The organism is Sphaerothrix gracilis Ecp01, from assembly GCF_030405905.1.
GTDB classification, from domain to species: domain Bacteria; phylum Cyanobacteriota; class Cyanobacteriia; order Phormidesmidales; family Phormidesmidaceae; genus Sphaerothrix; species Sphaerothrix gracilis.
Map to the genome: position 1 here is coordinate 113,617 of NZ_JASATW010000005.1, position 55,171 is coordinate 168,787.

At 52.4% G+C, this 55,171-nt stretch carries 58 protein-coding genes (2 of these 58 running past the window's edge); 33 read left to right on the plus strand and 25 right to left on the minus strand.

Annotated elements, in window-relative coordinates; translation table 11 throughout:
- Both secA and QJQ48_RS06940 read right to left on the minus strand, forming a co-directional pair.
- Positions 1-609: the 5' end (the start) of a preprotein translocase subunit SecA gene (gene secA / locus QJQ48_RS06935; RefSeq protein WP_346290647.1), read on the minus strand. Its footprint begins 2,178 nt before the window's first position; 609 of the gene's 2,787 nt are visible here — the first part of the coding sequence; it begins with the start codon at positions 607-609; the stop codon falls past the left edge of the window.
- A gap of 134 nt (positions 610-743) precedes the next feature.
- Positions 744-1,301 (minus strand): diheme cytochrome C, encoded by a 558-nt coding sequence (locus tag QJQ48_RS06940; protein WP_346290484.1) that lies wholly within the window; start codon positions 1,299-1,301, stop codon positions 744-746.
- Between the two features lie 140 nt (positions 1,302-1,441).
- Here QJQ48_RS06940 and QJQ48_RS06945 point away from each other — a divergent pair, with 140 nt between their 5' ends.
- Positions 1,442-1,921 (plus strand): GNAT family N-acetyltransferase, encoded by a 480-nt coding sequence (locus tag QJQ48_RS06945; protein WP_346290648.1) that lies wholly within the window; start codon positions 1,442-1,444, stop codon positions 1,919-1,921.
- 27 nt (positions 1,922-1,948) lie between these two features.
- Here QJQ48_RS06945 and QJQ48_RS06950 read toward each other — a convergent pair whose 3' ends face one another.
- From QJQ48_RS06950 to QJQ48_RS06970, 5 genes are all read right to left on the minus strand, one after another.
- Positions 1,949-2,734 (minus strand): sensor histidine kinase, encoded by a 786-nt coding sequence (locus tag QJQ48_RS06950; protein WP_346290485.1) that lies wholly within the window; start codon positions 2,732-2,734, stop codon positions 1,949-1,951.
- A 161-nt stretch (positions 2,735-2,895) separates the two neighbouring features.
- The gene (locus QJQ48_RS06955; RefSeq protein WP_346290486.1) at positions 2,896-3,516 is read right to left on the minus strand and encodes an L-threonylcarbamoyladenylate synthase; all 621 of its coding nucleotides are present in this window, start codon (positions 3,514-3,516) and stop codon (positions 2,896-2,898) included.
- Between the two features lie 7 nt (positions 3,517-3,523).
- Positions 3,524-4,060, minus strand: coding sequence for a CDP-diacylglycerol--glycerol-3-phosphate 3-phosphatidyltransferase (gene pgsA / locus QJQ48_RS06960; protein ID WP_346290487.1), 537 nt, complete (start codon positions 4,058-4,060; stop codon positions 3,524-3,526).
- Positions 4,061-4,062: 2 nt separating this feature from the next.
- Positions 4,063-4,956, minus strand: coding sequence for a CDF family zinc efflux transporter Cdf31 (gene cdf31, locus QJQ48_RS06965; RefSeq protein WP_346290488.1), 894 nt, complete (start codon positions 4,954-4,956; stop codon positions 4,063-4,065).
- Positions 4,957-5,052: 96 nt separating this feature from the next.
- Positions 5,053-7,017 carry an ATP-binding protein gene (locus QJQ48_RS06970; RefSeq protein ID WP_346290489.1) on the minus strand — a complete coding sequence of 655 codons (1,965 nt, stop codon included), beginning with the start codon at positions 7,015-7,017 and terminating at the stop codon, positions 5,053-5,055.
- Between the two features lie 191 nt (positions 7,018-7,208).
- Here QJQ48_RS06970 and QJQ48_RS06975 point away from each other — a divergent pair, with 191 nt between their 5' ends.
- The 4 genes from QJQ48_RS06975 to psb32 all read left to right on the plus strand — a co-directional run bounded on the left by QJQ48_RS06975 (position 7,209) and on the right by psb32 (position 10,396).
- Complete coding sequence (locus tag QJQ48_RS06975; protein WP_346290649.1) at positions 7,209-7,889, plus strand: RibD family protein; 681 nt, start codon at positions 7,209-7,211, stop codon at positions 7,887-7,889.
- Between the two features lie 36 nt (positions 7,890-7,925).
- Complete coding sequence (locus QJQ48_RS06980; protein WP_346290490.1) at positions 7,926-9,101, plus strand: GNAT family N-acetyltransferase; 1,176 nt, start codon at positions 7,926-7,928, stop codon at positions 9,099-9,101.
- Between the two features lie 67 nt (positions 9,102-9,168).
- Positions 9,169-9,585 carry a DUF4346 domain-containing protein gene (locus tag QJQ48_RS06985; protein WP_346290491.1) on the plus strand — a complete coding sequence of 139 codons (417 nt, stop codon included), beginning with the start codon at positions 9,169-9,171 and terminating at the stop codon, positions 9,583-9,585.
- A 94-nt stretch (positions 9,586-9,679) separates the two neighbouring features.
- Positions 9,680-10,396, plus strand: a complete 717-nt coding sequence (gene psb32, locus QJQ48_RS06990) for a photosystem II repair protein Psb32 (RefSeq protein ID WP_346290492.1) — start codon at positions 9,680-9,682, stop codon at positions 10,394-10,396.
- Here psb32 and QJQ48_RS06995 read toward each other — a convergent pair.
- Entirely contained in the window at positions 10,393-11,220 is an 828-nt protein-coding gene (locus QJQ48_RS06995; protein WP_346290493.1) for a class I SAM-dependent methyltransferase, read from the minus strand. The two genes, psb32 and QJQ48_RS06995, sit on opposite strands and share 4 nt — an antisense overlap.
- Before the next feature lie 52 nt (positions 11,221-11,272).
- Positions 11,273-11,590: a Mo-dependent nitrogenase C-terminal domain-containing protein gene (locus tag QJQ48_RS07000; protein WP_346290494.1), complete on the minus strand. Its 318-nt coding sequence runs from the start codon at positions 11,588-11,590 to the stop codon at positions 11,273-11,275.
- Between the two features lie 702 nt (positions 11,591-12,292).
- Here QJQ48_RS07000 and QJQ48_RS07005 point away from each other — a divergent pair.
- Complete coding sequence (locus QJQ48_RS07005) at positions 12,293-13,141, plus strand: PEP-CTERM sorting domain-containing protein (protein WP_346290495.1); 849 nt, start codon at positions 12,293-12,295, stop codon at positions 13,139-13,141.
- Positions 13,142-13,198: 57 nt separating this feature from the next.
- On the opposite strand, the gene QJQ48_RS07010 is transcribed toward QJQ48_RS07005, so the two are convergent.
- On the minus strand, positions 13,199-15,040 hold the full coding sequence (locus QJQ48_RS07010; protein WP_346290496.1) for a bifunctional metallophosphatase/5'-nucleotidase: 1,842 nt from the start codon (positions 15,038-15,040) through the stop codon (positions 13,199-13,201).
- Positions 15,041-15,368: 328 nt separating this feature from the next.
- Between QJQ48_RS07010 and glgX the strand changes: the two genes are divergently transcribed.
- From glgX to QJQ48_RS07025, 3 genes are all read left to right on the plus strand, one after another.
- Positions 15,369-17,570 carry a glycogen debranching protein GlgX gene (gene glgX, locus QJQ48_RS07015; RefSeq protein WP_346290497.1) on the plus strand — a complete coding sequence of 734 codons (2,202 nt, stop codon included), beginning with the start codon at positions 15,369-15,371 and terminating at the stop codon, positions 17,568-17,570.
- Positions 17,571-17,915 carry an MGMT family protein gene (locus QJQ48_RS07020; RefSeq protein ID WP_346290498.1) on the plus strand — a complete coding sequence of 115 codons (345 nt, stop codon included), beginning with the start codon at positions 17,571-17,573 and terminating at the stop codon, positions 17,913-17,915. It abuts the gene before it with no gap.
- A gap of 126 nt (positions 17,916-18,041) precedes the next feature.
- Positions 18,042-19,493, plus strand: coding sequence for a glycoside hydrolase family 13 protein (locus QJQ48_RS07025; protein WP_346290499.1), 1,452 nt, complete (start codon positions 18,042-18,044; stop codon positions 19,491-19,493).
- A 5-nt stretch (positions 19,494-19,498) separates the two neighbouring features.
- Here QJQ48_RS07025 and QJQ48_RS07030 read toward each other — a convergent pair whose 3' ends face one another.
- From QJQ48_RS07030 to QJQ48_RS07040, 3 genes are all read right to left on the minus strand, one after another.
- Positions 19,499-20,488, minus strand: coding sequence for an MBL fold metallo-hydrolase (locus QJQ48_RS07030; RefSeq protein ID WP_346290500.1), 990 nt, complete (start codon positions 20,486-20,488; stop codon positions 19,499-19,501).
- 117 nt (positions 20,489-20,605) lie between these two features.
- Positions 20,606-20,920, minus strand: a complete 315-nt coding sequence (locus QJQ48_RS07035) for a hypothetical protein (protein ID WP_346290501.1) — start codon at positions 20,918-20,920, stop codon at positions 20,606-20,608.
- 89 nt (positions 20,921-21,009) lie between these two features.
- On the minus strand, positions 21,010-22,539 hold the full coding sequence (locus QJQ48_RS07040; RefSeq protein WP_346290502.1) for a CPBP family intramembrane glutamic endopeptidase: 1,530 nt from the start codon (positions 22,537-22,539) through the stop codon (positions 21,010-21,012).
- Positions 22,540-22,698: 159 nt separating this feature from the next.
- On the opposite strand from QJQ48_RS07040, the gene QJQ48_RS07045 reads away from it, so the two are divergent.
- The 3 genes from QJQ48_RS07045 (at position 22,699) to QJQ48_RS07055 (ending at position 26,084) form a co-directional block, all read left to right on the plus strand.
- Positions 22,699-24,066, plus strand: coding sequence for a histidine phosphatase family protein (locus QJQ48_RS07045; protein WP_346290650.1), 1,368 nt, complete (start codon positions 22,699-22,701; stop codon positions 24,064-24,066).
- A 7-nt stretch (positions 24,067-24,073) separates the two neighbouring features.
- On the plus strand, positions 24,074-25,327 hold the full coding sequence (locus tag QJQ48_RS07050) for a dihydroorotase (RefSeq protein ID WP_346290503.1): 1,254 nt from the start codon (positions 24,074-24,076) through the stop codon (positions 25,325-25,327).
- 235 nt (positions 25,328-25,562) lie between these two features.
- Positions 25,563-26,084 (plus strand): CHRD domain-containing protein, encoded by a 522-nt coding sequence (locus QJQ48_RS07055; RefSeq protein WP_346290504.1) that lies wholly within the window; start codon positions 25,563-25,565, stop codon positions 26,082-26,084.
- Between the two features lie 203 nt (positions 26,085-26,287).
- Here QJQ48_RS07055 and QJQ48_RS07060 read toward each other — a convergent pair whose 3' ends face one another.
- Positions 26,288-26,533, minus strand: a complete 246-nt coding sequence (locus tag QJQ48_RS07060) for a hypothetical protein (protein WP_346290505.1) — start codon at positions 26,531-26,533, stop codon at positions 26,288-26,290.
- Between the two features lie 387 nt (positions 26,534-26,920).
- On the opposite strand from QJQ48_RS07060, the gene QJQ48_RS07065 reads away from it, so the two are divergent.
- The 3 genes from QJQ48_RS07065 to QJQ48_RS07075 all read left to right on the plus strand — a co-directional run bounded on the left by QJQ48_RS07065 (position 26,921) and on the right by QJQ48_RS07075 (position 31,601).
- A complete protein-coding gene (locus tag QJQ48_RS07065; RefSeq protein ID WP_346290506.1) occupies positions 26,921-29,401 on the plus strand; it encodes an ATP-dependent Clp protease ATP-binding subunit in 2,481 nt (826 codons plus the stop codon).
- A 107-nt stretch (positions 29,402-29,508) separates the two neighbouring features.
- Positions 29,509-30,333 carry a 4-hydroxy-tetrahydrodipicolinate reductase gene (dapB, locus tag QJQ48_RS07070; RefSeq protein ID WP_346290507.1) on the plus strand — a complete coding sequence of 275 codons (825 nt, stop codon included), beginning with the start codon at positions 29,509-29,511 and terminating at the stop codon, positions 30,331-30,333.
- Positions 30,334-30,875: 542 nt separating this feature from the next.
- Positions 30,876-31,601 (plus strand): phosphate ABC transporter permease, encoded by a 726-nt coding sequence (locus tag QJQ48_RS07075; protein ID WP_346290508.1) that lies wholly within the window; start codon positions 30,876-30,878, stop codon positions 31,599-31,601.
- Between the two features lie 113 nt (positions 31,602-31,714).
- Here QJQ48_RS07075 and QJQ48_RS07080 read toward each other — a convergent pair whose 3' ends face one another.
- A complete protein-coding gene (locus tag QJQ48_RS07080; protein WP_346290509.1) occupies positions 31,715-32,671 on the minus strand; it encodes a diguanylate cyclase in 957 nt (318 codons plus the stop codon).
- Positions 32,672-33,045: 374 nt separating this feature from the next.
- On the opposite strand from QJQ48_RS07080, the gene tpiA reads away from it, so the two are divergent.
- On the plus strand, positions 33,046-33,774 hold the full coding sequence (gene tpiA, locus QJQ48_RS07085; RefSeq protein ID WP_346290510.1) for a triose-phosphate isomerase: 729 nt from the start codon (positions 33,046-33,048) through the stop codon (positions 33,772-33,774).
- A gap of 51 nt (positions 33,775-33,825) precedes the next feature.
- A complete protein-coding gene (locus tag QJQ48_RS07090; RefSeq protein ID WP_346290651.1) occupies positions 33,826-34,515 on the plus strand; it encodes a lipoate--protein ligase family protein in 690 nt (229 codons plus the stop codon).
- An 83-nt stretch (positions 34,516-34,598) separates the two neighbouring features.
- On the opposite strand, the gene QJQ48_RS07095 is transcribed toward QJQ48_RS07090, so the two are convergent.
- Both QJQ48_RS07095 and QJQ48_RS07100 read right to left on the minus strand, forming a co-directional pair.
- Positions 34,599-34,832 carry a hypothetical protein gene (locus QJQ48_RS07095; RefSeq protein ID WP_346290511.1) on the minus strand — a complete coding sequence of 78 codons (234 nt, stop codon included), beginning with the start codon at positions 34,830-34,832 and terminating at the stop codon, positions 34,599-34,601.
- A 58-nt stretch (positions 34,833-34,890) separates the two neighbouring features.
- Positions 34,891-36,228, minus strand: coding sequence for a hypothetical protein (locus QJQ48_RS07100; RefSeq protein ID WP_346290512.1), 1,338 nt, complete (start codon positions 36,226-36,228; stop codon positions 34,891-34,893).
- Positions 36,229-36,623: 395 nt separating this feature from the next.
- On the opposite strand from QJQ48_RS07100, the gene QJQ48_RS07105 reads away from it, so the two are divergent.
- Positions 36,624-37,757 carry a GAF domain-containing protein gene (locus QJQ48_RS07105; RefSeq protein ID WP_346290513.1) on the plus strand — a complete coding sequence of 378 codons (1,134 nt, stop codon included), beginning with the start codon at positions 36,624-36,626 and terminating at the stop codon, positions 37,755-37,757.
- Positions 37,758-37,878: 121 nt separating this feature from the next.
- Positions 37,879-38,349: a RipA family octameric membrane protein gene (locus QJQ48_RS07110; protein WP_346290514.1), complete on the plus strand. Its 471-nt coding sequence runs from the start codon at positions 37,879-37,881 to the stop codon at positions 38,347-38,349.
- 173 nt (positions 38,350-38,522) lie between these two features.
- Here QJQ48_RS07110 and QJQ48_RS07115 read toward each other — a convergent pair whose 3' ends face one another.
- Together QJQ48_RS07115 and QJQ48_RS07120 are read right to left on the minus strand one after the other, a co-directional pair.
- On the minus strand, positions 38,523-39,410 hold the full coding sequence (locus QJQ48_RS07115; protein ID WP_346290515.1) for an alpha/beta fold hydrolase: 888 nt from the start codon (positions 39,408-39,410) through the stop codon (positions 38,523-38,525).
- Between the two features lie 13 nt (positions 39,411-39,423).
- Positions 39,424-40,890 carry an amidase gene (locus QJQ48_RS07120; RefSeq protein WP_346290516.1) on the minus strand — a complete coding sequence of 489 codons (1,467 nt, stop codon included), beginning with the start codon at positions 40,888-40,890 and terminating at the stop codon, positions 39,424-39,426.
- A 112-nt stretch (positions 40,891-41,002) separates the two neighbouring features.
- On the opposite strand from QJQ48_RS07120, the gene QJQ48_RS07125 reads away from it, so the two are divergent.
- From QJQ48_RS07125 to hpsJ-A, 9 genes are all read left to right on the plus strand, one after another.
- Positions 41,003-41,737: a class I SAM-dependent methyltransferase gene (locus tag QJQ48_RS07125; protein ID WP_346290517.1), complete on the plus strand. Its 735-nt coding sequence runs from the start codon at positions 41,003-41,005 to the stop codon at positions 41,735-41,737.
- Between the two features lie 82 nt (positions 41,738-41,819).
- The gene (gene psbP, locus QJQ48_RS07130) at positions 41,820-42,356 is read left to right on the plus strand and encodes a photosystem II reaction center PsbP (protein WP_346290652.1); all 537 of its coding nucleotides are present in this window, start codon (positions 41,820-41,822) and stop codon (positions 42,354-42,356) included.
- A 6-nt stretch (positions 42,357-42,362) separates the two neighbouring features.
- Positions 42,363-42,956, plus strand: a complete 594-nt coding sequence (locus QJQ48_RS07135) for a Maf family protein (RefSeq protein WP_346290518.1) — start codon at positions 42,363-42,365, stop codon at positions 42,954-42,956.
- A gap of 3 nt (positions 42,957-42,959) precedes the next feature.
- Positions 42,960-43,094 (plus strand): hypothetical protein, encoded by a 135-nt coding sequence (locus QJQ48_RS07140; RefSeq protein WP_346290519.1) that lies wholly within the window; start codon positions 42,960-42,962, stop codon positions 43,092-43,094.
- Positions 43,095-43,163: 69 nt separating this feature from the next.
- The gene (locus QJQ48_RS07145; protein ID WP_346290520.1) at positions 43,164-43,379 is read left to right on the plus strand and encodes a hypothetical protein; all 216 of its coding nucleotides are present in this window, start codon (positions 43,164-43,166) and stop codon (positions 43,377-43,379) included.
- A 684-nt stretch (positions 43,380-44,063) separates the two neighbouring features.
- Complete coding sequence (locus QJQ48_RS07150; protein ID WP_346290521.1) at positions 44,064-44,705, plus strand: PEP-CTERM sorting domain-containing protein; 642 nt, start codon at positions 44,064-44,066, stop codon at positions 44,703-44,705.
- A gap of 350 nt (positions 44,706-45,055) precedes the next feature.
- On the plus strand, positions 45,056-45,877 hold the full coding sequence (gene crtA, locus QJQ48_RS07155; protein ID WP_346290522.1) for a cyanoexosortase A: 822 nt from the start codon (positions 45,056-45,058) through the stop codon (positions 45,875-45,877).
- A 7-nt stretch (positions 45,878-45,884) separates the two neighbouring features.
- On the plus strand, positions 45,885-46,604 hold the full coding sequence (locus QJQ48_RS07160) for a cyanoexosortase A system-associated protein (RefSeq protein WP_346290523.1): 720 nt from the start codon (positions 45,885-45,887) through the stop codon (positions 46,602-46,604).
- Positions 46,605-46,665: 61 nt separating this feature from the next.
- A complete protein-coding gene (gene hpsJ-A / locus QJQ48_RS07165) occupies positions 46,666-47,331 on the plus strand; it encodes an HpsJ-like protein, cyanoexosortase A-associated (protein WP_346290524.1) in 666 nt (221 codons plus the stop codon).
- Between the two features lie 21 nt (positions 47,332-47,352).
- Here the strand turns inward: hpsJ-A and mutY are convergent, their stop codons facing one another.
- From mutY to QJQ48_RS07185, 4 genes are all read right to left on the minus strand, one after another.
- Positions 47,353-48,429, minus strand: coding sequence for an A/G-specific adenine glycosylase (gene mutY, locus QJQ48_RS07170; protein WP_346290525.1), 1,077 nt, complete (start codon positions 48,427-48,429; stop codon positions 47,353-47,355).
- Between the two features lie 77 nt (positions 48,430-48,506).
- On the minus strand, positions 48,507-48,845 hold the full coding sequence (locus QJQ48_RS07175) for a DUF760 domain-containing protein (RefSeq protein WP_346290526.1): 339 nt from the start codon (positions 48,843-48,845) through the stop codon (positions 48,507-48,509).
- A 155-nt stretch (positions 48,846-49,000) separates the two neighbouring features.
- Complete coding sequence (locus QJQ48_RS07180) at positions 49,001-49,243, minus strand: 2Fe-2S iron-sulfur cluster-binding protein (RefSeq protein ID WP_346290527.1); 243 nt, start codon at positions 49,241-49,243, stop codon at positions 49,001-49,003.
- A 7-nt stretch (positions 49,244-49,250) separates the two neighbouring features.
- Positions 49,251-49,544, minus strand: coding sequence for a DUF2470 domain-containing protein (locus QJQ48_RS07185; protein WP_346290528.1), 294 nt, complete (start codon positions 49,542-49,544; stop codon positions 49,251-49,253).
- A 49-nt stretch (positions 49,545-49,593) separates the two neighbouring features.
- On the opposite strand from QJQ48_RS07185, the gene QJQ48_RS07190 reads away from it, so the two are divergent.
- Positions 49,594-49,977 carry a hypothetical protein gene (locus QJQ48_RS07190; protein WP_346290529.1) on the plus strand — a complete coding sequence of 128 codons (384 nt, stop codon included), beginning with the start codon at positions 49,594-49,596 and terminating at the stop codon, positions 49,975-49,977.
- Entirely contained in the window at positions 49,974-50,387 is a 414-nt protein-coding gene (locus tag QJQ48_RS07195; RefSeq protein ID WP_346290530.1) for a PPC domain-containing DNA-binding protein, read from the plus strand. The genes QJQ48_RS07190 and QJQ48_RS07195 overlap by 4 nt, the downstream gene beginning before the upstream one ends.
- A gap of 53 nt (positions 50,388-50,440) precedes the next feature.
- On the opposite strand, the gene QJQ48_RS07200 is transcribed toward QJQ48_RS07195, so the two are convergent.
- Positions 50,441-50,959, minus strand: coding sequence for a carboxypeptidase regulatory-like domain-containing protein (locus QJQ48_RS07200; protein ID WP_346290531.1), 519 nt, complete (start codon positions 50,957-50,959; stop codon positions 50,441-50,443).
- 126 nt (positions 50,960-51,085) lie between these two features.
- The gene (locus QJQ48_RS07205; RefSeq protein WP_346290532.1) at positions 51,086-53,104 is read right to left on the minus strand and encodes a hypothetical protein; all 2,019 of its coding nucleotides are present in this window, start codon (positions 53,102-53,104) and stop codon (positions 51,086-51,088) included.
- Positions 53,105-53,395: 291 nt separating this feature from the next.
- On the opposite strand from QJQ48_RS07205, the gene QJQ48_RS07210 reads away from it, so the two are divergent.
- The 3 genes from QJQ48_RS07210 to QJQ48_RS07220 all read left to right on the plus strand — a co-directional run.
- Positions 53,396-53,992, plus strand: a complete 597-nt coding sequence (locus tag QJQ48_RS07210) for a DUF4333 domain-containing protein (RefSeq protein WP_346290533.1) — start codon at positions 53,396-53,398, stop codon at positions 53,990-53,992.
- A 120-nt stretch (positions 53,993-54,112) separates the two neighbouring features.
- Complete coding sequence (locus QJQ48_RS07215) at positions 54,113-54,820, plus strand: MotA/TolQ/ExbB proton channel family protein (protein ID WP_346290534.1); 708 nt, start codon at positions 54,113-54,115, stop codon at positions 54,818-54,820.
- An 8-nt stretch (positions 54,821-54,828) separates the two neighbouring features.
- Positions 54,829-55,171 carry the 5' portion of an ExbD/TolR family protein gene (locus tag QJQ48_RS07220; protein ID WP_346290535.1) on the plus strand. Its footprint extends 74 nt past the window's final position, so 343 of the gene's 417 nt are visible here — the first part of the coding sequence; the start codon lies at positions 54,829-54,831; its stop codon lies beyond the right edge, outside the window.

The window sequence follows — 55,171 nt, forward strand, 5'->3', positions numbered from 1 at the left end:
GATGCAAAAGTTAAAGGGACGCTGTACCACATCGGCGATCGCCGTCGCCATGTTGTCGCGCAGATAGTCAAAGCCAAATTCGCTGTTGGTGCCGTAGGTAATGTCGCAGGCGTAATTCTTCTTCCGCTCTGAAGGCGGCATACCCTGCTGAATCAGGCCCACGCTCAGCCCTAGAAAACGATGTACCTGCCCCATCCACTCCGCATCACGCCGGGCCAGATAGTCATTGACCGTGACGATGTGAACGCCCTTACCGCTGAGGGCATTTAAATAGGAGGGTAAAGTCGCCACCAGGGTTTTACCTTCCCCCGTTTTCATCTCGGCGATTTGGCCGTCGTGCAGCACCATGCCGCCAATAAGCTGGACATCAAAGTGGCGCATCCCCAGCACTCGCTTACCCGCTTCGCGCACGACCGCAAAGGCTTCAGTGAGTAAATCGTCTAGCGACTCCCCGTTTTCCAATCGCTGCCTAAACTCTACGGTTTTACCCGTCAGCGCTTCATCTGAGAGGCTTTGAATTTCTTCCTCTAGCAGATTAACTTCAACCACATCAGGCTGATAGCGCTTGAGCTTACGGGCATTGGGATCGCCTAAAATTTTTGTCAGCAGCATGTCAGGAAACGGCTTGTATACGGAAACTTTAATAGAATTTTAAATCTCGCTGGCGGCTCAATAAAGTGGGATTAACCTCACCTAGATTGCAGAGTGCAAAGGTCTACAGTATATTTCCCTTCATCCTATCACTAGACTCCGCTGAGCCAGGTTTTAGCGCTGCTAGAGCGCTCAGCGGGATCGCTGATTTGGCGAAAGTTGAAGTCAGCCGCCTGGGGGTGGCAGGCGACGCAGCTACGCAGGGTCGGCGGCTGCTCAAGCTCAACTTGGGGATGCAAAGCCGAGAAGAATCGAGAATCAGCAATCTGAAAGGGCGCTTGTTCCCCCTCGTAGTAAGGACGGGAATAGAACTGGAGATAGCGGGAAATTAGCTGAGCATCAAAGCGCGGTAGGGGCTGAATTTCGACGCTGTAGTGCCGCGTATCGTTGATGAGGCGATACCAGGTTTGGGTTGGCAAAACGGCGGGAGGAACTGCCAAGTGACAGGTGCCGCAGTTTTGGAGATAAAGCTGCTGGGCGAGCTGATGCTGTGGCTGCAGTGGATCTACGGTACCGCCGTGGGTGGGTTCAACGGCCCGCGCCAGCTGCAAACCCAATCCTATGCTCAAGGCTAAAGACATTAAAAACAGAGGCGATCGCCGCCAAAACTGATTGAAGTACCGTCGAAGAAACCAGGCTGTTTTTGTCATGGATTGGCGACTTTGTCCTCAGTTGATGATTTTAGTCATGACGGTTTCCCTTTACAGCCATTATCCTAGATAGCGTTTACAGTTTGAAACGTTTTCCCCTAGCTTAACGTTTGCCGTTGCAGATATTGAGTGACTCCATGATTGATTGTAGCCACGTTCAGTTTCGCTACGTAGAGGCTTTGACGCCCAAGGTTTTAGAGCAGCTGCAGCAGCTTTTTCGCCTGGCTGCTTTTTGGGCTTGTGACCGTCAGGCGGAAGAGTTAGCCACCGCGATCGCCCACAGCAATCCAGTGGTAACGGTTTGGGATGGCGATCGCCTAATTGGTTTTTCTAGGGCGACTTCAGACGGGGTTTATCGGGCCACGATTTGGGACGTGGTGATTCATCCTGACTATCAGGGGGCTGGGCTGGGCCGCAAGCTGGTACAGACGGTTCTGGGGCATCCCCACATGAGCCGAGTTGAGCGGGTTTATCTGATGACAACTCACCAGCAGCGCTTCTATGAGCGTATTGGCTTTGAAACCAATTCAACAACCACGATGGTGCTGTTCAATCAGCCCATGTCGGCACACCTGCCTCAGGAAGCAGCCGTGCCATCGACAGCGACCCGTTCTGACTAAAAGCTGGTAGCCTTTAGAACCGTCAGTTCAGGCCCGGGGTACTAGGCAGGCGAGCTGACTTTTATCGTTAGCGGATTCCACTGGCTGCACGGCTAGCTCAGCATCCATCGCTGCCAGCGTAGACTGGGCAATCAGGAGTCGTAAGCCAGCCGAGGGCGGCGTCGCAATTGATACTGGTGGGGATAGATCAGCCGGGTTTTGCAACTGCTCTACTAGCTCGCTCCAGTCGGCAGGCGATCGCCCGTCCTGTAGCCAAAGGCAAACCTGGTCGGCCTTTCCTGCAAGATTGACGCCTAGCTGAATAGCGCCTGTCTGCGTCGTTTCTACCGCAGATTCAATCAGGCTGATCCAAACCTGGGTCAGCCAGCGACAGTCAGTTAAAATCTGCACGTCGGGATGGGGCCAGTGAATGCGCAGCTGCATACCGCGATCGCGGACCTGGAGCTGCACTTTTTCCTGCACCTGCTGCCACAGATGGGTCACCGACATAGCCTCTAGCTGCGGCTCCACCCGCCCAATCTCTAGCTTAGATACCTGAATTAGCTGATCAAGCAGCTGCAGCAGCTTTAGTGCGCCTGCATTTGCCTGAGCAACCATTTCGCGCTCCTCGGCGGGATCGTCGCAGAGGTCGTTGAGAATAAGCTGATTGAGGCTGATGATGTGGTTCAAGGGCGATCGCAGCTCATGGGCCGTTCTCGCTAAAAAACCTGCTTTAAAGTAGGCCGTTTCCACGGCTTGCTGGTAGGCCACTTGTAGCTGCTCTAGCTGGGATCTGGCCGCCGAAGAAAAGGAAGAAGGGTGAGAAGAAGTCACTGACGCTGAACCAGAATGACGACAAATCAGGGCGATCAAACCTGATCTAAGCACCTGACGGCAGCCGCTGCCTACGGCAAATTAGCTTAAAGGGCACGGTTTGTTATCAAGTCATAAACGACCGACAACTACCCAGGGCTAGGATCACGCAGGCGGACATCTCAGTTTAGGTGAATATCTCCCTGACGCAGCACTTTCCAGCCGCTGCCCTGCCACAGGGCGACGGTAGAAGGCGTGCCGGAAGCGGGGGCAGGCGCCCCTGAGTCATCGAGAGCTGGTTTAATTTTGCTCAGGGCTGTAGGTGAGAGGGTTAGCAATTGGGGAAAGTTGGCTTCAACTTCCGGCAGGGTTTGTAGGGCCGGTTCACCCGAATGATTGACGCTGGTCGTGGCTAACGGCCCGGTTTGAGCCAGCAGGTAGCGAGCTAGAGGATGATTGGGGACGCGAATACCGATGGTGCCAGTTTGCTGGGGGTTCATGGCGGCAGGGACGCGATCGCTCGCTGGCACAATCAGGGTCAAAGCGCCCGGCCAAAAGCGAGCCGCCGTTTGCTGCCAAACCATCTGCTCGTCAGTCATGCCGTGGGTGTAGGGCAGCAGATCTTTAAAGGTCGCTCCCATCAGAATTAAAGGCTTACTCAAATCTCGCTGCTTGAGCGCGAAAATTTGGGCTGCCTCAGCCGGATGACTGGCTAAAGCAGGCACCGTATCGGTTGGAAAGCTCGCAAGCTGACGATCCTGGCAAACGCCTTTGACAAACTCTGATAAAGAGACCTGCGGCATGGCTCAACTAACTCGCATCGGGCTGAACTGACTTCGGCCATAGATAAATCGCGCCGGAAATCCAGGTAAGGGCCACCGCTGCCCAAAAAGCGATGAGCGAGGGCAGACGCCAGTCGGCAGAAAGCGGCGCTATCAAGAGGGCGATCGCGGCTATTTGCACCACGGTCTTTACCTTACCCCATTGGTTAGCGGCCATGACGCCCTGCTGCTGAAAGGTGGGATTGACCCGCCAGCCAGCGATCGCCAGCTCGCGTACCAAAATTAAAAATACGCCCCAGGCCGGAACTTGGCCCAGCTCAATCAGGGCTAGCAGAGGTGCCAGGGTCAGCAGCTTGTCTGCCAAAGGATCTAGGAACTTACCCAGGTCGGTTACCTGGTTTAAGCGGCGGGCCAGGAAGCCGTCTAGCCAATCAGTCCCCGCCGTAATCAGGAAAATGACTACGCACAGCCAGCGCTCTTGTGGCGTGGGACTTCCCTGCAGCAAATAGAGCAGGATCGGAATTCCTAATAGCCGTGAAACTGTAATCCAAGTGGGTAAATTCATGGTTAATAGCTAATTTCACCAGAGCGATAGGCAGGTGGCTCAACATGAATTGTGATGCGGGCGGGGCCGTATTCTTTCTCTAAGTGAGCTTCAACCTTCTCAGTAATATTGTGCGCCGTTTCCACATCCTTAGGCTCCACAATTAGATGCATATCGATAAAAACCTGTCGCCCTAGCAGCCCCCGCGAGGCAATATTGTGGCAGTTAATCACGCCCGGTACCTGCATCACTTTGGTATGAATGGCTTCTGGGGCGATCGCCATTTCATCTACCAGCCAGGGCAAATTAGCCGACAGCACCACCCAGCCGCTGCGCAACACCAGCAGCGCCACCGGAAAAGCCAGCACGATATCTAACCACTGCAGTCCCTGCCAAACCCCAATCAGCGCTGCCAGCACCGTAATGGTGATCCAGATGTCGCTCATGGTGTGATGGGCATCAGCCAAGAGAATTTGACTACCCAGCTTCAACCCCACCCGCCGCTCGTAAAACGCTACGAAAATATTGACGCCTAAAACCACCAGCATCAGCCAAAGAGCGAGCGTCGTCATAGTGATGGGATCGCCGCCAAACAAAATGCGATCGACCGCCCCCTTGAGAATCTCGAAACAGGCAATGCCTAAAAAAGCCGCTACGCCGAGGGCGCCCACCGCCTCAAACTTTTGATGTCCGTAGGGATGATCGCGGTCAGGTTGGGGAGAAGCGAGCTGATTGGTCACTAAGCCCAAAACATTGTTGGCACTGTCGGTAACGCTGTGGAGCGCATCGGCTAGCAGGCTGAGAGATCCCGTCCACATGCCGACAACAGCCTTAATCGCCACTACCAGCAGGTTTAAAATCAGGGTAATGACTAAGACTCGCCTCACGACATGGCGATAATCAGCCTGCTCCGACATGACTCTCTCTCGCTTCCGGTGCCTTCATGGAATTAGGATAGCGTTTGGCCTGTCAGTTCAGCCGCATTTGCCTACAGCCGGTAACAAACCTCAGCGTTATGGGCTGAGGGGCGTCGCTTCTATGGTGGGGGGAGACTGGGTCGGGGGCATTTCCTGCTGCGAATTAGCCTCTGTCAGCAGCGGCAGGGTAATCTCCACCGAAGATCCCTGATTGATGCCTGCGCTGTAAAGAGCGATCTGACCGCCCATCAGCTCCACTAGATTTTTAGAAATGGCGAGTCCTAAGCCAGTCCCCTCAAATCGCCGCGTTGTTGAGCCATCTACCATGACGAAGGGACGAAAGAGCTTTTTTTGATCACTAGGATCGACACCAATCCCCGTATCTTTAATCGTCAGTCGCACATAGGCCGGGCAAGCAGCGGTATCGGCAGACTCTGCCTGGGTTGGGGTTGCTGTTTGAGCTGACGGCAACTCTACCTTGATAGTGATAGTACCTTGCTCGGTGAACTTGACGGCATTGTAGAGCACGTTGAGCAACACCTGCTTCAGCTTATTGCGATCGCCGCTGATCCAGACGGGATCGGGTAAAGCGGGAACGATTAGCGATAGCCCCTTTTGTTCAATTTGCAGCGTTTGTAGCTCAATCGCTTCTTTGAGAACGGTATTGAGCTCTACGGGTTCTGGGGTCAGCGTCAGTGTCCCTGATTCAATTTTGGCAATGTCTAAAATGTCATTGATGATTTTGAGCAAATGAATAGCTGCCTGATCGGCTCGGTCTAAAAACTCTAGCTCTTCTGCGCGATCGTCGCAGCAGCCATCTCGAACCAGGCGAACGCAGCCAATAATCGCGTTGAGCGGCGTTCGCAGCTCATGGGAGGTATTGGCGAGGAATTCACTTTTAAGCTGGTTGGCTAGCTGGGCGTCTTGCCAGGCATGGTGAAGTTCCTGAGCCCGTTCTTCTAGGCGTTTCATCATACAGGTGAGTACCTGGCTGAGGTGGTCAAGCTCGCGAATTTTGAAATCCTGCGGGGTTTCTTTGATCTGAGAGTGATCCTGAATCTGCTGGGCATGGCAGCTCAGATGCTCGATTGGCAGTGAGAGCCGCCGCGCCATATAGAGGGCCAGCAGGGCATTGGCAAACAGCAGTCCCAGGGTCAACAAAAACAGAATTTGGCGGATATCCTTGAGCGCTTGCAGAGAATAATCCAGCGGCGTCACGGCTAGAACTGTCCAGAGACGGCGATCGCTTGGCCCGACAGCAACTTCTAGCCCGCTGTACCCGGCAATCCACTCGTCGCTATCCGCTTGAAAATCAAACAGGTGCAGCGCTTCCCGATTACCTGCCTGCACGTTGCCGACAATGCTGTTCAGCCGATCGGCATCTCCGACCTGGTCAATATTTTTGCCCCGCTGCTCTGGATCAGGATGCACCAGAATTTGGCCCGTATCATCCACAACAACCGTATAACCTATCAGCGATCGTGGTGCCGCATTTTGGAGCTGGATGAGCTGCGCCTGCAGGCTGAGCGTGTAGCGGAGCTGACCCGTAGGCGCGTAGACTGGAACCGCAATTATAGTTGTGAGACGGGCCTGCTCAGCAGGCAGCGTCGTAGCTGCTGCAGTGGGAATTGCCGTCAAGAAAAAGTCATTGGCAGTCGCAGACCTGGACCAATCTGGCAGGCTGGACAACAGCGGTGGCTGGTCACAGGTATTGACGGGGGCCGCTTGCGCCTGGGCAGGTATGAGGTGAATGCAGTCTACCTGAAATGGCAAGCTACGATTTAGCTGAGCCAGCACTGTCTCAATCTCAGCTGGGGTTCCGGTCTGCAACGCCGTGGTTTGGGCCAACGTCGAAGCCGTAGAGCGCAGCGATTCTAATCCTAGGGCGAGGCTGTCAGATTTGCGCACGGCGCTGCTGATCAGATTTTGCCGAGCGGTTTCCAAGAGGCTGGTTCTCGCTTTGCGCAGCGTTATGTACTGACCGATGAGCAAGATAGGCACGCTCAGCAGCAGAATTTGAAACAGCAGAATACGTCTAAAAGAGGCAGAACGAGAATGCACGGTCAGGAGCTACTAGGGAAACGCACTGGCTAGAATTTGCTGAATCAAGCCAGCTTTGACTAATTTTGGCCTACATTTTGAATTAGCAACATCGGTGTAAAGGCAGGGTCAAGAAATCAACAAACTCAGCTAAGCGCTTTGTAAAGCTAGGGACTTGAATAAAGAGTGTGCAAACCACTGTCATTTTAGCCATGAGCGCTGACGGCAAGATTGCTGACGCAGCGCGATCGCCTGCCCGCTTCCCGTCCGGGCGCGATCAAGCCCATCTTGAAGTTCAGGTAGCCGCTATGGATGCAGTGCTATTTGGCGCTGGCACGCTCCGGGCCTACGGCACATCGTTACCTGTCAAACTGCCGAGGCTATTAGAGCAGCGGCAGCAGCGAGGATTGCCCCCTCAGCCTGTACACATTGTTTGTTCTGCTTCAGGCAATTTGGATCCGCAGTGGCGCTTTTTTCAGCAGCCCCTACCCCGCTGGCTGCTGACGACTCCTGGCGGGGTGCAGCACTGGGGAAAGCAGCCAGGATTTGAGCAGCAAATTGTCATATCGCCGGTGGCAAAACAATCTGTGACAGATCAGATAGACTGGGCGATCGCCTTTGAACAACTCCAGGCTAGAGGCATTGAAAAACTCGGTATTCTAGGCGGCGGCACTCTGGTAGAAAGCCTGCTGCAAGGGGGACACATAGATGAACTGAGGCTGACAGTCTGCCCCTTGTTGCTGGGGGGCGCTCAGTCCCCTACCCCGGTAGAGGGAGCTGGCTTTCTAGCGGAGATAGCGCCGCGCCTCTCCTTAATTTCCTGCCAGCCTGTGGCTGACGAAATTTTCCTACACTATCGCGTCGAGACATCTCCCCGCTCAAGGAAAAATTAAATTAGGCTAGAGGGCAATGGCGCTCTCTATTTGCTAATGCTGAAATCTGCTAGTGGTTACACGGTTTCCTGGATGCGTAACCTGGCTCAGATTCCTCAGGCGGCCTGGGACGAGCTGGCGTTGCCGCTAAAAACGCCTTTCCTAGAGTGGGACTGGCTGCACAATATTGAATCTTCTGGCAGCGCCATCGCCAATGCTGGCTGGTTGCCCAATCATCTGACCGTCTGGCGCGATCGCACCCTAGTTGCCGCTGCCCCGCTCTACCTTAAAGGCCACAGCTATGGCGAATTTGTCTTTGACCATCAGTGGGCCGATCTGGCCGCGCGGCTAGGGCTGCAATACTATCCCAAACTGCTGGGTATGTCCCCCTTCACCCCGGCTGAGGGCTACCGCTTCCTGATTGCCCTTGGCGAAGACGAAGACCAGATCACAGGGTTGATGGTGGAAGCGATTGATCAGTTCTGTCAGCGCAACCATATCTCCGGCTGCAATTTTCTCTATGTTGATCCCGAATGGCGATCGCGTCTGGAAAAATTTGGCTTTCAAAAATGGCTGCACCATAGCTATGTTTGGCAAAATCAGGGCTATCAGGACTTTTCAGACTATCTAGGCGCCTTCAATGCCAACCAGCGGCGCAATATCAAGCGCGAGCGCAAGTCTATCGAAAAATCGGGCCTGCAGATACGAGTCCATACCGGCGAAGACATTTCTAAGTCGCTTTGTTCTTTGATGTATGGCTTCTATAGCGATACCTGCGACAAGTTTGGCTGGTGGGGCAGCAAATACCTCACCCGTAAATTCTTTGAGCAGCTTCACCCCACCTATCTGCACCGAGTTGTCATGGTCGCTGCCTACAGTGAGGATTCGCCTAAACCTGTGGGCATGTCTTTTTGTTTGACCAAGGGCGATCGCCTTTACGGGCGCTACTGGGGCGCACTAGAGGACTACAATCACCTGCATTTCAATGCCTGCTATTACACGCCGATCGAATGGGCGATCGCCCAGGGCATCCAGACTTTTGATCCCGGCGCGGGGGGACGCCACAAAAAGCGACGCGGCTTTCCAGCCATGCCCAACTACAGCCTGCATCGCTTTTACGACGGGCGGTTGCAGTCAATTTTGCATAACTATATTGATGAGGTCAACGGTATGGAACAAGCGGAGATTGAAGCGATCAATCAAGACTTGCCGCTCAAGCAAGTCGGCTCTTGATCGAGGTGAGAACTCCGGGGGAGTAAAGCACGGGCTAAGATAGGGGGATCGAGACTCGACAATGAGCATGACATCTGTAACTGATCGACACCCAACTGCAACTCCCAATACCGAAGAATTAGCTGCCTTAGACAATAAGCTTTCAAAGCGCTATATCGAGCTTGATCCCAATGGCTACTTTTTGATCTACCTCGATCGCGAGCAGGGCTTAATCTGTGCCAAGCATTTCACGAACGTGATCAATGACAAAGGGTTGGCCTGCGATCCCCAAACCGGCAAGCCGCTACCTACGCGCGGTAAGGTTGAGCGCAGTCATACTCAGGTTTATACAGGGCGTACGGCTAAGGAGCTGTGCATCATCCTGTTTGAAAATAAGGACAAGCCCTCTCCCATTACCTATTTAGATCACGCCGCTTACTTGGGGCGAGAATTCATGCGGGCTGAGCTAGCTTTAGTTAGCGGCAAAGAGTACGTCCAGGACTAGGTGATTCTCGGTACCTTGCCAAGGCTATCCCACCGTCCCGTATAGTTAACTGTAGGCCGATTACCTGAAAGAATTCTCAACGGATTTAAGGACGATGCGGAAACTCCTCACCTACCTCACTGCTTGGAAACAGTGGAGCCTGGGCCTGGCGATCGCAGTTTGCTCACTGCAGCTACTGGCTCTGCCTGCCTATGCCACTGGCGTCTACCAGATGCCTCAGATCTCAGCCGGACAGGATACCTGGGTTATCGATGATGCCAATCAAATCAGCCGCCTTAACGAAGGAAAAATCAGTCAGCAGCTCCGCCAGCTAGCCCAAAGCGGAACTGAGCTACGACTAGTCACCCTGCACCGCCTCGACTACGGCGAAACAACTCAAAGCTTTGCTGACAAGCTGTTCGAGCAGTGGTTTCCGACGCCAGAAGCACAGACAAACCAAGCCCTATTAGTGCTGGATGATGTCACTAATGGCGCAGCTCTGCGAGTAGGGGAAACAGCGGCTGAGCGGCTGACACCTGAGATTGCTGAAAGCGTTACCGCAGAAACGATCCAAATCCCGCTACGCCAGGGCAATAAGTACAATCAGGCATTTTTAGACGCGACCGATCGCCTCGTAGCCGTCCTGGCAGGGGAACCTGATCCCGGCCCGCCTGTAGACGATGCCAATTTTGAATTAGAAAGCACTTTTGCCTCGGCTGAAGAAACTGAGGAAAATCGCTCTAACTCCACCGTTGTCGTTGTCGGCTTCCTGATTGCCGCCACTATCATTCCGATGGCGACTTACTGGTTCTATCAGTCGATGGGGGGCTAATCACTCACCTTTTGCATGACCTGCAGCGCTGAGAGGCCAGTAGCGGCAAGGCGATCGCTGATGGCTTCTAGCGCTACTTTCAGGTCTGCAAATAGTGCCTGACGCTGTTCATCAGGCAGAGCGATGTAAGGCGATAGGGTACTCAGCAATAACAGATAGTCCTCAACACTATAGGCTGTTTGCCAAATCTGCCACTCAGACTGCAGGTTGTGAAAATAGCCTGAGCCAATCGCAGCTTTTCCAAATTCGCCCATGTTGTTTAGATGAGTTGCTATAGACTCTCGCTCCGCCAGCCCTGGCTCGTAGTTTCGTAAGATAGGGGCTATGGCTTGAAAACTTCTTTTCTCTAGCTGCGGCGCAATATTCCACAGTAAGACGAGCGATTTGCCAGGTTTAAGAGCATCAAAGGCTTTAGCGTGCCGGACATCGGCAGAAATCCAGTGAAAGGCGTTAGCTGCGAGAACAGCATCAAAGCGGGCGGCGGGCAGAGGCCATTCCTCAAAGGTAGTGTTAATGATGCTAACGGCTGGATAGGGCTGGCAGTTCTGACAAGCTAGGGCATAGGTAGAGCGACTAGGCTCTAAGCAAACCAGCCTCAACCCTAGCTGGGCAAAATCGGTTGTTGCAGTACCGGGGCCGCATCCCAATTCCAGCAGACAATCGCCTAAAGAGAGCTTTGCTAGGGCGATCGCCTGCCGAATCAGCGGCTGGGGGTAGCGGGGCCTCGCCTTATCATAAGCAGCTGCAACGGCTGAGTACCAGGTTTTCTTACGGCTCAGCTCTTGGGAGTAGAAAGATGCAGGCGATCGCTCAAAACTGGTCATTCCTGACTTTAAAGCGGCATTTCCTGAGTCCGCTTGATACCCGGATGGATTCCTAAATATAGGCGGAAATATCTTCGCCGCACTCATCCGCTAGGTAGCAGAGAGCACGGAACCGTAGGCTGACAAGTTCTTCGTAGAGGGGATTGAGCTTGCAGAGCGGTGGAATGTGGCCGAGCTTGCGCCCAAACAATAGAATATCTCGCTCGAAGGGGCATTGGGCTGGGATCAGCTTAGCTAATCGCCGCGCGGTTGTTTGCCGCTGCACGTTGAGATTGTCAAGCCAAGCCCGCAGGGGATGTAAAAGATCAAATTTAGGCAGTTGTAGAGAACCGTAGCTACCTGTTTGAAAACCAGAAACGCGGTTATTCATTACACTAATCTTGAACAATTTCAAGAGATTTGTTGGACTGAACGCCCTTGTCTGTGTCTACCCTAAAAAACGCTGCGATGGACTGGGTAAAGCAAACAATAAAAAGAGCGAGGATTTACTGAAGCTCTAGTAAAGGTGGGCGCGTTCTTAACCATTATGCCCAGCTTCATAACATTTTGTTACAGGCTGAGAAATGGTTTCTCTTTTATTTTGCCACGACTAAAAACTTTAGAACGTTGCTGGGAGACACTTTTGAGATTGTCAGCCTGAAATTTGATATTGACAAAAATCAAAATAACCAGTCCATAGAATTTACTAAACCCTATGGACTGGGCTAATAGTTTACAAATGCTTGCCCTCCATAGACGGGTAAGTAGAGGTAAACGGTGCTGTAAAGTGCCGTAGCTATAGCCGCAACGTCCTATCCTACAAAGCTTTGGCTCGTTACGCTGCTGCCAATAAATCCTACGAGAGTAAATCTGCCATTTGTAAAACGGAAACCAGCTTACCTACGTAAGTCAATACACCTGAGAGATAAAAACGACCTAGATTTTTAACAACTTATGTCGAATGTCAATTATGTGACCACGACCGCTGTATAAATTGGCTGTTCTCACGGAAGTTAAGCAAAGGCCAGACCGATAGAAGACTGACGCATGTTTTATGAAATGATCTTTAGGGTGGAGCAGGGTGAATTGATCCATGAGCGTCTCAGGATTATCGTTTAGCGTTTTTTGGGGAACTATCTTTGCCTGCTTGGCGGCTGGACTGCCGGGGCAGGCAGCTTCAGTGTTGCTAAATACAGATCAGGGCGAAGTGGGGACTGTAGATCCCTTTTCAGGCGAATTTGTACCCATGTTTGCGGGGTCTAGCTTCAATGACATTGCTTTATCCCAGCAGAGGATTGCCGTCGGCGTCACGGCTGATAATCAGCTTTATCGAGTGCAGAACGGCGCGGCTGAGTTTGTCGGCAGCTTGGGGCTGAGCGCATCGGTCATTGTCACAGGCTTGAGCTTTGATCCGCAAAATCGGCTCTATGCGCTAGGATTCGAGGCTCAAACCCAGGAAGGACGGGTCTATCAGGTTGATGCCAGTACCGGGTTAGCAACCTTGTTGGTCAGCAGTCTACCCGCAGGCCGCTATCAGGATTTGGTGTTTGATGCCGATCGCAATCAGTTTTTTGCTGTACGGCAGGCTACTGGCAGCGCCGACAGCGTTTTATGGGCCTTGGCCCTGAACGGCACTGCCGCTGATATTGGCAGCATCGGCTTTGCCGCCGTTACCGGGCTGGCCATTAGCAATGGGGCACTGTATGGCTACACGCAGCAGGGCCAGCAGCTCCAAATCAATCCGTTCACAGGGGCTGGCGTTTTTGATTTAGCTGTCAATAGTCCGGTAGGGAGCAATCGCCAGTTTTTGGGAGCCGCTTCTGCGCCGATTCCGTTTACGACTGTGCCTCAGCCTTCCCCTGTTCCAGAGCCTTCTTTTTTGCTAGCGGCGATGGCGGCAGGCGGGTTAGGTATCCTAATGCGACGGCGGCAGCATTCCTGACAAAAAGGTGCATCCGGCAAGGCCCGATGCACCTAAAGGGTTAGGGTTAGCTACGGCCTAGACAAGTGTTTTACGGCGCTTGAGCAGCCTTGTACCAATAGTCCCAAGACCTAGCAGCCCCAGAAGGGTGCCTGGCTCAGGGACTACCTCAGTAGCGAAAAGGCGACCTTCACCTCCTTCGGGATACTGATCTGCTGTCACAACGCCGCCAAGACCTCCCTCGGCCACATCCGCCTCGATGTAGTTTTGCAGTGCCTGCTGGTAGGAGATGCCGACGTTGGTCAGGGGATTGTCAACGAGAGGGTAGTCATCGCCGCCCCTAGCGAGGAAATCAATTGTTGCCAAGGCAATGGTAGGCGCGCTGTCTATTACCTGGCCGTTGCGGACGATATAGGTGCCGTCGTCTAGCTGCACATCTACCACTCGACTGCCAGGAGCTGCTGAGAGATCTAGGCCAACTTCAACGCCGGCAATCTGCGCGAAGCGACCGCTGACATCTTCCACCGCAGAATAGGCATTTTCAAAGATGGCTTTTACCTGAGCTGGCATCACATCAGAAACAATCGAGACAAAGTTAGGGAAAGGCAAAATGTCAATCGTGTCTTTCACCGTGATACTGTCCCCGGCATCAATCACAACGCTGTTACGAACGCCGCCGCCATTCTGCAGGCCAATGACAGGCGTATCGGTTCTTAGGGAGTCTGCTAGTGCTTGAGCCTGCCACAGCAGCGCGTCAGCAATCAAATTCCCCAAGTTTGTTTCACTGGTGCGGACTGATTCACGCACTCCGTTGAGCTGCACTGCCGTTGTGCCCACGACCTCAGCTTCCAGCGCGGCAACTGCCGCCTCTAAAGGAGCAATCACGTTACTAGCAATCACGGCATTAGGCTGAATGCCCTGAGCCGCCAAGTCTGGGCCGAACACGCGCACAGGCTCGCCGTTGAAGGCAGTCACAACGCCATTATCGTCGAATTCGACAATGAGCTGGCCGAGATAACCGTATTCTCCCGGCGTGGTGACGATAGGAACGCTCTGACCATTGGCGTTAGTTGCCGTGACCGGGTAGGGGCCAAACACGCTAGCGTTACCGCTGTTGACGTTTTCCTGGTCGCTGGGGAGAGCATTGTTGAGGTCGTCAACCAGGAGTTCATCCCCCCCACCAGCGATGACCACATCAACGCCGCTCAGCTGGGGAACCAAATCAATCTCGGTGTTAATAGATTGCAGGTGACTAATTAGAATAATTTTGTTGATGCCCTGAGCCTGGAGCTGATTGATTTCGGCCTGTACTTGAGCCAGAACAGGTTGAACATCAACCCCGCCCGGACTGGCAATAGAGGCCAAATTTTCTGTAATAGCGGAAACCACGCCAATTTGTTCGCCGCCCTGATTAATCACAGTGCTTTCGGCAATGCGGCCTGCATCAGCTAGGGGCGCTAAGGGCGTATTGGTAAAGTCTAGGTTAGCGCTGAGAAAAGGAGCGGTGCCGCCAAACTCGTCGTAGTAGGTATTGATGAAATTGGCGAGGAAATCAGGGCCAAAATCAAATTCGTGATTGCCCAGGGCGATCGCGTCATAGCCAATAGCCGCTAGCACCTGAGCATCATATAGAGTGCCCGCCTCTTGGCTAGCCGTAAAGGTAAGACCCGCTAAGAAATTGTCCCCTGAGGAGAGGGTGATGGGATTGACAGCGGTGCTGCGTAGGCTGTTGATCAGACCGACAAATTCAGCCGCGCCGCCTTCCGTTCCGGCTGGGCCTGCGTCAGGCAGCAGCGCCGATTCGCCGTCGTTGTTATGAAAAATTGTCAGGGTAAAAGCAAGGGCTGAATCTATAGTCAGAAATCCAATCAGGCTTAAGCTGCTAGCAGCTAAGACAGTGTTTTTGAGGAGCTTATACATAAAATAGGTCAAACCGTTACTCTACAATCGATAGCTGTGGATCGAGAACGACAGGGCGTAACTAACCATCAAGCAAGCGAACTCCCAGCCCTGGTATAAATACACACGGTCGTAGCCTAGCGATCGCAGATTAAGGAGAAACGCGGAAAGGTTAAGTGAAGATGCGATAAAGTTAACTCAGGATTAAAAGCCCGTTTTTTTATCAAGGCTTTAAGATTGGCCCCCTTTGACTTCACTGATTCTTTAATCAGATAATGAGCTGGCGAAGTTTTAAGCAATCATTAAAATACCTGTAGAGCTTTGAGTTGCTGGTTTAGTGGGAGTCCTTATGGAGCTGCAAATTTGGCCCGGTAAATCCCACCCGCTGGGGGCCACCTGGGATGGTCAAGGAACTAATTTTGCGCTGTTTTCAGAAAATGCAATTCGAGTAGAGTTGTGTCTGTTTGATGAAGCCGATCAGGAAACGCGGGTGCCGCTGCCTGAAGTTAGCAATTTTGTCTGGCACTGCTATATTCCTGGTATTCATCCTGGCCAGCGCTATGGCTTCCGGGTTTACGGGCCGCATCAGCCGGAGCAGGGCCATCGCTTCAATATCAATAAGCTGCTGATTGATCCCTACGCTAAGGCGATCGCTGGGGATGTCATCCACAGCAGCGAGATTTTTGGCTATCCGGTGGAGCAGATGCCGGATGTAGACTGCGATTTGCTGCGATCGAAGCAGGACGACGCCCAGTTTATTCCCAAAGCCATCGTCATCGACCCCAGCTTTGACTGGGAAGGCGATCGCTTTCCGGAAACCCCCTGGTACCGCACTATCATCTATGAAACCCACGTTAAAGGGTTTACCCAGCAGCATCCCGATATTCCGCCAGAGCTGCGCGGCACCTACGCCGGTTTGGGCCACCCAGCCGCGATCGCCCATCTCCAGTCTTTAGGCGTCACCGCTGTTGAGCTGCTACCGGTTCACCACTTCAATCGCTATCCCGGCCATCTGGTAGGGGCGGGGCTGCACAACTACTGGGGCTATGACTCTTTGGCCTACTTTGCCCCTTACTCCGGCTATAGTGCTGCCGGTATTCACGGCCAGCAGGTGCAGGAATTCAAGCAGATGGTGAAAGCGCTGCACAAGGCCGGTATTGAAGTCATTCTAGACGTGGTATATAACCACACAGGCGAGGGCAACCAGTTTGGCCCTACCTTGACCCTGCGCGGCATTGATAACGCCGTATACTACCGTCTGAGTGAGGAAGATCCCCGCTATTACATTGACTTTACCGGCTGCGGCAACTCTCTCAATGTGCGGCATCCGCAAATTCTGAAGCTGATCATGGACAGCCTGCGCTACTGGGTGCTGGAGATGCACGTAGACGGCTTCCGCTTTGATTTAGCCTCGGCTCTGGCGCGAGAACTGTACGAGGTAGATAGCCTAGCCGCCTTTTTCGACATCATCCACCAAGACCCGGTGCTGTCGGTAACGAAGCTGATTGCCGAACCCTGGGATCTGGGTGAAGGCGGCTATCAGGTGGGTAATTTTCCGCTGCTGTGGTCAGAGTGGAACGGTAAGTACCGCGACACCATGCGCGACTTTTGGCGAGATGAACCCTGCCGTCTCGGTGAATTTGCTTTTCGGATGACGGGCAGCTCCGATCTCTACGAGTTCAACGGCAAGCTGCCCCATGCCAGCGTTAACTTTATCACCTGTCACGATGGCTTTACCCTGCGGGATCTCGTTAGCTACAACGAAAAGCACAACGAAGCTAACGGCGAAGATAACCGTGATGGGGAAAGCCACAATCGCTCTTGGAACTGCGGTGAGGAAGGTCCCACAGAGGATCCAGAGATCATACAGCTACGGCTGCGACAGCAGCGCAACCTGTTAACAACGCTGATTCTCTCTCAGGGCGTACCTATGATGCTAGGGGGGGATGAATTCGGGCGATCGCAGCAGGGCAATAATAACGGCTACTGCCAAGACAATGAAATTTCCTGGTTTGACTGGAACCTACGGGCGGAAAACCTAGAGCTGCTGGAGTTTACCCGGCAGCTAATTCAGTTCCGCCATCAACATCCGGTTTTCTGTCGGCGGGACTGGTTTCAAGGGCGGGAAATTCACGGCTCTGGCGTCAGCGACATTGGCTGGTTTAACCCAGACGGGACAGAAGTGCGAGATGACGACTGGCACGAACATTCCGCTAAGGCGATTGGCGTTTTCCTTAACGGTGAAGAACTGAGAACGCCCAACGCTCAGGGGAAGCGGGTGGTAGACGACAGCTTCTTGCTGTTCTTTAATGCCCAGCCAGACTTAGTCGAGTTTGCCATTCCCTCAACTCTCCAGCAGCAGTCTTGGCAGGTAACGCTCGACACGAAGGCTGGCGGCTTCATCCCGGAGGGGCCAGTCTACGGCAAGTCTGATGTCGTGCCGGTGGCGGGGCGATCGCTGATCGTACTGCACTGCCCGCTGTGCTTCAAAACTGCCGACTGTGCGGACGAGTCAGTCCAGGTCATTACCTGCGCTACCCAGCCTGAATAAATGTCTGTTTACGAGCGCATTTATGAAATTGTGCGACAGATTCCGGCGGGGCAAGTCGCTACCTACGGGCAGGTGGCTGAACTGGCGGGGCTATTTGGCAAGCCTCGCTTAGTTGGCTATGCGTTGTACCGGGTGACGGCTGCCGCTGATGTTCCCTGGCAGCGGGTGGTCAATGCTAAAGGAGAAGTCTCCCACTCTCCTTTGCGCAATGGCACTGACTATCTGCAAAAAGATCTCTTAGAAGCTGAAGGCGTTGTATTTGATCAGGGCGGCAGAATCAATCTAAACCACTACCGCTGGCAGCCGCCGTTGAAGCTACTAGAGAGCCTTGACTCAGGCCGCTAACAAAATATCAAAAACGCAGGAAGGGCAGGTTTGGGACTAACTGTTCTGGCTCAGTTTTGCTGAAAGCCCCCCTATCTCGTTAGTCTAACCAGTAGAAACGAGTAGAAGTGTAGGGGTAGAAAGTAGATGGATGTCCAAACGCCCGATTGGGTCAAACATGCGGTCTTTTACCAAATTTTCCCAGACCGTTTTGCCCGCACCCATCGAGTTCACAATAAGCCTGAGATGGCCGTTACTCTGGAGCCTTGGAATGCAACGCCTACGCTGACGGGCTATAAAGGGGGCGATCTCTGGGGGGCAATTGATAAGCTCGACTACCTGAAAGATTTGGGCATTACGGCGCTTTATCTGACCCCGATTTTCCGCTCTCCCAGCAATCATCGCTATCACACCCACGATTACTACCAGGTTGATCCGCTTCTAGGAGGCAACGAAGCGTTCGCGGACTTTTTGGCAGCCGCTCACCAGCGCGATCTGAAAGTGGTTTTAGATGGCGTTTTTAATCACGCTAGCCGGGGATTCTTTTTCTTCAATGACATTCTAGAAAATGGGCCGCATTCTCCCTGGCTAGAATGGTTTCAGGTCGATCAATGGCCCTTATCTGCCTACGACGGTTCGCTACCGGCTAACTATATTAGCTGGGTTGATAACCGAGCCTTACCCCAGTTTCGTCACAGCAATCCGGCAGTGCGGGAGTACATTATGCAGATTGCCGAATACTGGATTGAGCAGGGGATTGACGGCTGGCGCTTAGATGTCCCGGCTGAAGTGGAGGTCGAGGGCTTTTGGCAAGAGTTTCGCGATCGCGTCAAAGCTATTAATCCCGATGCCTACATCGTGGGGGAAATCTGGACAGATGCGCGGCAATGGCTCGACGGTACCCAGTTTGACGCCGTGATGAACTACCTCTTCACCGGGCCGACCCTGGCTTTTACAGCGGGCGATCGCGTCGTGATGGAGCATGTAGAAGCGCCTGAATACTATCCCTATCCGGCCCTAGACGCAGCCGGCTATGCCGCCAAAATGCAGCACCTCCTCGACCTCTATCCCTGGGAAATTCAGCTAGCTCAGCTCAACCTCCTCTCTAGCCATGACGTTCCCCGCGCCGCGACGGTGGTGGCCGAAGACGCCGCCAGCTACAATCTGGCTTTGCTATTGCAGATGACCTTTCCGGGGACTCCCTGCATTTACTACGGCGACGAAGTGGGCCTTGTCGGCGGCATGGATCCTGAAAATCGGCGGGGATTTCCGCCGGAAAAAGACTGGAACTCGGACTTACTGGCAACTCACAAAACCCTGATTGCCCTGCGACATCGGCATCCGGCATTAAGAACGGGCACCTACCAGGTAGTGGCTACTGAGGGGCTGTGCTATGTGTTTGAGCGATCGCTGCCAACAGAAACCGTACTGGTGGCGGTAAATGCAGGGGAAACCGCCGCCGTAGTAGAGCTGTCCAAGTCTCAGCTAGCTTCAGATAACTTCCCCCAAACCGTCTTGTATGGTTCTGGGGAAGGAGAATGGTGCGAGAAAACCCTGAGGCTTAGCCTGCCAGCCCGCAGCGGCTTGGTCATGGGCTAGGGCGGCTACAGCGCCTTCAGTTTAGAGGCTTGGGCTTGAAAATACTGCTCAATGGCAGCGGCGTCGTCATAGCCCAAGGTGAGTTGCTGGTAGGCGACTTCTAAGTTGCCGGGAAAGAGATCCTGAAATAGATAGTCTTCGTACTGATCGGGCAGGGGAGTTTGGGCGATCGCTTCTGCCTGTGATAGCTCCTGAACTTCCCAACTCAGGGCGAAGGCTGCTAGGTCATCGAGGTAGCTGCCGAAAGCGTCGAGGCCAGTGCGGTCGGTGACTGGCCCGTGTCCTGGCAGGATACGAGCCGTGCTGTAGTCGGCTGCGAGCTGCTCCAGGGTGGACTGTAGGGTGCGAATATTGCCGTCTGCTAAATAGGGAATCCGCCGGTTGAACACTAAATCACCCGTCATCAGCACGTCTACGTCAGGCACATAAACAATCAGGTCGGTGCCGCCAGAGTGACCGTCAAACTCGGTGAAATTGACTTGGCGATCGCCCAGCCAGATTTCGCCCTCGCCGTTGACAATTACGCCGGGGGGCGTAGCATTGGGATCCATCTCCAGATTGCGGCTAAGCATGAACTCGCGGATGGGGCCGCGCCCTAGAATGGCGTAATCTTTGGCTGCCGCCGCGGCGTTGCCACCGGAGTGATCAAAGTGATAGTGGGTGTTGACGACGTAGCGGATAGGCTGGTCGGTGAGAGTGGCCACCGTCTCAAACATCAGGTCAGCCAGGTCGTCACTCTGAAACGGATCGACTACCAGTACCCCCTCAGAGCCGATCACAATACCGCCATTGCAAATTGCCGCGCCCGGATTAGCAGGCGGAAAGTCAGTGCTGGCAATCAGGCCATAAACCCCCTCCCCTAGCTCTCGCAGCGTCAGTTCGGCAGATTCTAAAGTTGGCTGAGTCTGAGCCGGAGCGGGAGCCTGCAGGCTAATAATGCCTGTGAGGGTAGCCAGAATCAAAACTAGGGCGATCGCCCACTGACGAAGTTTCATAGCAGTTCGTTTGACCCAATGCAAAGCGTTCTATACGGATTTGAGCTTGAACTGGTGGCGGCTATGCAGCCTGCTTAAATATTGTCTCTTCGCCTAACTATACGGCTGCCTGGCCCTTTAGAGCTGATCGTTGGTATAGTTAAACTCCATTTCAATGCCGCCAATAGCCGAAGCCGCCAGGTTGTAAATGACGGCGGTGATAATACCGCCAATAAAACCAATGATGGCGTAGACAATGGGGATAAAAATAATAGCGCCAATGCCCCCCATCATGCCTGCCATTGGGCTATTGCCGACTGAGCTTCCCATCGACAAAGACATCAAAGCAAAGAAAGCACCCAGAATAAATCCAAATACCGCCAGGATTAGAGCCTGAATTTTACCTACGGATAAAATATCTAGGCTTTTAATCATCACTTTGCGACTTGCCATCAGTCTTGCTCCTTAGAAATAAGGTGTCATTTCAGCCAGTCCAGTGTATTCACCTGGCGGGATGAGAGGGCAAAATTGCAATGTTTCTTTTACGTTGCGCTACCTAAGAGCAGTAAGCCAATCATCGTCGCGCCATTCCAGAGGCTGTGCAGCAGCATGGGGGCCAGCAGGCTGCGCGATCGCGTATAGACAAAGCCTAAAATTGCCCCTAACGTCATCAGCGGTATCACTTCGGACAGGCTGAGGTGAGCCGCCGCAAAAATGAAGCTGCTGAGCGCGATCGCTCCCCAAACAGGCATATAGCGCGTCAGCGAGGGCAGCAGAAAGCCGCGAAACAAGACCTCTTCAAACAGCGGTGCCGCGACGGCGGCGGTCAGGAAAAAGATCAGCAGCGAGATCTGATCGCTCTCTTCCAAAACGGTCTGCAACAGCGGATTTGAGCCACCCTGCCCCTGCCAGAGCTGCTGATTCAGCACTGAGACGCCAATCATCAGCGGCAGCGCCACCAGGTAACCCCCTAGTCCCCACTTCCACCAGTTACCGTCCCAACGGAAGCGAAACCAGCCTTGGGGCAGGGGACGATAGCTACGCACCGACAGAAACAAAACACCAATGCCAATGGCCGCCATCAATAAATAGTAAGACATGGCATAGAGCGCCCGGCCTCGGCTGCCCAACGCCAGAGCATTGATGCCTAATCCGCCCAACAGCAGCGGCAGGAAAATTTGCCCCGTGAAGAAGAAGCCCACGATCAACACCTGCCAGATAGTTTCTGCCGTCCAGGGGGTTTCCCAGGTCAGTTCTGCATTGTGGGCCAGAATCGCTGTCTTACCGCTGACAAAGCGCTGCACCACCACAAACAGCAACAAAGCCGCGCCCAGAACACAGCCAATCACGGGCACCGTGCCGATCAGCGCCAGTTTGACCAGGGTTTTTTGGGCCACGACTTGCTCATTTGCCAGTAGTTGGCTCAAATCGGTTTCCCGTTCCTGCAGCCTGTACAGACGCTCTAGCGCTCGGAAACGAAACCAGCTATCTAAGTTTTGCCGCAGTAGGGGTTCAGCCGTGGCTGAGGCATCGGCCGGTTGCTGCCATAGTCCGGCTAGCACATCAGCCGTCTCACCCAGCTCTCCGCCAGAATCAGCTAAGTTTTGCCAAGTGGCGATCGCCTCTGCCGTCTCCCCTTCCTTCGCTTTCAGCAGGCCCAAACGCAGATCGAGCTGCTGCACTAAGCGCGTCTGCTGTTCAATCGCAGCCTGGAGCTGACTGGGGCGAGCGGCTGCGGCCTCGGCAACGCTATCAGGCAGAAGTTTAGCAAGCTGAGACTGAGACTGAGAGAGGTTATTTTCGGCCTCTGCTTTGACTTCGCTGTACTGCTTCAGCGTGGTTTCAATCGGATTTTTGCCCAGCAGCGCCTGCCTTAGACCTTTGACCTCCGCTGGATCAGCGTCAATCTCTTCGCCCTGCCACTCTGTTGCCTGTAGCAGCAAATCGGTTTGATAGAGCTGTAAGCGGGTGGTCACCTGGGGCTTATTGAGACTGCTCAGCAAAGAAGACGCAATAGCGATCGCCACGACTGCGCTCAGTAAAATCAGCACAATCCGTTTAATCAAAGTCATAGCTACTCTTAGCCCTAGGCAAAACCGTTCTGTCGGCATGTTTCTCTGAGCATTATGACACCGTTTTCTAGTGGTTCCAGGATTGTGTTCTATCAGGTGATGGCAAGCGACCACATCACGGTAGAATCTTGACGGCTGAGCAACCGAGAGGATAGACCCCTGAAAACCCGCGTCGTTCTTGTCCGTCATGGTCAAAGCACTTACAACGCCCAGAGGCGAATTCAAGGCCACTGCGATGATTCTGGCCTCACCGAGCTGGGCCAGCAGCAGGCCCGTAAAGTTGGCTCGGCTCTGCTAGGCATTCCCTTCCAGGCCGTGTATGCCAGTCCGCTGCAGCGAGCTAGTCACACTGCCGAACTGATTGTTGAGGTACTGCGATCGCAGACCCCTACAATTCCTAATCCCACCCTGGACGCGGATCTGCGGGAAATCAGCCTGCCCCTGTGGGAGGGGATGAGCTTCAAGGACGCTGAAGCCCAGTATCCGGCAGAATTTAGGGCCTGGCGATCGCAGCCAGAAACGCTCAAAATGCCCGTTCCAGATGACTCTGGCGCAGAGGCAGACTTCTACCCGGTGCGATCGCTATTTGAGCAGGCCCGGCGATTTTGGCAGTTTTTGCTCAGTAAGCATCAGGGGCAGACCGTTTTGCTGGTGGCTCACAGTGCTATCAACCGCGCCCTGATTGGCACCGCCTTAGATCTTGGCCCAGAACGCCAAAATAGCCTGCATCAGGCCAACTGTGGCATCAGTATTTTGAACTTTACAGGTGACTGGGGCGATCCGGTGCAGCTAGAGTCGATGAATATCACCAGCCACATGGGGGAGCCGCTGCCGACTATGCGATCGCGGCACAAAGGCCCGCGGCTGCTGCTAGTGCGCCACGGCGAAACCGAATGGAATCGACAAAAACGTTTTCAGGGTCAAATTGATATTCCGCTGAATGAGAACGGCATTGCTCAGGCCGAAAAAGCGGCTGAGTTTCTGAAGTCGATTCGGCTTGACGCGGCTGTTACCAGTCCGCTCCTGCGTCCTAAAGCCACAGCGGAAGCTATCCTTAAGCACCATCCCCATCTCACTCTGGGGCTAGAAGATCGACTGAAAGAAATTGGGCATGGCGAGTGGGAAGGCAAGCTAGAAGCCGAAATCGAGACGGGCTATCCCGGCCTGCTGGCCCAGTGGCAAAGCGCTCCCGAAACCGTGCAGATGCCAGGAGAAGGGGGAGAAAATCTAGAGCAGGTGTGGCATAGAGCGATCGCTGGCTGGCAGCAAATTGTCGCTGACCACAGCAATGCCTCTGCCCCCGTGACGGTAATGGTGTCAGCCCACGACGCTGTGAACAAGGCGATTTTGTGCCACGTAGTAGGGCTAGGCCCGGATCATTTCTGGTGCTTCAAGCAGGGCAACGGGGCAGTGAGCGTGATTGACTATCCCGATGGCGTTGATAGCCAGCCCGTGTTGAGCGCTTCTAACATTACCACTCACCTATTCGATAGCATTTTCGATCGCACTGCAGCCGGGGCGCTTTAGGCAGTCGATGACCACAACGCTGATTCAGCAGGTGCGCGTTCTTGATCCGGTGAGCCAAACGGATCAGATTGCAGACGTTCTGATTGAGGCGGGAGTTTTGCAGGCGATCGCCTCTCAGTTGCCCTCCTCTGAATCCGCCGAGGTAATAGACGGACGGGGCAAGCTGTTTGCCCCAGGGCTAGTGGACTTGTACAGTCATAGCGGCGAACCGGGGTTTGAATCGCGTGAAACCCTAAGCTCTCTGCAGCAGGCCGCCGCCGCTGGCGGATTTACCCGCGTGGGGCTGCTGCCCACCACCCAGCCTGTAGCTGACAACCCAGCCGCGATCGCCCAGCTTAAAACACCCGGCCTGTTTCCCTGGGGAGCGCTGACCGTTGCCGCTCAGGGCCAGCAGATGAGTGATCTCGTCGAGCTGGCTGCCGCCGACGTAGTGGGTTTCACCGACAATCGCCCGCTCGATCACTGGCTGCTGCTGCGACGGCTGCTGGAATATGCTCAGCCCTTGCAGAAGCCAATTGCTCTTTGGCCCTGTAGCCAAACTCTGACGGGCGGGGCGGCACGCGAAGGCATAGATGCCCTGCGATTGGGGCTGCCCGGAATACCGGCGATCGCTGAAACAACGGCCTTAGCGGCGCTGCTAGAATGCGTTGCTGCAACAGGCACGCCGGTTCATATCATGCGGGTTTCAACGGCCCGCAGCGTGGCGTTGATTGCCCAAGCTAAGGCAGCCAGATTCCCCATTACGGCCAGTACGACCTGGATGCATCTGCTGTTCAGCACCGCCGATTTAGCAACTTATGACCCAAATCTGCGCCTTGATCCGCCTTTAGGCACGCCGGCTGACCAGCAGGCTTTGATTGAGGGAGTACAAACCGGGACAATCGATGCGATCGCGGTTGATCACACTCCCTATACTTACGAAGAGAAGACGGTTCCCTTTGCCCTAGCTCCCCCCGGCGTGATTGGTTTAGAGCTGGTCTTGCCTATCCTTTGGCAGCGATTTGTCGCCTCTGGGCAGTGGTCAGCCCTGCAGCTTTGGGCTAGCCTCAGCCAGCAGCCAGCCAACTGTCTCACCCAGGCACCCCCTACCTTAGCGGTTGACCAGCCTTTGGAGGCTATTCTGTTTGAGCCGCAGGTTGCCTGGGCAGTAACCGAAAAGAGGCTGAAATCACTTTCTGCCAACACCCCCTGGCTGGGACAGACCCTAAACGGACGGGTGCTGCAAAACTGGTCAGGGTTGGGCCGTCAGGCTGGGATCTAAGTTGCTGACGGATACAGCAAATAAACCGATCTGTGCTAGCTGCTATAGCGGCAAGGCCGAAAGCCTGAGAAATACGCCGCAATCTCCAGCTTCTATCGGCAATCTCTGGTTTATGTAGCAAAATGCATCCAAATTAGCCTTGAATCCGTAATACTCTTAGAACTTGGCCGCAATGGATGCGGATCGGTTCTGTTCACCTTTAGAGTTATCAAAGCATTAGCTGGACATGAAAAATATGCAGAAAAAAATGCAAACTTTTGGCCTTGTCGGCGGCACTCTGGCGCTAGCATTTGGCGTCGGGCACGTTGCTCGCGCGGGGCATACCAATACGCTGCTGTCAGCAGACTTAGATGGCAGTGCGGTTGTTGGCAGTGCTGCTATCAGTGACGAAATAGTTGGAGATATTACTGGTACAGGCGAGGCTTATGTCTTCGGCATTGATGGAGATGAAACGACCCTCTGCTACACCCTGGAAGTCGCCGGGATCCAGCTTGTGCCTGTGGGTGAAGGCATAGCCGCGCACATCCATGAAGGGGCAATGGGCGAAAATGGCTCCGTTGTAGCTGCCCTGGCTGGCCCTGAGGATGGCAATGCCGCTGACTGCCTGACTGAGGGAGAAGAAGGCAAATTTCCGACTGGGGAAGCCGGTATTGTTCAGCGCATCCTGGACAACCCTGACGACTTCTACGTTCAGGTTCACAATCCGCAGTATCCGGACGGAGCAATTCGAGGACAGCTGGCAGGAACGCACCACTAAGCTCGCTGCTTGGCTACCGCTCTGCTTTTCATTAGGTTCGCTCGGCTGCGCCACAGGACGTTGCTCCCGTGGCGCGATCGCCCTGTTGGTAAAGGCTAAATCAGCTCAGCTTGTTGCCCGCTATGGCCAGCAGCTCTCACCTAGCTGTAGGCGGCCTGCTTACCAAAATTTTCTGCTGCCCATGTTGCAGTCGGTAACGAAAGTTAAGCGGTTGCCGAAGTCGTGACGGCTTTGCTGCTGCGCTGCTGCGTTTCATGAGGTTCTAGGTGATAGCCCAAGACCTGAACACCCTTGCAGAAAACCCCTAGCTTTGGGTGCATTTCAAAGGCGGGCTTTTTCTTTTGCGCCCATTCTTGCTCAGTGAAAATGAGAAAACGCTGATTGCCGCGAGCTAATCGAACTGGGATCCGGCGACTGCGAGAAACTAATGTGTGAGTTGGCGTAAACATGACTAACCTTGACGCTTCAATTTTTGACCTCTAAAAGCCCTGAAGATAGGGCAACGTAGCCCCTCAGCTTCACCGGGCTGCATTTGTGTGAATTCAAGTTAACAGATAATGTTAAATTGTGTAAATACTTCTCAGGTAGGACGTAACCTGTGCTGAAAAGCGATCGCTCAGTAAGTTTGTAAAAAACTCCGCAAATCCTGACCCTACTCGCCTTGCTTCGGCTCTCCTCACTGCCAATTGCCCACATTTATCGTTACATTGACAATCAAGACAGGAAATATAAGTTAACAGGTTTCATGACGGCGTTGAAGACAATGCAATCAACAGCGCTTCTTACAGCTCTCAAAGGATGCGAGAGCTTACACATTCTGGTAGAGGATAGACAACATGTTTGAACGGTTTACCAACACAGCGATCGCTGTCATCCTAAGAGCGCAAGAAGAGGCTCGCGCCCTCGGCCACAGCTTTGTCGGCACAGAGCAGCTATTGCTAGGACTCCTGAAGGAAGGTACAAGCGTTGCCGCTAAAGTTTTAGACGACGTTGGCGTGGCCCTGCCGGAAGCTCGCAAAGAAGTTGAGGCCATTATTGGTCGGGGCAAAGGCAAAGTGCCGGCAGAAGTTCCCTTCACCCCTAAAGTTAAGCAAGTTTTCGAGCAGGCATTTCAGGAAGCTCGTAAGCTCGATCACCCCTATATTGAGCCAGCCCACATTCTGCTCAGCCTGACCCAAAGCGGCGAGAGTGTGGCCTACAAGGTGCTGAATAATTTAGGCGCTAATCCGGCTGATATTCGCACCCGGCTGATTCAGTCTCTGGGAGAAGCAGCAGCGGCAGCCCCTGCAGGGGCTCCCAGCCGTCGCGGCATGTTCCAGCAGTCCCCCCAGCGCTCTAAAGGTAAGGCTTTAGAGGAGTTTGGCAACGACCTAACCCAGCAAGCCGCTGATGGCAAGATTGACCCGGTCGTGGGCCGTCACAAAGAAATTGAGCGCGTTATCCAAATTTTGGGCCGCCGCACGAAGAATAACCCGGTGCTTGTGGGTGAGCCCGGCGTGGGTAAAACCGCGATCGCTGAAGGCTTGGCTCAGCGCATCGTCAATCAGGACGTACCGGAGAGCCTGCTAGAAAAACGGGTCATCAGCCTCGATATGGGCTTAGTGGTTTCCGGGACTCGTTTCCGGGGCGACTTTGAAGAGCGTCTCACCCAGATTATTGCGGAAGTACGCCAAGACCCCAACGTCATTCTAGTGATTGACGAAATTCACACCCTCGTTGGAGCCGGTTCTCTCGATGGCGGCATGGATGCGGCTAATATGCTAAAGCCTGCATTGGCCAGAGGCGAACTGCAGTGCATTGGTGCCACTACCCTAGATGAGTACCGCAAGCACATCGAGCGTGATGCGGCTCTAGAGCGTCGCTTTCAGTCTGTGATGGTGGCTCCGCCTTCCGTTGAAGAAACCCTGGAAATTTTGGAAGGGCTGCGGGGACGCTACGAGCAGTTCCACAATCTGCTGATTTCTGATGACGCTTTAGAGGCGGCTGCCAAGCTTTCTGATCGCTACATCAGCGATCGCCACCTGCCCGACAAAGCCATTGACCTGATCGATGAAGCGGGTTCACGTGTGCGCCTGCGTCATACCCGGCCCACTGCCAAGAAAGAAATCAAGCGGGCGCTGCGGCAGGCTAAGCAAGATCTAGACAATGCCGTACAGGTGCAAGACTTCACGAAGGCAACTGAGCTGCGCGATCGCCAGCAGGATCTGCTGCAAGAGCTAATGGAGGCAGAAGGCGAAATCAATAACGCCGAGCGGCCCACGGTGGACATGGAAGACATTGCTGACATTGTCTCTTCCTGGACAGGCGTTCCCGTCAATCAGCTCACCGAGTCTGAGTCCGCCATGCTGCTGCACCTAGAAGATACGCTGCATGAGCGGCTGATTGGTCAAGAAGAGGCTGTGGTTGCGGTTTCTCGCGCCATTCGCCGCGCCCGTGTTGGTCTAGCTAGCCCCGATCGCCCCATTGCTAGCCTGTTCTTCTCCGGCCCTACTGGCGTGGGTAAGACGGAACTAGCTAAAGCCCTAGCAACAGCCGTCTTCGGGGCTGAAGAGGCCATGATTCGTCTAGATATGTCCGAATTTATGGAAGGCCATACAGTGTCTAAGCTGATTGGCTCCCCGCCGGGATATGTCGGCTATGACGAGGGCGGTCAGCTCACAGAGGCAGTACGGCGTCGGCCCTACACCGTCATTCTGCTGGACGAAATTGAGAAAGCGCACCCGGATGTGTTTAACATTCTGCTGCAGGTGCTAGATGACGGTCGCCTCAGCGATGCCAAAGGTCGTGTCGTCAGCTTTAAGAATACGCTGCTGATCATGACCTCCAATATTGGCTCTAAGGTGATTGAGAAAGGGGGCGGCGGTCTTGGCTTTGAGCTGGGCTTTGAAGATTCAGCTACGGCCCAGTATCATCGCATCCGCAATCTGGTCAATGAGGAGCTAAAGCAGTTCTTCCGCCCAGAAATGCTGAATCGTTTAGACGAAATTATCGTCTTCCGTCAGCTTAACCGCGATGAAGTCATCGAAATTGCCGAGCTTATGACCCGTGAGGTAGAGAAGCGCCTCAGCGATCGCCAGATTACCCTGCAGCTCAGCGCAGCCTTCAAAGAGCGGCTGATCACGGAGGGTTACGATCCTAGCTACGGGGCTAGACCGATGCGCCGCGCGATCGCCCGCCTGATTGAGGACAATTTGGCTGAAGCAATTCTGGCAGGTGAGCTGGAAGACGGCGATACCGCGCTGCTAGACGTAGACGATGACGGTCAAATTCGGGTCAGCCCGGCCCGCGAACCGGCTCTAGCTGGCGCAGCCCGTTAATTTAGCTGACTTGTCTATCCTGAAAAACTGGCTCCCAGGCTGCGGCCTGGGAGCTTTTTTGCGCAATTCATGCCTACAATGCCCATGTGGCGAACTGCGGAGACATCATGACGAACCAAACTACAATTCCAGTCGTTGTCAATGGCGCCTGCGGCAAAATGGGCCGCGAGGTGATCAAAGCGGTGTCTCAGGCTGAAGATATGACGCTGGTGGGGGCCATCGACAAAAATCCGGCAGTGCAGGGACAAGATATTGGCGAAGTGATCGGTGGTGGGCCGTTAGAGATTCCGGTGATGGCCGATCTAGAAGCGACCTTAGTGATGGCCCAGTCGGCAGGGCAGGCCGTAATGGTGGACTTCACGCACCCCAACACGGTTTATGAAACCACCCGCGCTGCGATCGCCTATGGCGTCCGTCCTGTCGTTGGCACCACTGGCCTCAGCGTCGAGCAAATTCGCGATCTAGCTGAGTTTGCTGATAAAGCCAGCACAGGCTGCCTCATTATCCCTAACTTTTCGATTGGCGTGGTGCTAATGCAGCAGGCAGCTCAGCAGGCAGCCCAATATTTTAACCACGTCGAAATTATTGAGCTGCACCACAACCAGAAAGCAGACGCCCCTAGCGGTACAGCGGTGCAGACAGCGCAGATGTTGGCTCAGGTGCAGCAGACGTTTAATCCGCCCGAAGTCGAGGAAACTGAAAAAATTAGCGGCTCGCGCGGGGGGACTACAGCTGAAGGCATTCATATTCACAGCGTTCGCCTGCCGGGGCTGATTGCTCATCAGGAAATTATCTTTGGCGACCCAGGGCAAATCTATACGCTACGCCATGACACCAGCGATCGCGCTTCTTTTATGCCCGGTGTTCTTCTCTCTATCCGCCGCGTAATGCCGCTTAAGTCGCTGATCTATGGCTTAGACAAAATCCTTTAAACTTTGCTTTTCTAAGCAAAGTTTCTAACTCAAAAGAGTTGACAAAATTGCCAATATTAAACTGGGTTTGCTGCCGAAAAATCGCTGTCAAGCTGGCAGCCACAAGATAGCTGAAATTGCTCCGCCCAATTAACCTTAAAAAAAATTGCCTGACCCATATAGCCCCCCGGGTCAGGCATTTACCTGTAAGGATGCTTGTAAGCAAAGAACCGCCGCATCTAAATTGCCCCCTAAGATGCTTTGGTTTTCTCTGCCTGCCTCCTTCAGAATTGATTCCATTGTGCTATTTAATCCCAGGTAATAGCTTCGCCATAACTACCGAAAATCATAAAAAAAGGCGTTGAAGAAAAGCAGCAAGATTCCGTGAAAACACGAGATATTTTCTAATTTCCGCCAAAATGGCAAAACTCAGCCCAAACAGGGGAACAATCGCTGCCCTATCTGCATCTACTAACAGTTTGATACTCGACTGCGATTGTCGGCTGCTATCCTAAGAACACAATGCCTTTTACCTGGCGGTTCTCCCTTTTACAGCGAAGCCTATGCTGGTACCCTTGACCCGCGAAAAATTCGACGAGTTGCTGCCCGGCCTCGCTACTGGCGAACAGTATCGCCACTACTGGGGCAGTCTTTCTGATTTTCTGCGGCGCTTGCTCATTTCTGTTGTCGCCGGGGTTGTTGTATTTATTGCCCGTTTAGTGCTGGGTGAAACTTTTGATCCCTTAACTTTCACGGCAGGTACCATTGCCGGTCTGTACTGGCTTTGGAGTCCGGTCTGGCAAGCCAGCCGTCGCAACCGCTGGGCCAGGCGCAGTTCCTACAGCGGCTTTTGGCGGGGAAAAGTTCTGGATGTCTTTGTGACAGACGAAGTCGTTGGTACGGAAGAAACCGTCAACAACCGGGGAGAACTGGTCATTGTTGAAGACAGGGAGCGCTACCTCAACCTGGAAATTGGCGATAAAACAGGATTTACAACTCGCGTGCAGGCGGTGCTAAAGCGTGACCATCGGCTAATTCGGCGCGGCGATATTGCCGAAATGTTGGTGCTTTCTAACCGGGAAGATCTCAGCCGGATTAATCTGATCTCGGATGTTTATGTGCCCGACCATAAGCTTTGGGTGGGAGACTATCCCTATCTGCGCCGGGACATCTTTTTAGAAGTGCGCCAGAAGCTGTTGTCAAATCGCTCCTATCGTCGTCCTCGCCGTGAAGTTGAGCCAATGTACGACGATGACTATCCGCTGCCGGCTGAGGACTCTTATAGATAGCTGCTGGCTTAACGGCCAAATATGGCATAGGAGTCGCTGAGTCCAGCTTCAGGGCCGCTGCAAGATGAACAATATCAGCCTCCGGCGGCTAGGAAAAACTCCAGCCGCTCAAATCAGATGAGAGGCGAATTGGCGTCATGCCCCGTTAGGCTAACGACCTGGTTGCGCCCCTGAGACTTGGCGATATATAGAGCTGCATCTGCCCGGGTAATGATAACGTCAATACTTTTGTCTGCGGGAAGATAAATAGATAAGCCCAGACTAACGGTGACTTGCAATGTTTCTTCAGCGCTAATGGCAATTTCTAAATCCGCGATGGTCTGACGGAGGCGCTCAGCTACGTCCTCAGCCTCAGGGATGCTGGTTTCCGGCAGCAGCGCAATAAATTCTTCGCCCCCGATCCGGCCCAGAGTATCGCCCATGCGCAGGGTCTTCGCCGCTACGGTAGAGATTTGCTGCAAAACGCGATCGCCCGCCTGATGACCATAGTTATCGTTGACCATTTTGAAGTGATCGATGTCAAGCATAACCAACGCTAGCGATCGCCCGTAGCGTCTGGCACGTTCAAACTCTTTAGTAGCCAGTTCCAAGAGATAGCGGCGATTGGCAACGCCTGTCAGTTCATCCGTGGCCGCCAACTTTTCTACTGCGGCTAAAGCCTGTTTTAGCTCATCCCGTACTTGCTTAAGCTCTAAATGCGTTTTAATCCGCACGAGCAACTCAAAATGATCATAGGGTTTCTTGATGTAGTCAACGGCTCCTAGCTCAAAAGCCTGCAGCAAATTATCTTGATCGTCGCTAGCAGTGACAAAAATCACCGGAATATCTGCTGTTTGGGCATCACTTTTAAGCTGCTGACAGATTTCTAGCCCGCTGATATCGGGCATCATCAAATCTAGCAGAATTAGATCGGGCAAAACGCTATGAGCTTTGGCCCAAGCCTGCTGACCGTTACTAGCCGTGAGCGTACAATAACCCTCCTGGTTTAGCACAAAGCTAGTGACCTGAAGGTTATCGTCGATATCATCTACCAGCAGTATCCGAAATTTCTCAGGATGAAAACTAGTCATCTCTGTTTGGTTGGTTTATGGCCAAAGCATTGTTTACCCGTTAAAAGTCAGCTGTGCATTCTCAGTGGTCATCGCCATTGGACATTTCCTGCTGCCTGATTCTGTAGGCAGCTCAAGACGCAAGCTTTATCTACCAATAATCGACTTAATTTCAGCTTAATCAAGTTATGTCTCATTTTGCCCAAATTACTGAGGCTAATCATCCCTAAACTGGCATAGCCGCTAAGACTCAAGCCTACTGAGTTGGCACTATCTCAGTGCTTAAAGGATGACTTACCTGATCTTGCAGTTAGCAAAATTGATTCTAGTAGACGTTTCCCGGTAGGATGCAATGATGCATGTGTAGATTGAAAAAGCTGTTCAACTGAAGACCTGTGCGTAAGATTGTTATCGCTGGCAACTGGAAAATGCATAAGACTCAAGCCGAAGCGCTAGAGTTCTTGAAAGACTTTTTAGATCACCTGAGCGAAACGCCTGAGGATCGGGAAGTTATTTTATGTGTCCCTTTTACCGTACTCAGTACCCTCTCCAAAAACTTACATGGGGGTCGAGTGCTGGTCGGCGCTCAAAATGTCCACTGGGAAACAGAGGGCGCTTACACGGGTGAGGTTTCGCCGCTGATGCTGAAGGAGTTAGGGGTTCGCTATGTGGTTATCGGTCACAGTGAGCGCCGACAGTATTTTGGTGAGACAGATGAAACTGCTAATCTGCGCATTAAAGCGGCCCAGCAGGAAGGGCTAATTCCTATTCTTTGCGTAGGTGAAACTAAGCAGCAGCGCGATGCTGGAGAAACGGACGCCCATATCGCTCAGCAAATCAAAAAGGGTTTAGAGGGTGTCGATCAAAACAGCTTGATCATTGCCTATGAGCCTATTTGGGCTATTGGCACTGGCGATACCTGTGACGCCTCAGATGCTAATCAGGTGATTGGCCGCATTCGATCGCAGCTTAAAAATCCAGACGTGCCGATTCAGTATGGTGGCTCAGTTAAGCCTAATAATATTGATGAAATTATGGCTCAGTCTGACATTGACGGCGTTTTGGTCGGCGGTGCCAGCTTAGACCCGACAGGATTTGCTCGCATCGTCAACTATCAGTCATAGGTGTCGCGCTGGCGGTATATTCCCCCCGTTGAGGCTTCTGGGTCTGAGCAAATGGCCCTCGATCGCTGGCTACTAGAACAGCATCGCTGTGGTCGGCTGCCGTCGGTGCTACGGTTCTATCGCTGGCAGCCTGCCACAATTTCTCTGGGCTACCATCAGCGCCGCTATCCCGATCGCTGGCGAGATCTAACCTGGCAGGGCCAGCCCGTGCCGCTGGTGCGCCGCCCTAGCGGTGGGCGGGCAGTTTTGCATCAGGGAGATTTGACCTATGCTGTCATCACATCTGATTTTGCCGGTAGCCGTCAACAGGTCTACCGGCAAATTTGTCAGTTTTTGCTGCAGGGCTGGCGATCGCTAGGCGTTTCTCTGCGCTATGGCACCGCAGGTCGCGGCTACATTCACCATCCCGGCTGCTTTACCACCGCAACGGCGGCTGATTTAGTGCTTGACGATGGTACTAAGCTAGTCGGCAGCGCCCAGTACCGACAGGGAAATGCTTTGCTGCAGCATGGCTCCATGCCGCTGCGAACAGAGGCTGATTTGTTTTGTCAGGTGTTTGGGGCAGACAAGCCGCCGCCTGACCTCTCAGCAGTCGTAGGTCATCTCACCGATCAGCAAGTCATTGCCGCCCTAACAGCGTCAGCCGGAGCCTGCTGGTCAATTGAATTAAAGACTCAGCCGCTAACAGCCGCTGAATTTCAGGCTGCTACTCAGGAAGCTGACAGGTGGCAGGTTACTTAGACCTGTCTACCTGTCTACGCTGCTGAGGCATGTGATCTGAGCCAAGCTAAAACGCGATCGCTCTGCACTTCAGCAGCACTCCATCAGCTTTGAAACAGTGGCGAAGTCTCGATGCGTCGATCCACCCAGCGACGCGCCTTATAAATAGCTTCACGGCGGCTGAAGACGCCACGTACAGCAACGGCGCTGCCCCAGGCATAATCGACCCAGGCGGCATAGAGCGGTTGGCCGTCAAAGTCGCTTTCGTCAATCGCGATGCGAAAGCCACGGTAGTCAAAGGCAAAAACGATATGGGGATAATCAGGTTCAAGAATCACAGGCTTGGATAACCCAGAATTTTATCTATCTTATCGATAGCCCACTGGCCCAGCAAGGTTAGTCGGGGCGACTACGATCTTCGAGTCGCTTTTGCCACTGGGCGTCCAGTTTTTCCCGCTGCTCAGCCTCTTGCTCAATTAAATCTTGCTCAGTGGTATAGGCCAAATCGTCCTTGTTAACCACAGTGCGACTGGCAAACTGCTCGGCATAGCTGAGTTTCTGCTGTACTTCGCTGCCCGCCCGGTTAAAGGCGATCGCCCGCTGCTGGCGCGACTCGTTACGCGACTCAATCTTGCCGTTGCGCCACTGTACCCAGAAGTAACGCACTAGGGGAATGCTCAGAAAGGCTGTACCGTAAGCAACTAGCAGCCAGTAAATGGCATCGACAAAGGCGACTAAACCACCCAGTTCGGCAACAAGCGCCTGATCCTGCAGCAAATTGCCCAATACCAAAGCGCCGATTATGTTGGCTGCACCCAAACCAATCGCCAACATAATCTGGCCGGAACTAGCCACGCTGAACTGACGGGGAAACTCTTTCAGGTACGCTGCGACCGAAGCGCCGCGGCGATCGCTGGCCGTAACCTGTAGCTCTGGGAAGCGGTAGACCAAACTGCCGCCAGGGGTGACTTCGGGCTGGCCGTTGAAACGGCTGAGGACAGGCAGCATATAGTCTTCGTATTCCTTAGACCAGCCCTCTCCTAAATCATCTAAATAAGGGGCAATTTGCTCAGCGACTACTACACCACCTGAGTTGCGAATGACGGTGCCGATGGTTTGCCAGCGCCGCTCTTCTAGGTCGGCATTGGGATCGCCATCACCAAACAGAAAGGAGAAAATTGCCTCAAAAAAGTTCAGTTCACTGTGAGTTCTGGTTCTGGCTCTAGCTGGCTGCTGGCGGCGATAGCCACGATCATAGTGAAAGAACCAAAACAAGTCTGGCCCAAACCAAAGGCGCGGCACGAAGATAAAGCCGCCGCCCCCGCCTCGACTGCCGCCAAACCCGCCCCCGTTGTCATTATCTGAGCGGGAAGAGTTCATCGCAATCAGCAGAATGGCAATGGTGATGAAGATTAGAGCGATGGAAGCCAGCAGCAGAATGCCAAAGGAAATGCGAATCAGGTAGAACAATACGCTCCACACTTTTTCCCAAGTTTGCTGCAGTCGCAAGCGCCAGTATTTGCTCTGCAAAATGCCGCGAAAGTTGCGGGGAAACTCATAAGCAATTTCTCCCGCTTCTGAAACTTGTAGGTGGGCCTGAGTCTCGGAGGCCAACGCCAGCAGGTCAGACTGGGCCACTTGCACATTTAGCCCTGCCTGAGTGGCAACATCCCCTACCGTGACGCGATAGTCAAGCTGCTCGACGGCCTTCATGACCGCTGCATTGAGAGCCATGCGATCTCTCCAAAGGAAACATTCTTAAGTACCAGTATAGGAAGGTATTCCCTAAGTTACCCAGTGCGGAGAACCGCAGCAAAATGAAAAACTACTCTTTATCTCAAGACTAAACCTTTTTCTAAAGAATATTGATTTGCCAATTTCAAGACTTTATAGCTTTTTTAAGCTCCTTGTTCATTTCTTCATTTCTTCTATATTTTTTAAACAAGAGAGGTCTTTGTGCCTCAACTTAGGTTTGCCTGATTTGAGTATCAAGAATTATCAAATTGAAAGGTTGAATATAAATACTGAATTGAGCCTACAGCAAGAATGGAACGCAGGACCGTAGCTCTATATAGTCATAAATTTACTACTCAGTCAAAGGACTTCTTTATTGGATAAGAGGATTTATCATGCTAGATATGTTGAGCGAACTTGAGCAACTTAGTTTAACGCTAGATTTTCTAAATCGAGAAGAAGCTCGTCAGGTAACTGAGGTTGTAAGTGAGAAAATAAAAGAGAACTTGAATGCCCACATTATAGATATTCTATGGAGACAGGAAGGAAGATATCATGACATCCTCCAACCTTTTAGCAGCTTAAACGTCAGCCGACGAGAGCCTATAAAGCCTTTTGAAATCAGGGAAGATTCAGTCGGTATATGGCCTTGGGTCTACCGCAACAAGGAAGCAATATGGATTGAAAAAATTCATTCCAGCGATTTGAAGCAGCCTATTGAAAATAAAGTGACAGGACAACTGGTAGAGTCCAGAGACTTAGAATTTTTTCGTGACACTGATTCTATTCTTGCTGTTCCACTTCTTTTTAGAGATGCGCTGTGGGGAATCTTTTGCATTGAGCTACCTGTTTCTGGGAACTTTACTACAGAAATTGTAGAGTTCATTAAGCGGTTGTCGAAGCCAATTGCTAATATTATCTGGAAAGCTGATGCTTACGAGTTGAATGACACTCAAACTTCTCAGGCTATTGTCAAGTTCAAGGAGATTGTTCAAGGATCACGAATTCAGGTTAACCCTTATCGGACTGGTTTTATTGCTAGACCTTTCACCAGCGAAACGTCTGATTTTTATGAGTTAGAGGATTGTATTAGAGAGTTTTTAGTGGCGAACAATATTCAAGCTAGGCGCTACATTCATCCACCCGGAAATCGATATGTTGTTTCTGAAATTATGAAGCAAATTAAAGATTCTCATTTTGGCATCGTTGATATTACAGGTTTTAGCCCTAACATCATGCTGGAACTGGGCATGATGATGATATTGAATAAGAAGTTTATCTTGCTGCATCAAAAAGTTGACAATCTTGAGCTACCCTTCGACATTCAAAATTATCATTGCTACAAGTATGAAATTCGTAGAGGCGGCATTTATGCCTGGAGCCCAGGGGACTCTCAAGCCGTTAAGATTGAGGAGATACTGAAATCTTTTATCCCGGAACTCTATCGCGATCCTGTCTTCCGCGATGCTAAGGCGTTTATAGAAATAGAGAATTTGATTGTTGAAACACAGCAAGCTGCACTGGCCTAAATCTATTGGCAGAAAAGATTTCTAAATAGTTGGCTACATGGTTGAATAGATGGCTTACTCAAGATGATGACTTGTCTCTTACGTTAAGCCTAATTCATTAACAGCAAGCTTATAAAAAAACATGAAAATTCGCGAAGAAGACTATGGAAGTCTGTTAATAGAGCAGTACAAGATTTATATTGAGATGATGGATAGAGTTACCTCAAGAAGAGGGCAGGCAAATGCTTTCTACATCTCAGTTCTTTCTGGAATACTTGTTATTCTTTCTTTTCCCGTAAATGAAAATCTTTTAATTGAATCCAGCAATGTCCTTTTTGTCTGTATTAGTCTGCTAGGACTAGTTCTCTGTTTAATGTGGTATGTGAACCTTCAGTCATATAAGCAGCTCAATCGTCTTAAGTTTCAAGTTATTTATGAACTAGAACAGGATTTACCCTTTCCTATGTATCAGAGGGAATGGGATATTCTTGTAAATGAAAAAAACAGCTCCGGATATTATCGGCTTACGGCTATTGAAAAATATATTCCTTTGGTTTTAGCAGTCCCTTACCTGATTTTATTAATTCTCTCTATAACTTCTCTTTATAAGTAGGTTGCCATAAACAAAATGAGCATTTGTAGGTTGCGGTTGAGGAACGTTGGCGTAGTCTTGCCGGAGGCAATAAACCAACGCCCGCATGGGTTACGCTTCGCTTTAGCGCAGTCATGCCCGGAGGGCTTTATCCATCCTACAAATACATAAGGCCATCTACTTATCTAAGCAGTTTAAGCAGCCAGCCAGTGACAAATGGCCTGATTGACCTGTTCGGGGCATTCATCGTAGAGACAGTGACCTAAATCAGGAAGTTCTCGCAGTTCAACAGCGGTGCTCAGGCTGGCTACATGGCGACCCCAGCTAATCGGGATGACCCGATCGGCTTGACCCCAAAGCAGCAGCGTTGGCACTTTGACCTGGGCTAGCAGCATTTGGGTGGCGGGGCTGAAGCGCTCATCAGTGCGAGACTTGACCAAGTACATCAGCGTTCTAGCAGCACCGCGCTCAGCGGTTGGATGAATGAATGACGCTACTAGATCGGCTGTCACTCGCTCTGGCTTGGTGTAGATTGATTGCAAAACGGCCCGAATAAACCAGTTCCGCCGTGCTAGGCGAAACAGGGGACGAATCAAAATTGGAGATGAAAACCAGTCTTCAAACTTGCTCGCAAGCTGACCGCTCCAGCCAGTCAGTAGCTCTTGGCGAGCTGCTGGCAGCGTCAGCATAATCAGGCGATCGACCATTTCTGGATGGGTGGTAGTGGCGGCCAGCGCGACTAAAGCCCCCAGAGAGTGACCCAGCAAAATCGTTGGCTGTCCCAGCCAGGTCTGCCAAAAATCAATTATCTGCTCTACCCAGAGGTCGGTGCCGAAACGAGTTGCGGCTTTCTCTGAGCCGCCAAATCCCAGCAAATCGATAGCATAGACCGGATGATACTGGCTTAGGGGCGTCAGGTTGTCGCGCCACTGTTGCAGGCTAGCGCCGAAGCCGTGTAGCAGTAAAATCGGAGCTGCACTGGCGGCAGTAGGTGTACCCGGTGGTAGATAGGTGTAGCGAATGCGCCAGCCGCGCCAGAACCAAATCCGCTGATTTCCCAATGTCGCTTTTAGCGTTGCCATTGTGCTTTCTCCTTCAGTAGCCGGGAGGTGGAGTAAAATCTCCGGTAACTTTAGCAATTTGCTTGGCGATCGCTAGCAATTCGCGATCGCACCAGCGCCGTCCCACAATTTGTACGCCCATCGGCAAACCTGCGGGGCTGAAGCCGACAGGGACCACAACAACTGGATTGCCGGTGAGATTAAAAATGCTGGTGTAGGAGCAGCCCGCCGACAGGTAAGACAAAATCTTAGACTCTATGATCATAGGCCGCCCCAGCACCGCATGGGGAAAGGCTGGCTGAGGACACACCGGGCAGATCCAGGCATCCCAGTCTCCCAAAAAGGCTTCAAGCTGGCTGATGAAGCGATCGCGGCGAGCCATTGCCCGGCTCGTGCGGGTAAAGCTCAGCCGCATACCAGAGACAAAGCCCCGCGCCGTCGGCCCGCCGGGAACAAACATAGGGGGTACTAGAGACAACAGCCGATAGAGATACATCTTCCAGTCGGCCTCTTTGCTATACAGCTCAGTCACGGCAATCTCGCCAAAAGTTTCCCAGGCTTCGCCGTAGTTGAAATCCAAAGGACTACACTTTTTTACCTGAGCGCCGCGATCGCTCAGCGTCTGGGTTACTTTCTGCAGCATGACGTTAGTTTCCGGCGTGACTGGAATGTCACCAAAGCGATCCGTCCAAGCGAGGCGAAGATTTTCGAGAGAGGGCACTTGGGGAACAGTTTGGGGGACCGGGGGAACCTCCCAGTCACGGCCATCTGGCCCTTCAATCAGCATTAAACCTAGCTCTAAGTCTTCAATGCAGCGGGCAATCAGTCCGGCAGAAACCTGCTTGCGTAGGCTACGAGGGCGATTCGGCAGTGGTGGCAGTTGACCCACTAAAGAAACGCGGTTTTCGGTGGGTTTGAGGCTAAACAAGCCGCAGAAGTGGGCTGGAATCCGAATCGAACCGGCCGCATCAGTGCCTAACTCCATTGCCGATAGCCCTGCTGCCACCGCAGCGCTGCCGCCTCCCGTACTGCCACCGCAGGTATAGTCTAAGTCCCACGGATTATTGGCCTGGCCGAAGAGGGGACTATCGGTTTGTAAATCTTTTGCTAGCTTCGGCATGTTGGTTTTGCCGAGCACGATTGCTCCGGCTGCCTTCAGCCGGGCCACGGCTGCTGCATCTCGCTGAGGTACGTAGTGCTTCAACGGCGGATAGCTGACCGTCGTTCGCAGACCCGCCGTTTCCCAATTGTCTTTAATCGTGATCGGAACGCCGTGCAGAGGCCCCCAGAACTCGCCGCGAGCGATCGCGGCATCTGCGGCCTGTGCCCGCTGGCGGGCGGCCTCGAAATTAGGGGTGACAATGGCGTTGAGGGCGGCATTGTGCTGCTTAATCTGGCGCAGATAAGCTTCGAGAACTTCGGTAGCAGAAAACTGGCGATCGCAGATGCCCTGGGCTAGGGCATGAGCCGGTAAAAAAATAAGGGAAGCCTGATTGACCATAGGAACTGTCAAAAAACTAAAAAGGCCAACAAGCTAAAATATAAGGCCAATACCTGGGCCTCACTGTCGGGCAAAGCGGGATTGGCGTCATCTGGAGAAAGTAGGAGTGTTTATGAACCGTTCGTGGATCAGCGCAGCGATCGCCTGTTGCCTCGCCCTCTTCGTCTTATCGGGCTGTTCTCCTAGCGTCACCCACAGCAATCCTGACACTCCCTATCGCCAAACGACGCCCAGCCCGGATGGCATTGGCAAAGTCTATCTAGGGCGAGAAATTTCCCAGGTGATGGGGCACCGGGGTGCAGCTTGGCTAGAGCGATCCAGCCGTAAATTTGAGGAAAATCCCGGCTTAGCGGTGGATTTACTCGCATTGCAGCCGACCGATACCGTCGCTGACATTGGCGCAGGTACCGGGTATATCAGCTTTCGGCTGGCCCAACAGGTACCCGCTGGCAAAGTCTTGGCGGTGGACATTCAGCCAGAAATGTTGGAAATGCTGGCGGCGCGAAAAGCGGCAAACGGGATTGAGAATGTCGAGCCAGTGCAAGGAGACGTAGATAATCCCCACCTACCTGCCGCCAGTCTTGACTTGGCGATTATGGTGGATGCCTACCATGAGTTTGCCTACCCCCAGGAAATGATGACCCATCTGGTAGAAGCGCTGAAGCCAGGGGGACGAGTGGTATTGGCGGAATACCGAGCGGAGAATCCGTTCATCGCCATTAAGCGGCTGCACAAGATGAGCCAAAAGCAGGTGAAAAAAGAAATGGCAGCGGTTGGCCTCACGTGGCAAAAAACGGATGAATCCCTGCCGCAACAGCATTTGCTGTTTTTTGAAAAACCTGCCTGATGCCTCAAAATCTTACGGCTTGCATTCGGCCCCTGAGATGGGAGAATAGGGAGTGGCGATCGCAACTCAAGACATCATGACTATGCTGAAGCGGATAGCAGCTTTACTACTGGTAGTAGTCGCGCTGAATTTACAGGGCTGTGTTACAGCAGGCAGCGGCCTAAAAAGCTATGTAGACAGCTACAAGGGCTATCAGTTTCTCTATCCGACTGGTTGGCTAGAGGTCAATACCAGCAATGCTGATGTGGTTTTTCACGACCTGGTCAACGATACCGAAAACGTCAGCGTCGTGATTAGCGAAGTACCGGAAGGTCAAACCCTGCAGGATTTAGGCGATCCTACCGAAGTGGGCTACAAGCTTTCTAAAAGCATTACTCAGATGGCTGGAGGCGATCGCGATGTCCAGCTGATTAGCGCCCAGGAAATTCAGTCTGATGACGAAACTTATTACATCCTGGAGTATTTAGCTGATTTGCCTTCGGGGTTGCGCCATAACTTAGCTAGCGTCATTGTCCGCCGAGATCAGCTTTTCACCTTTAATGCCTCCACCCGCGAAGAGCGCTGGGACAAAATGAAAACTCTTCTGAAGCAGGCAGTGGCGTCCTTCTCCGTTTACTAAACCGCTATGATGCCTCAGTTTGTTCTGGCTTCAGCTTCGCCAGCGCGGCGGCAGCTACTGGTGGCCGCAGGCATTCAGCCTTTTGTCTGTCCCAGTCGCTTTGATGAAGATCAGGTCCGAATTGCTGACCCGGCTCGGCTAGTAGAGGCCTTAGCGGTGGGCAAAGCCGAAACAGTGGCCCCCCAGTTTGCTGACGCGCTGGTTTTAGGCTGCGATTCGGTGTTGGCGTTCAACGGCCAGATTTACGGTAAGCCTGAGAATGCAGAGGCGGCGATCGCCCGCTGGCAAAAAATGAGGGGGCAGGTGGGCGAACTCTATACGGGGCACGTCCTGCTCGATACCCGTCAGCAACGGCAGCAGGTACGCACACAGGTTTCTAAGGTCTTTTTCGCCCAGGTGAGCGATCGCCAAATTGCGGCCTACGTCGCCTCTGGTGAACCGCTAAACTGCGCTGGCGCTTTCACGATTGACGGCAAGGGCAGCCTTTTTATTGAAAAAGTCGAGGGCTGCTACACCAACATCATCGGCCTCAGTATGCCACTGCTGAGGCAGATGCTAGATGATTTAGGCTACAGCGCTACCGATTTCTGGCACCGTTGAGAGATGAATTCGCGCAGCGGATATAGCAGCGGTGAGTCGGGCTTGATCCGGCGCACACGCAACTCCTATCAGCGTCTTCACCCGCAAGTGGTGGCTATCGGTACCAGCCTGCCGCGATCGCTAGAGATTAATTTTTAAGACAGCAAAAGTTTTTGAGCTGCTAGGAAAACTAAAATTTCTGTATCGATAGATACAAAATTAAAGCCTATGACCGTTTCAACTTCTGTTTCTACCAAGCTAGCTGCTGCTGTCACTGGTTTCGTCCCCCAAGCCCAGCAGTGGGTAAAACTACGCGATCGCATCTCTGAGTACAGCGCTGAGGAAGCACTGCTGCTGTGTGAAGAAGCCGATGGCCGCTGGCTGGCTTGGGTGCCTGATCACGGTGAAGCCGTTCTAGATCGCGGTCAGATTTTCCAACGCTAAGCAATTCACCTGAAAGATTGAGACGGAGAAGCGAAGCGTTTGCCTAGAGAGCAATCAAGAAAATTGCCGTCGCCAGTTTAACCCCCTCACTTGGCTCCAGTCTAGCGGGATACAGTTTGCGAGCTTGGTTTAATCCTTTATAAAACTGGGTCAAAGAACCGCTTGCAGTTAAAGCTTGCATAAACTCGTTCTAAAAGATATTTGCGGGATTTCTACTAGGTGGGAGTATAGAAGTCAGCATCTATAGTTTAGCTCTACGAAAAAACTAATCGACACGTTGCAGCTTCAAGTTGAATCCGTCCCCGCTTTAACTTCAATCTGCAGGTAGATATTAGTAAAAACTTCTTAGTCAGCATTCTCGTTCGACTGCGTTCACTTGAGATATTGATCTCATCAAGAGAAGTCTGATTGATCTCAGCATCATCAACGCGTTTGTTTCAGAGATTTTTTCTTTGAAACAAATTGTGCAGAAAAACTGAGCATCTGTCTAATCCTCTTGGGCGGTTCTAACAAGCTATGGGGATACGCGATCGCCAAAATCTAGAAATAGCTCTCTAGCAATTCCTTTCTCAGGAATTTACCAACACAATGAAAAAAAATCTGCAAAAGCCTTTGTTGTTTTCGTCTTTAGCGGTAGCCGCGAGCGTCATCGTTCCTGCTATAAACCCTACTGCAGCCCAAGCCGTGACACCTCGTTCTATTCCTGCTTTTGGCTTTGGCTGTGTCAGCAATAACAATGCTGCTAACTGCGAGGCTGGCAGCAATCAGTTTAAGGTCAAGCTGACTCAGCATAGCTCCACTCAGGTGATGTTTAAGTTTTTCAATTTTGGCTCATCGGCCTCATCCATTACCCGCGTCTATTTTGAAGATACCGGCTTTAAAACTTTAGGCTCTATTGCTGAAATTATTAACTCTACCGGCGTCAATTTCTCAACTAACCATCCCGGTAGCTCTAATATGCCAGCGGGCCGGACAATTGGCTTTTCAACCTCTTTCAGTGCTGGCGCAACCAGCCCGGTTCAACCTAAGGGAGTGAACAACGATGTTGATTCAGTCCTAGATCCTTCTTCAGAATTTGTCGGCCTTGTTTTCAACGTTTTGCCAGGTTTTGATGATTCCTTTAATGCCGTTGTGACTGACTTACGGCGCGGAACTCTGCGGGTAGGTCTTCATGCTCAAGGCTTTGAGAATGGCGGCAGTGAGAGCTTCGTTAACGAGTCAGTGCCCGAACCAATTACAACTGTAGGATCTGGTATTGCCTTGGGGTTTGGAGCGCTGCTCAACCGTAAACGGAACGCCGCTAAGCGCAAGTCTGCAGAAGCCTAAACCTGGTTTCTGTTAGCTCATTCAAAGTGCGGGGGCTTGTCAGTAGGGTAGAGCGATCGCCCAGTCTCAAACCAGACTCAGGTTGAAAGCTGTAGCTGCATTTTCTCTGCCCTCTGCCAAGGCTCAATCGCTTATTGAGCGGCGCTATTTACCTACTGGCGTGACGTATCTAAAAATTGAGGCTTTTGTAAGTTGGCGTTGAGCATAGCAAAAACCAACGTTGACAGGGCTTCTTGAAATTTCGTTGTTGGCCAATCTAAATTTTTAGGCCGGTCATTCCACTGGCTTTATTTTTGTCGATTAGAACTATCGCTTAGCTTCAAGCTGTTGCTTCTTTTAGGTAAACGTCAATGATGCCTCAAGCTTTTTCAAAGCGGTTTGTAGCAGATAAATTTTGGCTATTAGGCATTGGAACTGGCCTCGTCGCAATTCATCTAACCATGACGGATCGGCTGGGGCAAAGCGAGCTTTTCAGCACTAGCTTGCTCTATTGGTCTGCGATTACCTATTTGATCTGGCAAAAACACGAAAAACTGAGATTGCAAAGCGGCTGGTTTAGCACTTTGTTGGGGCTATGCTTGGTAACTCTAATCTTAGTTAAAAGTCAGGCTTTGGGCAGCGCCGACTTCTTTTTACGGCTGCTGCCTTTTTTAGCGGCTTTGGCCTTAGCTCTAGTAGCTTCGGGCTTGAGAGGGCTGCCACAGTACTGGCGGGAACTGCTAGTTTTATCGCTTTTAATTCCCCACAGCGGCCTGCTTTCTCAGCTTCTCGATATTTCTAAAAGTACGGCTCAGGCCGCCACAATCTTTTTGTGGTACGCAGGCTTCGATGTCTATCGTCAAGGTGTTTACGTGGTTCTACCTGCGGGCAGTGTCGAAGTAAATCCGGGCTGTGCTGGTTACAGCCTGATGATGCAGCTTCTAGGAACCTCAGTTATTTTTCTACTTCTTTACTCAACTCAGCGGATACAACGAGTCTTTTTGCCCATTGCGGCGATCGCTTTTGGCTTTTTAGTCAACTCAGTTCGCGTGGGTTTGATGGCAGTCCTAGCGGCTTCTTCCGGCCAGGAAGCTTTTGAATATTGGCATGTGGGTAATGGATCTCTCATTTTTTCGGCGGTTTCTATTACCTTGTTGGGGCTTTTCTGTTTCTTTACTCTCCAGCCAGAGTAGATAGCTTATGCTTGAATCAAAGCAAACTAGGCAGTACTGGCGATCGCTCAGAAGCATTCTTTTATGCCTAACTTGTCTAAGCATTTTTGGCGTACTGGGTAAGCTGCTCCTGGCTTCAGAAGCTTCTGTGTCTGAGCGAATCAAGCCGCAGCCACTGACTTTTCCAGACAGGATCGCTCTTGCCAATTTTCGCTTTTTAGCAAGTCAACCAATTGCGGCCCCTGCTAACCCAGAGGCTCAAAATCGCTTTCTGATCAACGGTCAAATTTACCGATATCAGCAAAACTCGCGATTTTTGACTGCGGAAATGTACTACATGGTTGATACGAGCGGCAACGTCGCTGGTTTTTTAGAGCAAAACACGGCTATTCCCATTGAATCTGTTAGACCTGCCCTCAAAACAGAGAAATATCAGGCAGCCGTTGGCTATTACCTCCTATTTCCCTATCAGGAAAAACGCTATTTAGCTAGCTGTATCAATCCTAAAGGAGAAAGCACAGTCACCCTGCCGCAGTTTAGAGATAACCGCTATCGCTACGACATTCTCAGCCCACGTCTTTTGAAATGGCTATTGACTTCAGAAAATATTCGTGACTTTCGCTGCCTCTGGGTACTGATGTCTACCAGTTCAGCTCAGAAAGACCCAGGCGAAGACTATCAGGTGCTAGAGCAAGCCTGGTTTGACTGGCAGGCGCAGTGGCAACCTCAATTTTCCCGCTTTGACTAGCTAGATTAGCCTTTTCATCCAACCTATCAGGTGTCCCAAAATGGCTCATACCGCGTCTAAAATGACTGACTCTCGTAAGACAACTGCTTTAATTCGCCTGTCTGGTTATGGCCTACTTTTCATATTTGCCGTACAGCTAGGAGATATTTTCATTCCGGCTTATTTCATGGATCCAGATTGGGAATTAGGCATGGTGGCTAGTCTATTAGAAAGAATGCCGCTGGCCCTAATTGCCCTGGTTCTGGTTTTCTTTGGTGAAATGACCTGGCGCAATAAGTGGGAAAAGCGACTTCTATGGGGACTTTCCTGGTCAACCTTGATTGTCGGACTGCTGTTTTTGAGTCTGGTTCCACTCAGCGTCAGCTCAAGCATCAAGCTGAAAACAGAAACAACTGAGCGAACAAACCTAGAATATAGGCAGCAGATTGCTCAGCTAGAACAACTGCAAGCCAGAGTTGAAAATGCGACTGCTCAGGAGATGGATGCTCTAGCCGCAGCCCTGGCTGGGCAGACCACAGCTATAGAAGTTAGTGACTCTCAGGCTCTGACCGAGCAGGTGAATGCTGAAATCCAGTCGGCCCAAAAGCAGCTTAGGGTTCAGCGCGAAACGGTTGAAAATGCTCAATGGCGCAACCTGCAAAAAAACGCTATCAAGTGGAGTCTAATTGCGATTGTGTCTGCATTTCTGTTTTTCTCGGTCTGGAACCTCACCGCTTGGGCCCGCTAATTTTCGCTTCGCCCGCTATGTCTAAGCAGTTGCCGCTCTCAAGGCGTCGATAATCTGCACGTTGGCCGATGGAAAGGGATACTGGTCGATCTCATCTAACGTTACCCAGCGAATTTCGTCACATTCAAGCGGCTGCGGCTCACCGCTGAGGTGGCGGCAGTGATGCACGTTGAGCGTGACTTTGAAGTGGGTGTAGGCATGTTCTACTACAATCAGGCGATCGCCCACCTCAATTTCAATATCCAGTTCTTCTTTGATCTCCCGTTTGATGCAGGCTTCAATCGTTTCTTCTGGCTCAACTTTGCCACCGGGAAACTCCCACATGCCGCCAAGCAGTCCTTCCTGACGACGGCGATCGATCAGAATCTGGCCCTGATCGTTACGGATGACGGCGACGCCGATAAATTTGTGGGGCAGCGGCGGACGACTTTCAGACATAGGTAGCTCCGACTGTACATTCTGATTGTAGGCCGCGCAGTGGCGCTGCCAAGGACAAAGCAGGCAGGCTGGGCTGTGGCGAGTGCAAAGGGTGGCCCCTAGATCCATCAGGGCCTGGTTGAAATCTCTGGGCTGCTGCGGATCAAGCAGGGTGGCTGAAAGCGACCAGAGGCGATCGAGGGCTTTGCTAGGGGGCTGCGGCAGGGCGATCAGCCGCGCCAGCACCCGCTTAACGTTGCCGTCTAAGATGGGCACGGCCTGGTTAAACGCCGCGCTGAGAATACCGCCGGCGGTGGTGCGGCCAATGCCCGGCAGAGCGATCGCCGCCGCTAACTGACGAGGAAACTGCCCCTGATGCTGCTGCACGACTGCTTGAGCCGCGCGGTGTAGATTTCTGGCCCGCGCATAGTAGCCCAGCCCCTGCCATGCTTTGAGTACGGTTTGCTGGTCAGCCGCCGCCAATGCTTCAACCGTAGGAAACTGCTGCAGCCAGCGCTGGTAGTAGGGCAAAACCGTCTTCACCTGTGTCTGCTGCAGCATAATCTCCGAAATCCAGATGGCATAAGGATCGCGGCTACGTCGCCAGGGCAGATCGCGGCCAAACTGAGCGTACCAGTCCAGCAGCGATCGCCGCAGCTCCTCTACAACAGAATTCGGCAAGTCCGCTGACGAACTTGCCGAAGCTGAAATCTCTCTCAATAATTCAGGCTGATTCAAGAAAAGCGTTCAGACTTAAATTAATCAGACAGGCTGGAGCTATCTACGTTGGCTAAAGACTGCTCAAAGGTCATTCTCTGCTCGGCGCTGCGGAGAAAATAACCGCTCATCATGGCAGAAGCCAGCAGCCGCCCTAGGTGCTCACGGCTAGTCGTAATCGTAATGTCAAAATGCTGCGATGGCAATCCGCCTAAGAGACCGACAATATTGTGCTCCATCACCTGCAAAACTTCTGAGGAATCAGGCTTAGAGAGCTGAGCAATCATTTCAGGCTCTAAAGATTGAACGTACTGCATCAGGGCATTGTCACCAGCAGACTTGCCTAAAAAATCTGACGCTTGACCGGGCGCGTTATTCACAACAGCTACCTCACTCGGACAACAAATACTCGCTGGGCTGTATAACCCTGGGAGCGGTGCTACATCTGATGTAGCGCTTAATGCCACTGTAGCAAGGCAAACTACGGACTAGGGTAAGTAGAACCGAACCGCAGCTACCCCATCTTCCCTACTGTTTACCAGGTCGGATCGACATAGAGATTCACCGTCATCTGCGATCGCCCACTGGGAACCGCCGTAATGCAGGCGCAAATTGGGTCAGCTTCTCCTTCCACTTCCACTTCACAGGCATGACAAGATCCCATCAGGCAGCCTGTGGGAATGGTGACGCCTGCCCGGTCAGCTACCTGTAGCAAAGGCTCTCCGGCTTCAGCCTGAGTCACTATGTTATCTGGTAGGAAGCGAATTTCTACGCTCATACTTCCTCTACTGGGCGGCGTTGGGACTGGCCTGCACCTGTTTCAACATGTCCACCAGGGTATGATGAGCATCCTGAGCGCTTTCTAACGTATGATCAAAGTCCACCCGCACTGGGGTAGGCTGACCGTCAACCTGAGCTGTCAGATTCATCCCCTCAGCGTCGATGGATTCCATTGAGGCGGCTGTGGCCGATTGAATGCCGCCAAAAATCTGGGCATAGGTCAAAACAGCCTCGGCATGATCTTTATTCATGTGCTTGCAAATGCGATCGCTCACTGCCGCTGTAATGGCTTCAGACATGTAAAATTCTCCAAGCTATATCCCTAACCTAGCACTGCTTGCAGAAGTCATGGAGTCCCCGTCAGCGCATAATCTTAAACATCCCTGGCCTACAGGACATATTTTTCAAAGTCCGGGGGCACATTTGACCTACCGCGTTGTCGGGCCTTGCTGTCGGCTGTTTGACCGAGAGCAGCTCCCTTGGCCCTGCTGTCGCCTGCAGTGGCGGGGTAAGGAACCCAGTTGGCGCCGAATTGGTCGCCGCCTAGTGCCGGATATGGCAACGCGAAAATTTGCTTCCTACAGCGTTGAAATCGTTGGTCAGGGCTACCGCAGTGAGCCATTTGTAACGACCTTGTATACGTTTGCTCTGCCCCCCGAACTGCAGCAGTGGTGGTATGCCAAGCGTCTGCCTGTAGACCAGTCCGCTGCCACCGTGAGTCTAAAATTATGACGCGATCGCCCCTTAGTTCCTTGGCGTTGCGGCTGACGCCCGGCGCTGATCTAAAGCTCAGCCTGCTGGAGTTCGCTCAAGTTCACGAACTGCAGGCCGGTTTTGTTTTGACAGCCGTTGGCAGCCTACAGGCGGCGCATCTGCGCTATGCCGGACAGGCTGAAGGAGAGCAGCGACAGCAGCGATTTGAGATTGTGTCTCTAGTCGGCACCTTTTCAGCCCAAGCGGCTCACCTGCACATCGCGCTGGCTGACGCGCAGGGAAAACTGCTCGGCGGCCATGTTTTACCCGGCTGTATTGTCTACACCACTGCTGAAATCGTCGTGGGTGAGCTGAACGAGATCGCCTTTAACCGCGCCCCTGATCCACAGACGGGCTATCGAGAACTGGTGATTGAGCCACGCCGTTAGCTCGGCGGACGTGTTTATCCTGTCCTATTGCCGGCAGATTATGACTTGATAAACTAGGCCCGGCGGTAGCGGCTAGCTGCGATCCCAATTCCCCCAACGCCTGCCAAAATGGCGATCGCAATGGGAGAGAGCGCTGCGTAGTGAGTATCGAGCTTTGGCCCTTCGCTGATATTTTGAAAGTCAATTCCAGTTTCGCCCACCGGAATCGTCAAAATATCGCCGTGGCCTTCCTGCCGGATTTTAATTGTCCAGTCACCCGGTAGGGATTCATCTGGCACAAAAGCAAACTGGCCGCTGGTATCGGTAGTGCCCATCTGCCAGGGTGTTTCTGGATCGTTGGGCGCGTAGACGCTTACTTCTGCTCCCACAAAAGGCGAACCGTCGCCAAAAGTTGATTCCAGCACCAGCGTTGCTTCCTCGCTGCTGACGCTAGACTCTACCGCCCCCGCTGAATCGCTTGGTTCAGTAAACAGGGGAACAAAATAGTTGGTTTGAACCGCGTGTGCCCAAACTTTGGCGGGCAGTCCTAGCAGGGCGATCGCTGCCAAGGGCACCAGTAACTTTGCCTTCATGTAGATAACCTCCGTCAGCTACAAAGCATGACTATAAAGCTGTGCTCCATCATAACGGCTAATTTGAGCAGCGTCGTGGTGGTCATAAAAAGTAGCCTAAATTTAATTTAGCCATCTACTTTGTTATCACGCGGCCTGATGGCGCTGCCATAGCCGACGACTCACCCAACCAAACCCCAGCAAAGCTAGTCCTCCCACTGTTCCCGCTTCAGGCACTTCAGTGGGATCTTTCGGCTTTTGCTTGAGAGCTACTCTATCGACTAAAAGTTGGGGGTCGTTAGCGCTGTCTGCCGTGGCGAGGCTAATCCCCAGAGAATACGTCCCTGTCTCTGGCACTACAAATGAGAAGGTTTGCGCTCCTGCCGTCGGGTCATAATTTTCTAGCAGCGAGAACAGTTGAGAATTCACTGTCTCAAAAGCGTCGCTGAGGCGGCTGATTGAGATAAAAGCAGAGGTGCTGGGGTCAAGCGTGAGTCCCTGGGTTAAGAGCTGCCAGTTTAAAGTGAGGGTTTCTCCCGCTTGGGCAAAGAAAGATTGACGCAGAGCGGAGCCGACCGCATTTTCAACCGCGCCCAGACTGTTGGGCGGAAGCTGTAGAAAATTCTCCAGGCTGGAACTGCCGAGCACCTCACCTGAAGCAGACAGAACGGCCTGAAACTGTCCCTGACTGGGGTCTATTCCCCCTGTATTACCTGCCGCCTGCACCGCTCCCCGGCTGAGCCAGCCCGTCAAGCCCGATTCAAAACCACCGTTCACTAGCCGGGTCGGATCAAAGTCAGGGCGTAAATCTAGCTCAGTAATCTGGGTAGACCAAATATCCGTTGCCGATACGTACTCCTGAAAAGTCCAAAACTTAAGCTGATCGGTGGGGTCTAAGGCCGTGGCGCTATAGTCGCCCCAGCGATTGCGACCGGCACCAAACGTCACCTCGTAGTCGCTGACGCCAGCCTGCAGCAGCAGCGGCTCAGTAAAAGCAGTGGTGTTGCCAGTGGTTTGTCCTGTAATGGCGTAGGCGCTGACAAACTGATTGGGGCCAGAGGCATTAAAGCCAATCACTACGTCTTCATAGTCATTGACCGCGATCGATCCGTAGTAAAAATCATTATCTGAATCAGCAATCAGTCCTTCCTGCAGCAGCTCGCCGCTAGCCACATCGATCTGAAACCAGCGTAGAGCAGCGCGTCCATCCTGCTCGACGGTTTGTACGCCCCAGATGGCTCCGTTTTGGGTGATGGTGTGGGTGCTGAGGCGATCGCCCCCGGTTTCTAAGTTTTGTTTTGGCCCTGGCTGATCGGCTGAAAATTTAGTGTCATAAGCTTCTAGGGCGATCGGCGTGTCGATAGTCAATGCTGGAGCGCTGGTGACGTTTTGAATTTGGGTGGGCTGGAGCCGATCGGCGTTGAAACTAGACAGCAAGATAGCTGCATTAGCGTTATCTAGGTTGAGCGATGGCTGTAAGTTTAAGCCTGTTTGAGCGATGTTGTTGTTCTCAAATAGTACGGCTTGAGCCACCGTAGGACTGTTGCTCAACAGGTCTGCTTTGGGTACTGCCAAAATATGAGTTTCTAGCCTAAAAGCACTGCCGCCTGTCTGCGGAAACATATTGGCAGCTAGATAGAGTCCATCACGATCAAAGCCCAAGGTGGGAAAATCAGCCCAGCGCTGATTGTCGGAGTCACTATCTATCGCAAAACCTGTCCAACCTGAGAGCGGACTGTCTGAGTTAGAGACAGCTAGCAAAAATTGATTGTTGGCATCAGCGTTATCAACTGAAGCCGCAAACCAGCGCTGGTTAAACGGGTCGTAAACAACTCTTGGATCGAAGGTAAAGCCGGAAAAATTGACGCCAGCGCTCAGCCAGAACTGATCTAAGGTACTGGTTTTTACCAGGTTGCCTGAAGTTTTTTCATAAACTTTGTAGCCGTCATTTACAAACTCAATAATGTGATCTGAGCCAACGCTACCAGCAGGACTTGGAGGAATCAGATCGCTATCGGCTGCCAAAGAGCTACTGGTAAAGTTCTGCCCAATTGATAAAGTCGCTGCTTCAGCTTTATCAATCTTTATAGCCGAATAAGCAGCTGTTGCTATGACAGCCGCAACCGTGAAAAACTTCAGGAACTTTTGGGGTGGAAGGCACCGCATCGCAAATAAGAGGTAAAAACTTGATCAATCGCCAGGTAGATCCACTCACTTAACTTTCATCAAATATCAAATAAACTGCCAATCTTTCAGAGGCAACTTCTCAGAAAGAAAATATTCGTCTGAGCTATATAAAGAGGTAGTCAATCTGGTGAATTTGCAAGAACTCTTCAGATTGCTAAGAACTGATGACGTCTCTTGGTAGCTGCAAGCCTTAATGCTGTCTTTACGTGTACCCTGTAGCAATCTCGTATAGTAGAAGCCGTCTTGAATGTATTTCTTTTACGAAACACGATGCGATACGGATGCCTAATTTCTCTCTGTAGTTTGCTGGCAGCAAGTTGTAATGCTCGCTTAAACACGCCTCAGCTAGAAGGCGAAATCAAAGCAGGGATTGAACAGCAAGGTTATCGAATTAGGGTTAAATCGGTAACATGCCCCAGTGGTATTGACCAGCAGCCGGGTGTTGTGTTTAACTGCGTGGCTGAACTTCCCTCTACCGCAACTTTTAATGTCGAAGTGCGTCAATTAAATGACTTAGGTCATGTGGATTGGACAGTGCCCTCATCTCCGGTAATCCTCAACGTTACGGCTTTAGAAACCGACATTCAGACAGCTTTGGGGCAGGATTTGGGGCAACGACCTGCTGTTGATTGCGGTTCTCTTTATCGACTAAATTTACCCAGCGAAAGTTTCGAGTGTAATGTGATTGGCGATCCGATTGCGGGCCGCGATCGCATCCCAGCCGTGACCGTTAAAATAGATGCCCAAGGCAATCTCAACTGGCAGGAAATTCGCTACGTGGCTCCCGCTGTCTCTACTACAGATTCGCTAGAATCAAGTCCATCTACTCCAGAGCCAGCAGACGCTACCGCCGATGATAGCGATTAGATTAACGGGCTTAACCTTTGATTAATCTGGTGCTTACATCGCCTTAATAGCCCACCTAGATAAGTCCGGTATGCTGAAGCGGTCTTGCCCCACTAATTTATATGCGCTGCTCAAATTGACATGACGACCGTATTTGATTTTTTGGCTAGAGGTGGCCCCGTCATGGTGCCAATTTTGGGAGCTTCGGTTTTAACCATTGCCTGCGGCTTTGAGCGTGCCTGGTTTTGGACGCGGCTGCTGCGGCGAGAAGGGCAGATTGTCAGTCAGGTTTTAGAGACGGCGCGGCAAGATCTAGGCGCGGCGGCGGCGATCGCCCAGCGATCACAAGACTTACCGATCGGTCGTTTTTTGCTAGCCCCTTTGAGATTAAAGCATCCGTCTCCAGAAACTTTTCGGTTGGCAATGGAGGCAGCGGGCGATCGCGAATTTGTCAAAATGCGCAAGGGAGACAAGCTGTTAGAAACGGTGGTGGCTGTAGCGCCACTATTGGGACTCCTCGGCACCGTCACCGGACTGATCGCCACCTTTGGCAGCCTGGACATTGGCGGCGGCGGCAGCACTGAGCAGGCCTCGGCAGCAGCGGCGGGCATTGGCGAAGCTCTGATTACGACGGCGGCGGGGATGGTGGTGGCAATCTTGGCTCTGCTGATTTTTCGCCTGCTGGTTTCCCTGCAGGCACAGCAGATAGATTACTTTTCGGATGCAGGTAACGAGTTAGAGCTAATCTATCGCCAATACTGGTACGAGCCAGCGATTTTAGCGGCTGACAATGCCCTGCCTGAAAGCACCAACAGACCGCCCAAAATTCTGTCGGGCGATCGCCACTAGCCACCGTCATGCGATTTCGCCAGCCGCGTGAAGAAAAACTGCCCCAAGTTGACCTGATTCCCATGCTGACGGTGATGATGGGAATTTTGGCCTTTTTTGTCACCATTACCCTCACCCTCACCAGCCAAAAGCTGTTAGAAATGGAGCTGCCGCCTCAGGGCGAAGAGGCTCCAGAAATTACCCCGGAGCAGCTGCGCCAGCTCTTTCTAATCCGCTTAGACAATCAGGGTCAGCCGCTGCTTAACGAGACTCCTATTGGCGCAGATCAGCTCAAGCTCCGCATTGAAACCTACCTGAGCCAGAATCCTGGTAAAACGGTCTACATAGTGCCAGCGGAAAATTTATCCTACG

Excerpts from the sequence above, each read along its gene's own strand:
- QJQ48_RS07125 (WP_346290517.1), top strand. The coding sequence starts at position 41,003 with ATGAACCGTTCGTGGATCAGCGCAGCGATCGCCTGTTGCCTCGCCCTC.
- QJQ48_RS07025 (WP_346290499.1), top strand. The coding sequence starts at position 18,042 with ATGGATGTCCAAACGCCCGATTGGGTCAAACATGCGGTCTTTTACCAA.
- QJQ48_RS07180 (WP_346290527.1), bottom strand. The coding sequence starts at position 49,243 with ATGAGCGTAGAAATTCGCTTCCTACCAGATAACATAGTGACTCAGGCT.
- QJQ48_RS07105 (WP_346290513.1), top strand. The coding sequence starts at position 36,624 with ATGCTAGATATGTTGAGCGAACTTGAGCAACTTAGTTTAACGCTAGAT.
- QJQ48_RS07210 (WP_346290533.1), top strand. The coding sequence starts at position 53,396 with ATGCGATACGGATGCCTAATTTCTCTCTGTAGTTTGCTGGCAGCAAGT.
- QJQ48_RS07000 (WP_346290494.1), bottom strand. The coding sequence starts at position 11,590 with ATGAATAACCGCGTTTCTGGTTTTCAAACAGGTAGCTACGGTTCTCTA.
- QJQ48_RS07145 (WP_346290520.1), top strand. The coding sequence starts at position 43,164 with ATGACCGTTTCAACTTCTGTTTCTACCAAGCTAGCTGCTGCTGTCACT.
- crtA (WP_346290522.1), top strand. The coding sequence starts at position 45,056 with ATGATGCCTCAAGCTTTTTCAAAGCGGTTTGTAGCAGATAAATTTTGG.
- QJQ48_RS07055 (WP_346290504.1), top strand. The coding sequence starts at position 25,563 with ATGCAGAAAAAAATGCAAACTTTTGGCCTTGTCGGCGGCACTCTGGCG.
- QJQ48_RS07110 (WP_346290514.1), top strand. The coding sequence starts at position 37,879 with ATGAAAATTCGCGAAGAAGACTATGGAAGTCTGTTAATAGAGCAGTAC.
- psb32 (WP_346290492.1), top strand. The coding sequence starts at position 9,680 with ATGCGGAAACTCCTCACCTACCTCACTGCTTGGAAACAGTGGAGCCTG.
- QJQ48_RS07100 (WP_346290512.1), bottom strand. The coding sequence starts at position 36,228 with ATGGCTCTCAATGCAGCGGTCATGAAGGCCGTCGAGCAGCTTGACTAT.
- QJQ48_RS06955 (WP_346290486.1), bottom strand. The coding sequence starts at position 3,516 with ATGCCGCAGGTCTCTTTATCAGAGTTTGTCAAAGGCGTTTGCCAGGAT.
- QJQ48_RS06980 (WP_346290490.1), top strand. The coding sequence starts at position 7,926 with ATGCTGAAATCTGCTAGTGGTTACACGGTTTCCTGGATGCGTAACCTG.
- QJQ48_RS07035 (WP_346290501.1), bottom strand. The coding sequence starts at position 20,920 with ATGGCAAGTCGCAAAGTGATGATTAAAAGCCTAGATATTTTATCCGTA.
- QJQ48_RS07050 (WP_346290503.1), top strand. The coding sequence starts at position 24,074 with ATGACCACAACGCTGATTCAGCAGGTGCGCGTTCTTGATCCGGTGAGC.
- psbP (WP_346290652.1), top strand. The coding sequence starts at position 41,820 with ATGCTGAAGCGGATAGCAGCTTTACTACTGGTAGTAGTCGCGCTGAAT.
- dapB (WP_346290507.1), top strand. The coding sequence starts at position 29,509 with ATGACGAACCAAACTACAATTCCAGTCGTTGTCAATGGCGCCTGCGGC.
- QJQ48_RS07135 (WP_346290518.1), top strand. The coding sequence starts at position 42,363 with ATGATGCCTCAGTTTGTTCTGGCTTCAGCTTCGCCAGCGCGGCGGCAG.
- QJQ48_RS07120 (WP_346290516.1), bottom strand. The coding sequence starts at position 40,890 with ATGGTCAATCAGGCTTCCCTTATTTTTTTACCGGCTCATGCCCTAGCC.
- QJQ48_RS06975 (WP_346290649.1), top strand. The coding sequence starts at position 7,209 with ATGAGCGCTGACGGCAAGATTGCTGACGCAGCGCGATCGCCTGCCCGC.
- QJQ48_RS06940 (WP_346290484.1), bottom strand. The coding sequence starts at position 1,301 with ATGACAAAAACAGCCTGGTTTCTTCGACGGTACTTCAATCAGTTTTGG.
- QJQ48_RS07200 (WP_346290531.1), bottom strand. The coding sequence starts at position 50,959 with ATGAAGGCAAAGTTACTGGTGCCCTTGGCAGCGATCGCCCTGCTAGGA.
- QJQ48_RS07160 (WP_346290523.1), top strand. The coding sequence starts at position 45,885 with ATGCTTGAATCAAAGCAAACTAGGCAGTACTGGCGATCGCTCAGAAGC.
- QJQ48_RS07115 (WP_346290515.1), bottom strand. The coding sequence starts at position 39,410 with ATGGCAACGCTAAAAGCGACATTGGGAAATCAGCGGATTTGGTTCTGG.
- QJQ48_RS07010 (WP_346290496.1), bottom strand. The coding sequence starts at position 15,040 with ATGTATAAGCTCCTCAAAAACACTGTCTTAGCTGCTAGCAGCTTAAGC.
- glgX (WP_346290497.1), top strand. The coding sequence starts at position 15,369 with ATGGAGCTGCAAATTTGGCCCGGTAAATCCCACCCGCTGGGGGCCACC.
- QJQ48_RS07190 (WP_346290529.1), top strand. The coding sequence starts at position 49,594 with ATGGAGTCCCCGTCAGCGCATAATCTTAAACATCCCTGGCCTACAGGA.
- QJQ48_RS07075 (WP_346290508.1), top strand. The coding sequence starts at position 30,876 with ATGCTGGTACCCTTGACCCGCGAAAAATTCGACGAGTTGCTGCCCGGC.
- QJQ48_RS07060 (WP_346290505.1), bottom strand. The coding sequence starts at position 26,533 with ATGTTTACGCCAACTCACACATTAGTTTCTCGCAGTCGCCGGATCCCA.
- QJQ48_RS07020 (WP_346290498.1), top strand. The coding sequence starts at position 17,571 with ATGTCTGTTTACGAGCGCATTTATGAAATTGTGCGACAGATTCCGGCG.
- QJQ48_RS06985 (WP_346290491.1), top strand. The coding sequence starts at position 9,169 with ATGACATCTGTAACTGATCGACACCCAACTGCAACTCCCAATACCGAA.
- QJQ48_RS07080 (WP_346290509.1), bottom strand. The coding sequence starts at position 32,671 with ATGACTAGTTTTCATCCTGAGAAATTTCGGATACTGCTGGTAGATGAT.
- QJQ48_RS07215 (WP_346290534.1), top strand. The coding sequence starts at position 54,113 with ATGACGACCGTATTTGATTTTTTGGCTAGAGGTGGCCCCGTCATGGTG.
- QJQ48_RS07140 (WP_346290519.1), top strand. The coding sequence starts at position 42,960 with ATGAATTCGCGCAGCGGATATAGCAGCGGTGAGTCGGGCTTGATCCGG.
- pgsA (WP_346290487.1), bottom strand. The coding sequence starts at position 4,060 with ATGAATTTACCCACTTGGATTACAGTTTCACGGCTATTAGGAATTCCG.
- QJQ48_RS07040 (WP_346290502.1), bottom strand. The coding sequence starts at position 22,539 with ATGACTTTGATTAAACGGATTGTGCTGATTTTACTGAGCGCAGTCGTG.
- hpsJ-A (WP_346290524.1), top strand. The coding sequence starts at position 46,666 with ATGACTGACTCTCGTAAGACAACTGCTTTAATTCGCCTGTCTGGTTAT.
- QJQ48_RS07005 (WP_346290495.1), top strand. The coding sequence starts at position 12,293 with ATGAGCGTCTCAGGATTATCGTTTAGCGTTTTTTGGGGAACTATCTTT.
- QJQ48_RS07090 (WP_346290651.1), top strand. The coding sequence starts at position 33,826 with ATGGCCCTCGATCGCTGGCTACTAGAACAGCATCGCTGTGGTCGGCTG.
- QJQ48_RS07065 (WP_346290506.1), top strand. The coding sequence starts at position 26,921 with ATGTTTGAACGGTTTACCAACACAGCGATCGCTGTCATCCTAAGAGCG.
- QJQ48_RS07030 (WP_346290500.1), bottom strand. The coding sequence starts at position 20,488 with ATGAAACTTCGTCAGTGGGCGATCGCCCTAGTTTTGATTCTGGCTACC.
- QJQ48_RS07195 (WP_346290530.1), top strand. The coding sequence starts at position 49,974 with ATGACGCGATCGCCCCTTAGTTCCTTGGCGTTGCGGCTGACGCCCGGC.
- QJQ48_RS07185 (WP_346290528.1), bottom strand. The coding sequence starts at position 49,544 with ATGTCTGAAGCCATTACAGCGGCAGTGAGCGATCGCATTTGCAAGCAC.
- cdf31 (WP_346290488.1), bottom strand. The coding sequence starts at position 4,956 with ATGTCGGAGCAGGCTGATTATCGCCATGTCGTGAGGCGAGTCTTAGTC.
- QJQ48_RS07205 (WP_346290532.1), bottom strand. The coding sequence starts at position 53,104 with ATGCGGTGCCTTCCACCCCAAAAGTTCCTGAAGTTTTTCACGGTTGCG.
- QJQ48_RS06995 (WP_346290493.1), bottom strand. The coding sequence starts at position 11,220 with ATGACCAGTTTTGAGCGATCGCCTGCATCTTTCTACTCCCAAGAGCTG.